The organism is Streptomyces krungchingensis (assembly GCF_054729265.1).
This window is the reverse complement of the sequence record NZ_JBPUKY010000001.1, coordinates 2,913,883-2,969,072: the sequence shown is the minus strand read 5'-3', so window position 1 is coordinate 2,969,072 and position 55,190 is coordinate 2,913,883. Positions and strand designations below refer to the sequence as shown.

57 protein-coding genes (1 of these 57 running past the window's edge) are annotated in these 55,190 nt (G+C 71.6%); 33 read left to right on the top strand and 24 right to left on the bottom strand.

Features of this window, described 5'->3' with window-relative positions:
- The 5 genes in view from ACSYGO_RS13270 to amaP are tightly spaced (at most 59 nt apart) and all read left to right on the top strand, a layout consistent with a single transcriptional unit that may run on beyond the window.
- Window positions 1-380 carry the 3' portion of an Asp23/Gls24 family envelope stress response protein gene (locus ACSYGO_RS13270; protein WP_028803319.1) on the top strand. The gene continues 106 nt to the left of window position 1, outside the view, so 380 of the gene's 486 nt are visible here — the last part of the coding sequence; its start codon lies off the left edge, out of view; the stop codon is at window positions 378-380.
- Between the two features lie 59 nt (window positions 381-439).
- Window positions 440-625, top strand: coding sequence for a hypothetical protein (locus ACSYGO_RS13265; protein ID WP_345658979.1), 186 nt, complete (start codon window positions 440-442; stop codon window positions 623-625).
- 3 nt (window positions 626-628) lie between these two features.
- Window positions 629-1,051 (top strand): Asp23/Gls24 family envelope stress response protein, encoded by a 423-nt coding sequence (locus ACSYGO_RS13260; protein WP_460386737.1) that lies wholly within the window; start codon window positions 629-631, stop codon window positions 1,049-1,051.
- Entirely contained in the window at window positions 1,048-1,722 is a 675-nt protein-coding gene (locus tag ACSYGO_RS13255) for a DUF6286 domain-containing protein (RefSeq protein WP_460386736.1), read from the top strand. Before ACSYGO_RS13260 ends, ACSYGO_RS13255 begins: the two co-directional genes overlap by 4 nt.
- A 4-nt stretch (window positions 1,723-1,726) precedes the next feature.
- Window positions 1,727-2,305 carry an alkaline shock response membrane anchor protein AmaP gene (amaP, locus tag ACSYGO_RS13250; protein ID WP_426676172.1) on the top strand — a complete coding sequence of 193 codons (579 nt, stop codon included), beginning with the start codon at window positions 1,727-1,729 and terminating at the stop codon, window positions 2,303-2,305.
- 208 nt (window positions 2,306-2,513) lie between these two features.
- On the opposite strand, the gene ACSYGO_RS13245 is transcribed toward amaP, so the two are convergent.
- From ACSYGO_RS13245 to ACSYGO_RS13220, 6 genes are all read right to left on the bottom strand, one after another.
- Window positions 2,514-3,269, bottom strand: coding sequence for an SDR family oxidoreductase (locus ACSYGO_RS13245; RefSeq protein ID WP_460386735.1), 756 nt, complete (start codon window positions 3,267-3,269; stop codon window positions 2,514-2,516).
- 5 nt (window positions 3,270-3,274) lie between these two features.
- Window positions 3,275-5,161: a glycoside hydrolase family 15 protein gene (locus tag ACSYGO_RS13240; RefSeq protein ID WP_432174804.1), complete on the bottom strand. Its 1,887-nt coding sequence runs from the start codon at window positions 5,159-5,161 to the stop codon at window positions 3,275-3,277.
- Window positions 5,162-5,289: 128 nt separating this feature from the next.
- A complete protein-coding gene (locus ACSYGO_RS13235; RefSeq protein WP_426676175.1) occupies window positions 5,290-6,081 on the bottom strand; it encodes an SURF1 family cytochrome oxidase biogenesis protein in 792 nt (263 codons plus the stop codon).
- Between the two features lie 71 nt (window positions 6,082-6,152).
- Window positions 6,153-6,386 (bottom strand): hypothetical protein, encoded by a 234-nt coding sequence (locus ACSYGO_RS13230; protein ID WP_078629285.1) that lies wholly within the window; start codon window positions 6,384-6,386, stop codon window positions 6,153-6,155.
- A 189-nt stretch (window positions 6,387-6,575) separates the two neighbouring features.
- Window positions 6,576-7,559 (bottom strand): DEDDh family exonuclease, encoded by a 984-nt coding sequence (locus ACSYGO_RS13225; protein WP_460386734.1) that lies wholly within the window; start codon window positions 7,557-7,559, stop codon window positions 6,576-6,578.
- A gap of 111 nt (window positions 7,560-7,670) precedes the next feature.
- Window positions 7,671-8,288 (bottom strand): TetR/AcrR family transcriptional regulator, encoded by a 618-nt coding sequence (locus tag ACSYGO_RS13220; protein ID WP_426676177.1) that lies wholly within the window; start codon window positions 8,286-8,288, stop codon window positions 7,671-7,673.
- 126 nt (window positions 8,289-8,414) lie between these two features.
- Here ACSYGO_RS13220 and ACSYGO_RS13215 point away from each other — a divergent pair, with 126 nt between their 5' ends.
- The 8 genes from ACSYGO_RS13215 (at window position 8,415) to ACSYGO_RS13180 (ending at window position 16,429) form a co-directional block, all read left to right on the top strand.
- Window positions 8,415-9,212 (top strand): acetoacetate decarboxylase family protein, encoded by a 798-nt coding sequence (locus ACSYGO_RS13215; protein ID WP_460386733.1) that lies wholly within the window; start codon window positions 8,415-8,417, stop codon window positions 9,210-9,212.
- Window positions 9,213-9,282: 70 nt separating this feature from the next.
- Entirely contained in the window at window positions 9,283-10,167 is an 885-nt protein-coding gene (locus tag ACSYGO_RS13210) for an SDR family NAD(P)-dependent oxidoreductase (RefSeq protein WP_426676179.1), read from the top strand.
- Between the two features lie 10 nt (window positions 10,168-10,177).
- On the top strand, window positions 10,178-11,461 hold the full coding sequence (locus tag ACSYGO_RS13205) for an amidohydrolase family protein (protein ID WP_426676180.1): 1,284 nt from the start codon (window positions 10,178-10,180) through the stop codon (window positions 11,459-11,461).
- Entirely contained in the window at window positions 11,458-12,714 is a 1,257-nt protein-coding gene (locus tag ACSYGO_RS13200; RefSeq protein ID WP_426676181.1) for an amidohydrolase family protein, read from the top strand. The genes ACSYGO_RS13205 and ACSYGO_RS13200 overlap by 4 nt, the downstream gene beginning before the upstream one ends.
- Window positions 12,715-12,764: 50 nt before the next feature.
- Complete coding sequence (locus ACSYGO_RS13195; protein WP_460386732.1) at window positions 12,765-13,475, top strand: VIT1/CCC1 transporter family protein; 711 nt, start codon at window positions 12,765-12,767, stop codon at window positions 13,473-13,475.
- Between the two features lie 315 nt (window positions 13,476-13,790).
- Window positions 13,791-14,675, top strand: a complete 885-nt coding sequence (locus ACSYGO_RS13190; protein ID WP_426676183.1) for a sterol desaturase family protein — start codon at window positions 13,791-13,793, stop codon at window positions 14,673-14,675.
- On the top strand, window positions 14,672-15,346 hold the full coding sequence (locus ACSYGO_RS13185) for a lysoplasmalogenase (protein WP_460386731.1): 675 nt from the start codon (window positions 14,672-14,674) through the stop codon (window positions 15,344-15,346). The genes ACSYGO_RS13190 and ACSYGO_RS13185 overlap by 4 nt, the downstream gene beginning before the upstream one ends.
- 39 nt (window positions 15,347-15,385) lie before the next feature.
- Window positions 15,386-16,429: a zinc-dependent alcohol dehydrogenase family protein gene (locus tag ACSYGO_RS13180; RefSeq protein ID WP_426676185.1), complete on the top strand. Its 1,044-nt coding sequence runs from the start codon at window positions 15,386-15,388 to the stop codon at window positions 16,427-16,429.
- An 87-nt stretch (window positions 16,430-16,516) separates the two neighbouring features.
- On the opposite strand, the gene ACSYGO_RS13175 is transcribed toward ACSYGO_RS13180, so the two are convergent.
- From ACSYGO_RS13175 to ACSYGO_RS13165, 3 genes are all read right to left on the bottom strand, one after another.
- Window positions 16,517-17,527 carry a CopD family protein gene (locus tag ACSYGO_RS13175; protein ID WP_426676186.1) on the bottom strand — a complete coding sequence of 337 codons (1,011 nt, stop codon included), beginning with the start codon at window positions 17,525-17,527 and terminating at the stop codon, window positions 16,517-16,519.
- Window positions 17,528-17,627: 100 nt separating this feature from the next.
- Window positions 17,628-19,196 carry a CoA transferase gene (locus ACSYGO_RS13170; RefSeq protein WP_460386730.1) on the bottom strand — a complete coding sequence of 523 codons (1,569 nt, stop codon included), beginning with the start codon at window positions 19,194-19,196 and terminating at the stop codon, window positions 17,628-17,630.
- A 185-nt stretch (window positions 19,197-19,381) separates the two neighbouring features.
- Complete coding sequence (locus tag ACSYGO_RS13165) at window positions 19,382-20,908, bottom strand: S8 family serine peptidase (RefSeq protein WP_426676188.1); 1,527 nt, start codon at window positions 20,906-20,908, stop codon at window positions 19,382-19,384.
- Between the two features lie 375 nt (window positions 20,909-21,283).
- Here ACSYGO_RS13165 and ACSYGO_RS13160 point away from each other — a divergent pair, with 375 nt between their 5' ends.
- The 3 genes from ACSYGO_RS13160 (at window position 21,284) to moaA (ending at window position 24,457) form a co-directional block, all read left to right on the top strand.
- Window positions 21,284-21,640 (top strand): DUF485 domain-containing protein, encoded by a 357-nt coding sequence (locus ACSYGO_RS13160; protein ID WP_028803298.1) that lies wholly within the window; start codon window positions 21,284-21,286, stop codon window positions 21,638-21,640.
- Window positions 21,637-23,256: a solute symporter family protein gene (locus ACSYGO_RS13155; RefSeq protein ID WP_460386729.1), complete on the top strand. Its 1,620-nt coding sequence runs from the start codon at window positions 21,637-21,639 to the stop codon at window positions 23,254-23,256. The genes ACSYGO_RS13160 and ACSYGO_RS13155 overlap by 4 nt, the downstream gene beginning before the upstream one ends.
- Before the next feature lie 211 nt (window positions 23,257-23,467).
- Window positions 23,468-24,457 (top strand): GTP 3',8-cyclase MoaA, encoded by a 990-nt coding sequence (gene moaA / locus ACSYGO_RS13150; RefSeq protein ID WP_432188803.1) that lies wholly within the window; start codon window positions 23,468-23,470, stop codon window positions 24,455-24,457.
- Window positions 24,458-24,485: 28 nt separating this feature from the next.
- Here moaA and ACSYGO_RS13145 read toward each other — a convergent pair whose 3' ends face one another.
- Together ACSYGO_RS13145 and ACSYGO_RS13140 are read right to left on the bottom strand one after the other, a co-directional pair.
- On the bottom strand, window positions 24,486-24,731 hold the full coding sequence (locus ACSYGO_RS13145; RefSeq protein ID WP_028803295.1) for a hypothetical protein: 246 nt from the start codon (window positions 24,729-24,731) through the stop codon (window positions 24,486-24,488).
- A gap of 222 nt (window positions 24,732-24,953) precedes the next feature.
- Window positions 24,954-25,340, bottom strand: a complete 387-nt coding sequence (locus tag ACSYGO_RS13140; protein WP_426676192.1) for a DUF3099 domain-containing protein — start codon at window positions 25,338-25,340, stop codon at window positions 24,954-24,956.
- 245 nt (window positions 25,341-25,585) lie between these two features.
- Here ACSYGO_RS13140 and ACSYGO_RS13135 point away from each other — a divergent pair, with 245 nt between their 5' ends.
- The gene (locus ACSYGO_RS13135) at window positions 25,586-25,867 is read left to right on the top strand and encodes a GlsB/YeaQ/YmgE family stress response membrane protein (RefSeq protein ID WP_095933381.1); all 282 of its coding nucleotides are present in this window, start codon (window positions 25,586-25,588) and stop codon (window positions 25,865-25,867) included.
- A 65-nt stretch (window positions 25,868-25,932) separates the two neighbouring features.
- Here ACSYGO_RS13135 and tyrS read toward each other — a convergent pair whose 3' ends face one another.
- From tyrS to ACSYGO_RS13120, 3 genes are read right to left on the bottom strand one after another with little or no spacing between them, the layout of a single operon-like run.
- Window positions 25,933-27,201, bottom strand: a complete 1,269-nt coding sequence (gene tyrS / locus ACSYGO_RS13130) for a tyrosine--tRNA ligase (protein WP_460386728.1) — start codon at window positions 27,199-27,201, stop codon at window positions 25,933-25,935.
- Window positions 27,202-27,253: 52 nt separating this feature from the next.
- On the bottom strand, window positions 27,254-28,648 hold the full coding sequence (locus ACSYGO_RS13125; RefSeq protein ID WP_432176942.1) for a metallopeptidase TldD-related protein: 1,395 nt from the start codon (window positions 28,646-28,648) through the stop codon (window positions 27,254-27,256).
- Window positions 28,645-30,168 carry a TldD/PmbA family protein gene (locus ACSYGO_RS13120; RefSeq protein ID WP_460386727.1) on the bottom strand — a complete coding sequence of 508 codons (1,524 nt, stop codon included), beginning with the start codon at window positions 30,166-30,168 and terminating at the stop codon, window positions 28,645-28,647. The genes ACSYGO_RS13125 and ACSYGO_RS13120 overlap by 4 nt, the downstream gene beginning before the upstream one ends.
- 300 nt (window positions 30,169-30,468) lie before the next feature.
- On the opposite strand from ACSYGO_RS13120, the gene fabG reads away from it, so the two are divergent.
- From fabG to ACSYGO_RS13105, 3 genes are all read left to right on the top strand, one after another.
- A complete protein-coding gene (gene fabG, locus ACSYGO_RS13115) occupies window positions 30,469-31,173 on the top strand; it encodes a 3-oxoacyl-[acyl-carrier-protein] reductase (protein WP_028803289.1) in 705 nt (234 codons plus the stop codon).
- Window positions 31,174-31,178: 5 nt separating this feature from the next.
- A complete protein-coding gene (gene fabI / locus ACSYGO_RS13110; RefSeq protein ID WP_095933376.1) occupies window positions 31,179-31,946 on the top strand; it encodes an enoyl-ACP reductase FabI in 768 nt (255 codons plus the stop codon).
- Window positions 31,947-32,149: 203 nt separating this feature from the next.
- Window positions 32,150-32,533: a hypothetical protein gene (locus tag ACSYGO_RS13105; protein ID WP_426676196.1), complete on the top strand. Its 384-nt coding sequence runs from the start codon at window positions 32,150-32,152 to the stop codon at window positions 32,531-32,533.
- On the opposite strand, the gene ACSYGO_RS13100 is transcribed toward ACSYGO_RS13105, so the two are convergent.
- A complete protein-coding gene (locus ACSYGO_RS13100; RefSeq protein ID WP_426676197.1) occupies window positions 32,508-33,203 on the bottom strand; it encodes a FadR/GntR family transcriptional regulator in 696 nt (231 codons plus the stop codon). The two genes, ACSYGO_RS13105 and ACSYGO_RS13100, sit on opposite strands and share 26 nt — an antisense overlap.
- Before the next feature lie 111 nt (window positions 33,204-33,314).
- On the opposite strand from ACSYGO_RS13100, the gene ACSYGO_RS13095 reads away from it, so the two are divergent.
- The 4 genes from ACSYGO_RS13095 (at window position 33,315) to ACSYGO_RS13080 (ending at window position 36,037) form a co-directional block, all read left to right on the top strand.
- On the top strand, window positions 33,315-34,664 hold the full coding sequence (locus tag ACSYGO_RS13095) for a CynX/NimT family MFS transporter (protein ID WP_460386726.1): 1,350 nt from the start codon (window positions 33,315-33,317) through the stop codon (window positions 34,662-34,664).
- 215 nt (window positions 34,665-34,879) lie between these two features.
- A complete protein-coding gene (locus ACSYGO_RS13090) occupies window positions 34,880-34,996 on the top strand; it encodes an SGM_5486 family transporter-associated protein (RefSeq protein ID WP_095933372.1) in 117 nt (38 codons plus the stop codon).
- Between the two features lie 193 nt (window positions 34,997-35,189).
- On the top strand, window positions 35,190-35,405 hold the full coding sequence (locus ACSYGO_RS13085) for a hypothetical protein (RefSeq protein ID WP_095933371.1): 216 nt from the start codon (window positions 35,190-35,192) through the stop codon (window positions 35,403-35,405).
- A 113-nt stretch (window positions 35,406-35,518) separates the two neighbouring features.
- A complete protein-coding gene (locus ACSYGO_RS13080; protein ID WP_426676199.1) occupies window positions 35,519-36,037 on the top strand; it encodes a SixA phosphatase family protein in 519 nt (172 codons plus the stop codon).
- A 71-nt stretch (window positions 36,038-36,108) separates the two neighbouring features.
- Here the strand turns inward: ACSYGO_RS13080 and serB are convergent, their stop codons facing one another.
- The gene (gene serB, locus ACSYGO_RS13075) at window positions 36,109-37,320 is read right to left on the bottom strand and encodes a phosphoserine phosphatase SerB (RefSeq protein ID WP_426676200.1); all 1,212 of its coding nucleotides are present in this window, start codon (window positions 37,318-37,320) and stop codon (window positions 36,109-36,111) included.
- A 196-nt stretch (window positions 37,321-37,516) separates the two neighbouring features.
- A complete protein-coding gene (locus tag ACSYGO_RS13070) occupies window positions 37,517-39,433 on the bottom strand; it encodes a streptophobe family protein (RefSeq protein ID WP_460386725.1) in 1,917 nt (638 codons plus the stop codon).
- A gap of 241 nt (window positions 39,434-39,674) precedes the next feature.
- Between ACSYGO_RS13070 and ACSYGO_RS13065 the strand changes: the two genes are divergently transcribed.
- Window positions 39,675-42,173 carry an ABC transporter ATP-binding protein/permease gene (locus ACSYGO_RS13065; protein ID WP_426676202.1) on the top strand — a complete coding sequence of 833 codons (2,499 nt, stop codon included), beginning with the start codon at window positions 39,675-39,677 and terminating at the stop codon, window positions 42,171-42,173.
- Between the two features lie 112 nt (window positions 42,174-42,285).
- Here the strand turns inward: ACSYGO_RS13065 and ACSYGO_RS13060 are convergent, their stop codons facing one another.
- The 3 genes from ACSYGO_RS13060 to ACSYGO_RS13050 form a co-directional block, all read right to left on the bottom strand.
- Window positions 42,286-43,020 (bottom strand): transglycosylase SLT domain-containing protein, encoded by a 735-nt coding sequence (locus ACSYGO_RS13060; RefSeq protein WP_432176938.1) that lies wholly within the window; start codon window positions 43,018-43,020, stop codon window positions 42,286-42,288.
- A gap of 298 nt (window positions 43,021-43,318) precedes the next feature.
- Complete coding sequence (locus ACSYGO_RS13055; protein WP_426676204.1) at window positions 43,319-44,404, bottom strand: S-adenosylmethionine:tRNA ribosyltransferase-isomerase; 1,086 nt, start codon at window positions 44,402-44,404, stop codon at window positions 43,319-43,321.
- Entirely contained in the window at window positions 44,401-45,096 is a 696-nt protein-coding gene (locus ACSYGO_RS13050; protein ID WP_095933364.1) for an SDR family NAD(P)-dependent oxidoreductase, read from the bottom strand. Before ACSYGO_RS13050 ends, ACSYGO_RS13055 begins: the two co-directional genes overlap by 4 nt.
- Before the next feature lie 188 nt (window positions 45,097-45,284).
- On the opposite strand from ACSYGO_RS13050, the gene ACSYGO_RS13045 reads away from it, so the two are divergent.
- From ACSYGO_RS13045 to ACSYGO_RS13030, 4 genes are all read left to right on the top strand, one after another.
- Window positions 45,285-46,463: a GAF domain-containing sensor histidine kinase gene (locus tag ACSYGO_RS13045; RefSeq protein ID WP_432177172.1), complete on the top strand. Its 1,179-nt coding sequence runs from the start codon at window positions 45,285-45,287 to the stop codon at window positions 46,461-46,463.
- Window positions 46,456-47,097 carry a response regulator gene (locus ACSYGO_RS13040; protein ID WP_426676207.1) on the top strand — a complete coding sequence of 214 codons (642 nt, stop codon included), beginning with the start codon at window positions 46,456-46,458 and terminating at the stop codon, window positions 47,095-47,097. Before ACSYGO_RS13045 ends, ACSYGO_RS13040 begins: the two co-directional genes overlap by 8 nt.
- Before the next feature lie 207 nt (window positions 47,098-47,304).
- Window positions 47,305-47,550 (top strand): chaplin, encoded by a 246-nt coding sequence (locus ACSYGO_RS13035; protein WP_095933361.1) that lies wholly within the window; start codon window positions 47,305-47,307, stop codon window positions 47,548-47,550.
- Between the two features lie 195 nt (window positions 47,551-47,745).
- On the top strand, window positions 47,746-47,985 hold the full coding sequence (locus tag ACSYGO_RS13030; protein WP_095933360.1) for a chaplin: 240 nt from the start codon (window positions 47,746-47,748) through the stop codon (window positions 47,983-47,985).
- A gap of 642 nt (window positions 47,986-48,627) precedes the next feature.
- Here the strand turns inward: ACSYGO_RS13030 and ACSYGO_RS13025 are convergent.
- On the bottom strand, window positions 48,628-49,416 hold the full coding sequence (locus ACSYGO_RS13025) for a hypothetical protein (protein ID WP_426676208.1): 789 nt from the start codon (window positions 49,414-49,416) through the stop codon (window positions 48,628-48,630).
- A gap of 120 nt (window positions 49,417-49,536) precedes the next feature.
- On the opposite strand from ACSYGO_RS13025, the gene ACSYGO_RS13020 reads away from it, so the two are divergent.
- From ACSYGO_RS13020 to ACSYGO_RS13010, 3 genes are all read left to right on the top strand, one after another.
- Window positions 49,537-50,328, top strand: a complete 792-nt coding sequence (locus ACSYGO_RS13020; protein WP_095933425.1) for an ABC transporter ATP-binding protein — start codon at window positions 49,537-49,539, stop codon at window positions 50,326-50,328.
- A gap of 153 nt (window positions 50,329-50,481) precedes the next feature.
- On the top strand, window positions 50,482-50,916 hold the full coding sequence (locus tag ACSYGO_RS13015) for an NfeD family protein (protein WP_426676209.1): 435 nt from the start codon (window positions 50,482-50,484) through the stop codon (window positions 50,914-50,916).
- Window positions 50,917-51,047: 131 nt separating this feature from the next.
- Window positions 51,048-52,007, top strand: coding sequence for an SPFH domain-containing protein (locus ACSYGO_RS13010; RefSeq protein ID WP_028803269.1), 960 nt, complete (start codon window positions 51,048-51,050; stop codon window positions 52,005-52,007).
- A gap of 84 nt (window positions 52,008-52,091) precedes the next feature.
- On the opposite strand, the gene ACSYGO_RS13005 is transcribed toward ACSYGO_RS13010, so the two are convergent.
- The 3 genes from ACSYGO_RS13005 to ACSYGO_RS12995 all read right to left on the bottom strand — a co-directional run bounded on the left by ACSYGO_RS13005 (window position 52,092) and on the right by ACSYGO_RS12995 (window position 54,156).
- Window positions 52,092-52,598 (bottom strand): HNH endonuclease, encoded by a 507-nt coding sequence (locus tag ACSYGO_RS13005; RefSeq protein WP_095933357.1) that lies wholly within the window; start codon window positions 52,596-52,598, stop codon window positions 52,092-52,094.
- 168 nt (window positions 52,599-52,766) lie between these two features.
- Window positions 52,767-53,300 (bottom strand): YbhB/YbcL family Raf kinase inhibitor-like protein, encoded by a 534-nt coding sequence (locus ACSYGO_RS13000; protein ID WP_028803267.1) that lies wholly within the window; start codon window positions 53,298-53,300, stop codon window positions 52,767-52,769.
- A gap of 70 nt (window positions 53,301-53,370) precedes the next feature.
- On the bottom strand, window positions 53,371-54,156 hold the full coding sequence (locus tag ACSYGO_RS12995) for a sporulation protein (protein ID WP_426676210.1): 786 nt from the start codon (window positions 54,154-54,156) through the stop codon (window positions 53,371-53,373).
- A gap of 209 nt (window positions 54,157-54,365) precedes the next feature.
- Here ACSYGO_RS12995 and ACSYGO_RS12990 point away from each other — a divergent pair, with 209 nt between their 5' ends.
- Complete coding sequence (locus ACSYGO_RS12990) at window positions 54,366-55,007, top strand: DNA-3-methyladenine glycosylase (protein WP_432177175.1); 642 nt, start codon at window positions 54,366-54,368, stop codon at window positions 55,005-55,007.
- The last annotated feature ends 183 nt before the right edge of the window (window positions 55,008-55,190 follow it).

Below are 55,190 nucleotides of genomic sequence, written 5' to 3'. Positions count from 1 at the left end.
GCGGACGCACCACCATCGCCGACGGCGTGGTCGAGAAGATCGCCGGGCTCGCCGCCCGTGACGTGCTCGGCGTGCACGCGATGGGCAGCGGACTGAGCCGGACCTTCGGGGCGGTCCGCGACCGGGTGCCCGGCGGCGGCTCGAAGTCCGTCACACGGGGCGTGAAGGCGGAGGTCGGCGAGTTGCAGACCGCGCTCGACCTGGAGATCGTCGTCGACTACGGCGTCTCGATCGGCGATGTCGCCCGTGCCGTACGGGAGAACGTCGTCGCGGCCGTCGAGCGCATGACGGGACTGGAGGTGGTGGAAGTCAACATCGCGGTGAGTGATGTGAAGCTTCCCGAGGAAGAAGACGAGGAGCCGGAGTCGCGGCTCCAGTGACCACCCGGCCACCGGACCACCGGTGATCACTCGGCCACCGAACTGCTGAGGAGCGCACCATGAGTTTGGCCGTGATCGGCATGATCGCCGGAATGGCGCTGGGCTTCGCCGGATACTTCGGGGGTTTCGGAGCCTTCCTCCTGGTGGCCGCCCTGGGCGCCGTCGGCTTCGTCGTCGGGAGGTTCCTGGAAGGGGACCTGGACGTCGGTGACCTGTTCCGCACCCGCGACGACCGGCGGCGGTGACGCGTGCCAGGTCAGCCGGACCGGCTCGGTGAGACGCGGCGTCCGCCGACGGTCGTGCCGGCGGCCGAGCGCGGCGCGACCCGGATCGCCGACCGGGTGGTCGCGAAGATCGCCGCACAGGCGGCCCGCGAGGTGCTTCCCGCGCTGCCCGCGGAGGCCGGAGCCCCGCACGCCACCGTCGTCGTGCGCCGCCACGAGAAGGACTCGGGCCGGCCGGCGGGCACCCCGGCCGAGAGCGCCCACGTCCGGGTCAGCCTCGAACTCGACTACCCCTCCGACATCGGCGGCCGCTGCGGCGCCGTGCGTCGGCACGTCGCCGAGCGGGTAGAGGCGTTGGCGGGGATGGAAGTTCCGGAGGTGGCCGTCCAGGTGGAGCGGTTGCACCTGGCACACACTGCCGGCGCGGCACAGGGGAGGACGCGATGAGCGAGCCCCAGGGCTCGGAGAACACCCGGCGCATGCCCGTCATGGAGAAGGCCGGCGAGAGCGCACTCGGCCAGTCCGCCTCCGCGGCGGACTACGAACCACTGCACACCGCGGAGGACGAGGACGGCGGCCAGGGCCGCTTCTGGTCCGCCCGCCGGATCCCGGCGGGTGTCCTCGCGGTGCTGATCCTCCTCTGCGCTGCCGCCTTCCTGTACGACGTGGCGGCCGTGCGCGCGCACCAGCCCGCCATGCGCTGGCGCAGGACCCTGGCCGACTCGCTCGCCGAACGGCCCCTGGACGACACCTGGGTGCTCGTCGGTGCGGGTGTCGCCGCGGCCGTCGGACTGTGGCTGATCGTCCTCGCGGCCACACCGGGACTGCGGGACGTCCTGCCGATGCGGCGCACCCACACGGACGTGCGGGCGGGGCTGCACCGGGGCGCCGCGGCGATGGCGCTGCGCGACCGGGCCATGGAGGTCGCCGGCGTGCAGTCGGTCCGGGTCCACATGGGCCGGCGCAAGGCCGCCGTGCGCGCGCTCTCGCACTTCCGCGAACTCGACGACGTACGTGCCGACCTGGACGCCACGCTCGCCGACGGCATCCGGGGACTCGGGCTCGCCCGGCCGCCCTCCCTGTCGGTGCACGTGAGGCGTCCCGGACGGAAGGGGTGAGGCAGTGCTGCGCATCGTCAACCGCGTACTGATCGGGATCATCGGTCTCGCGCTGCTCGTCCTCGGCGGATCCGTGCTCGCCGTCGGGCTCGGCGTGCGCCCGCCGTCGTGGTGGATCCACGAAGGGCGGCACGACGTGCTGCTCAGCGACGCCGACCGGGCCCGCTGGCGGGACCAGGGGTGGTGGTGGCCGGCCGTCGTCGCCGGCCTCGCGGTCCTGCTGCTGCTCGCCCTGTGGTGGCTGGTGGCCGTGCTGCGACGCCGCCGGCTCGCCGAGGTGCTCGTGGACACCGGCGACGGCGAGGGAGCGCTGCTGCGCGGACGGGCCCTCGAAGGCGTACTGGCCGCCGAGGCGGGCCGGCTGGACGGCGTCGCGCAGGCGCACGTGCTGCTGACCGGACGGCGCAGCACACCGGAGGCACGCGTGCAGCTCCACCTGGAACCGCACGTGGATCCCGGGGACGCGCTGCATCTGCTCACCACGGAGGCGCTCGCGCACGCGCGGGACTCGGCGGGCCTCGCCTCGTTCCCCGCGGAGGCGCGCCTGCGCGGGGTCAAGCACCGGGCCGAGCGCGTGAGCTGACCCACCGAGCCGGCCGTGCGCCGGCCGGAAGCCGTGCCGCACGGCGGTGCCGAGAGGCCGTACCGCGCGGCGGTGGGGTCGGAGGCGGAACCGGCCGTCCGCCGTCAGCAGCCGTGCCGCACGACCGCGTTGGGCAGCGGTGCCGCACGGCGGTGCCGAGAACCCGTGCCGCACAACGGCGTTCAGGGACGGAGCCGCCCGCCGGCGGTCAGAAGCCGTGCCGCATGCCGCCGTCCACCGGCAGCATGATGCCGGTCAGGTAGGAGGCTGCCGGCGAGAGCAGGAACGCGGCCGCGCGGCCGAACTCCTCGGGAGTGCCGTAGCGGCGCAGCGGGATGCGTGCCTCGTTGGCCGCGCGGGTGGCCTCCGGGTCGGCGGACAGACCGTCCAGCTCGCGGACGCGGTCGGTGTCGATGCGCGACGGCAGCAGCCCGAGGACGCGGATGCCGCGCGGACCGAGCTCGTCCGCGAGGGACTTGGCGAAGCCCGCGAGGCCGGGACGCAGACCGTTGGAGATGGTCAGCCCGGGGATCGGTTCGTGCACCGAGCCGGAGAGCACGAATCCGATGACCCCGCCCTCGCCGAGCTCCGCGGCGGCCGTGCGGGCCAGCCGCACCGCGCCGAGGAAGACCGAGTCGAACGCGGCCGTCCACTGCTCGTCGGTGTTGTCGGCGACGAATCCCGGCGGCGGTCCGCCGACGCTGATCAGGATGCCGTCGAAACCACCGAAGTGCTCATGGGCCGCCGCGACGAGCCGGGTCGCGGTCGCCGGATCGCCGTTGTCGGCGGCGACACCGACCGCGTTCGGGCCGAGCGCGGAAGCCGCCTCGGCGGCGCTCTTCTCGTCGCGCCCGGTGACGATCACCTTCGCGCCGTCGGCGACGAGTTCACGCGCGGCGGCGTTGCCCAGCCCGCGGGTGGCTCCCGTGACGACGTACACACGGTCCTTCAGTCCAAGATCCATGCCCCCTATCCTGCCCGGTCGCCCCCGAACAGGGCGAGGGCGGTGCCCACCAGGCCGATGTGGCTGAAGGCCTGGGGGAAATTGCCGAGCTGGCGTCCGGTGACGGGGTCGTACTCCTCGGACAGCAGACCCACGTCGTTGGTCAGCGCCACCAGCCGGTCGAACAGCTCGCGGGCCTCCTGCTTGCGGCCCGTCGCGTGCAGCGCCTCCGCCAGCCAGAACGAGCAGACGAGGAAGGTCCCCTCGCCGCCGGGAAGCCCGTCGACGACGTGCTTGCCGGGGCTGCTGACGGACATCTCGGTCTCGCTCACGGACACCTCGGTCTCGCTCACGGACACCTCGGCCTCGTCGACGGACACCTCGACGGCGCCGGACGGGTCGATGTCGTAGCGACGCAGGAAGCCGTTGTTGTCGAGCTCCGTGCGGACCGCGTCGATCGTGCCGACGACCCTCGGATCGTCGGGCGGCAGGAATCCGACGCGGGGGATCAGCAGCAAGGAGGCGTCCAGCTCGCGCGAGCCGTAGGACTGGGTGAACGTGTTCCGCTCCGGGTCGAAGCCGCGCTCGCACACCTCGCGGTGCACCTCGTCGCGCATCGCGCGCCAGCCCTCCAGGTCGCCGCCGAGTGCCGGTTCGCTCTCCAGGGCGCGCACCGCGCGGTCGGCGGCCACCCAGGCCATCACCTTGGAGTACACGAAGTGCCTGCGCGGGCCCCGCACTTCCCAGATGCCCTCGTCGGGCTGCCGCCACGCCGTGCGCACGAAGTCCATCAGGGCGCACCACACCCGCCACATGTGGGGCTTGAACGGCAGACCCGAACGCCGTGAGAGCGCCAGCGAGTCGATGACCTCGCCGTACACGTCCAGCTGCAACTGCTCCACGGCGGCGTTGCCGATCCGGACCGGGGTCGAGCCCGCGAAGCCGGACAGCCACGGCAGCTCGAACTCGGTCAGCCGGCGCTCCCCGGACAGGCCGTACATGATCTGCAGGTCCGCCGGGTCGCCCGCGACCGCGCGCAGCAGCCAGTCGCGCCAGGCCTCGGCCTCCTCGTGGTAGCCGGCCGACAGGAGGGCGCCCAGGGTGAGGGTGGAGTCGCGCAGCCAGCAGTACCGGTAGTCCCAGTTGCGGACGCCGCCGAGTTCCTCGGGCAGCGAGGTGGTGGGAGCGGCCACGATGCCGCCGGTCGGCGAGTAGGTGAGGGCCTTGAGGGTGATCAGGGAGCGCACGACGGCGTCCCGGTGCGGGCCGTCGTAGCGGCAGCCCGCCGCCCACGCCCGCCAGTCCTCCACGCTGCTGCGCAGCGCCTCGAAGGGGTCGCCCAGCGGCGGACGCGGTTCGTGCGAGGGGTGCCAGGTCAGGACGAAGGCCACCTTCTGCCCGGCCTCGACCGTGAACTCCGAGTACGTGCGGAAGTCCTTGCCCCAGGTCCGCACCGGCGGCTCGCTGCGCAGCCAGACCGAGTCGGGGCCCGCGATCGCCACCCGGTGGCCCTCCGCGCGGCGCATCCACGGCACGATCGAGCCGTAGTCGAAGCGCAGCCGCAGCTGGCTCTGCACGGTGACCCGGCCGCTCAGCCCCTCGATGACGCGTACGACGTCGGGGGCGACGTCGCGCTGCGGCATCAGGTCGGTCACCCGGACCGCCCCCTCGTCGGTCTCCCACTCGGTGTCGAGCACGAGTGTGTCCGGGCGGTAGGCGCGCCGGGTGCAGGGGCCGGCGCCCTTGGGGGCGATCCGCCAGTGGCCGTTGTCCTCGTCGCCCAGCAACGCGGCGAAGCAGGCCGCCGAGTCGAACCGAGGCAGACACAGCCAGTCGATGGAGCCGTACCGGCTCACCAGGGCCGCCGTCTGCTCGTCCCCGATGAGCGCGTAGTCCTCGATGCGTGGGTCCACGTGGGGCGAGTTCCCCGGTCGGGGCCCGAGCCAATCCGGGCGGGGGCCGACCGGGTGACCTCCGGCCGGGAGCGTCCGGCTCGGCGGTGCGAGGGGGCGGCCGCCGGTCCGGGCCGAGGGCGTACGGGCTACACGCCCGCGGGGGCCGCCTCCGGAGCGGCCTGAGCCTGTGCGGACGCCGCCCTGTCACGGCGTTCACGGCGGACCAGGACCGCCCAGCCCACGGGGACGCCCGCGGAGAACAGCCACCACTGGATCGCGTACGCCATGTGCGGGCCGATGTCGCTGTGCTCGGGATCGGGGATCAGCTCGGGGGAGCCGCCCTTCGGGCGCGGCGCGGTCTGCTCGATGTAGCCGCCGAGGACCTGCTTGCCGAGCCGCCGGGCCTCCTGCCCGCTGTCGATCAGCATGACCTGGCGGTCGGGCAGGCCCTTGACGTTCTTGATGCCGCTGTCGGCGGTCGTCTGGTCGGCCATCAGCCGTCCGGTGACGGTGGTCTCGCCGCGCGGCGGGGCCGGGATCTTGGGGAACACGGTCTGTGCGCCGTCGGCCGGGACCCAGCCCCGGTTGACCATGAGCACCCGGCCGTCGTCGAGGACGAACGGGGTGAGGACGTGGTAGCCGACCTCGCCGTCGGAGTTGGTGCGCCGGCGTACGACCTCTTCGTGCGCGGTGTCGAAGTGGCCCTTCGCGGTCACCCGGCGGTACAGGTCGTCGTGGGCGATCTGCCGTCCCGGCGCGGTCAGTGACGCGGCCGGCACCGGATCGGCGGCGAGCGAGTCGGAGATCACCTTGTTCAGCGCGACCTTGTGCTCGTGCCGGTGCAGCTGCCAGTAGCCCAGCTTGATCATCGTCGGGATGAGCGCGAGGGTCACGAGGGTGAGGATCACCCACTGCCGGGACAACAGGAAGCGGTACACCCCATTGACGGTACTCGGCACGATTCGGCCCCCGACGGGAGGGTCCCGTCGGGGGCCGTGCGACCCGGCGGTCAGACCTTGTCGATGATCCCCACCTTCCCCTCCGCGCGGGCGCAGTGCGCCCCGCAGAACCAGTGGCCCTCGACCTCGACCCCCTGGCCGATGATCTGCACGCGACAGTGCTCGCAGATGGGGGCCATCCGGTGGATCGCGCAGGAGAAGCAGTCGAAGACGTGCACCGAACCCTGCGCGTGCACCTCGAACGTCATGCCGTAGTCATTGCCACATACTTCGCATCTCGCCATGCGCCACAGGGTGAGGCGCCGACGCGGCCCGGGCGAGCGGGCGCCGGGCGAGTCGTGCGCCAATCACCCGTACGTCCGTCAGCGGCCCGCACCCCGGCTCCGCCCGCCGCGGCGGGCTCGCGTCCCCGCGGCGGGGCGCCCTTCCCCGGCCGAGGGGCCCTCGCGCGGCGGACCCGTCCCCGCGGCCGGTCAGCCTTCGGTGGCCGGCTCCACGTCCCGCAGGAGCTGGCCGAACGCGGCCTCGTCGATCACCGGTGTGCCGAACTGCCTGGCCTTGACCACCTTGGACGTGCCGGAGTCCGGGTCGTTGGTGACGAGCAGGCTGGTGAGCCGGGACAGGCTCGTCGCGACGTGCAGTCCCGCCTCGACGGCGCGGTCCTCCAACAGCTCGCGGTCGACGGACGTGTCCCCGGAGAACGCCACCCGCATGCCCTGCTTGAGAGGTTTGCCCTCTTCGTACCGCCCCGGGTTGGGATAGGGGCATGCGGGACGCTTGCGCGAAGGGCGCCAACTCCCGGACGGATAACCGCCGGCCTGCCGGCCGATCCGCGGCGCGGCCGGGCTGTCGGACCACTCCTTGAGGGGCCGGCACTCCAGCAGCGGCAGCCGTACACCGTCGCGGGCGGCGGCCCGCAGGCTCGGCCGGAACGCCTCGGCCAGCACGCGCGCGTCGTCCAGCGCGTGGTGCGCGCGCTGCTGCACGACGCCGAAGTGCGCGGCCAGCGACTCCAGCTTGTGGTTGGGCAGCGGCAGTCGCAGCTCCTTGGAGAGGGCGATGGTGCACAGCCGCTGCCGTACCGGGGCCTCGCGCTCCACGCGCGCGTACTCGCGGGCGATCATGGACCAGTCGAAGACCGCGTTGTGCGCGACCAGCACGCGGTCCGCGAGCCGGGCGGCGAACTCCTCGGCGACCTCGTGGAAGAACGGGGCCCCTTCGAGCATCTCGCTCGTCAGCCCGTGGATCCACACGGGGCCCGGATCGCGCTCCGGATTGACCATCGTGTACCAGTGGTCCTCGACCTCGCCGCGCGCGTCCAGCCGGTAGACGGCGGCGGAGATGATCCGGTCGTCGCGGGCCAGTCCGGTGGTCTCCACGTCAACGACCGCGTATCCCTGCGGATACGCGGCCGGCCAGGAGGCTGGGGACGCTGCGGTCGTGAGGTCTTCGAGCATGGTCCATGAGGATACGGGCCGCGACTGACAGCCCGGTCCCCGCCTTCCCGGAAGCGGAGAGCGCTCCGGCGCGCCGCGAGCCGCTGCGGCACGGCCGATCCGGGCCGCCGCTCAGCGCGCGAGGAGTCCGTCCACCAACGCCCGTACGGAGGTGACGAACAGCCTCTCCTCGTCCACCGGTCGGGCGAGCGCACGGGCCAGGGCCGCGTCCCGCCCGGCGGTCTCGGCGTCCCACGACTCCTCCTCGGCGGGCCGCTGCGCCGGCGCGCGTTCGCGGTTGCGCTCGACGAGGACGAAGCCGACGACCTGGAACTGCACCGCGCGCACCACCTCGGCCGCCCGCGCGCCCTCCAGCCCCGCCGCGTGCGCCTCGCGCACCAGGGCCTGCCGGGCGGGGAGGAACATCCGCTCGGTCAGACCGCGTTCGTGCACCATCGCGACGAGGTGCGGATGGGCGCGCAGCTGCCGGCGCAGGGCGCGGGCCAGCGACACGATGCGCTGCGCCGGGGTGCGCCCGGTGGGACGCAGCGCGCCGAGGTCGGCGACGGTCCGCTCGACGAGGGCGTCGAGCAGCGACTCGCGGTTGCCGACGTGCCAGTAGATCGAGGTGACCGCGGTGCCCAGCTCGGCGGCGAGCTTGCGCATCGTCAGAGCGTCCGGGCCGTGCTGCGTCACCAGACTCGCGGCGGTGTCGAGCACCCGCTCGCGGGTGAGTACCGGTCTGCTCACGGGCGCCCCCAAGGCTTTGTCACGCACACGTATTTACCCTTCGCGGACTCTGCTGTAACTGTGTTACAGGCGCCAGTGACGGACCATCAGAAACCTTCCGAAGCACCTGACGAAGGGCGGTACGACATGGCACGCGTGAGGTACGGCGCGCGGACCGGGGCGGAGATCGCCGCCGCGCGCTCCGCGAGCTCCAGGCTCCCCGACATCTGGTCCACCGGTGTGGTGGCCGTCTGGGAGAGCGATCCGGACGCGGTCGCGGCGGTCCTGCCGCCGCCGCTGAAACCCACCGGACGCCCCCTGGTGCGGATCAACATCAGCAAGGTCGACCTGCCCGGATATCCGCTGGGTGCGGGTTCGTTCGCCGTCGCCGCCGCGCACGACGGTGTCGAGGGCTGGTATCCGCTCGTCATGCCGATGACCCACGAGCGGGCCCTGATCGGCGGCCGTGAGGTCTTCGGGGAGCCCAAGAAGCTCGGCGAGGTGACGGTCGAACGGGACGGCCTCGTCGTACACGCCGCCCTCGCCCGGCACGGCATCGCGTTCGTCGAGGTGCGCGGCGCGGTCAGTGGTGACCTGCCGCTGCCCGGGCCCGTCCAGAAGACCGACTTCTACTTCAAGTTCCTCCCCGCGGTGGACGGTTCGGGCTTCGACGCCGATCCCGTCCTCGTGCACTGCGTGCGCAACGAGAAGGTGCGCAGGCTGGAGCGCGTCACCGGGGACGTCGTCCTGCGCGAGTCCATGTACGACCCGGTCGCCGACCTCCCGGTGCGCGAACTCGTCGAGATCACCATCGGCGAGAAGACCACCGACCAGCAGGGCAGGGTCGTCGAACGCGTCAGCGCCCAGGCCCTGATGCCGTACATCCACCAGCGCTACGACGATCCGCAGCAGATCCTCGACGGACCGCCCGAGGGGAGCGTCTGATGCCCTGTCCTCCCGGTGCGCACCACTCCCAGCACCGCCCCACGCGGCCGGCACGGAAGGACGAGCGGACATGGAACTGACACCGGGACAGGTCGCCGTCGTCACCGGGGCCGCGAGCGGCATCGGTCTCGCGATGGCGCGCCGCTTCGCCGCGGACGGTCTGAAGGTGGTCCTCGCGGACGTCGAGGAGGGCGCCCTGGAGGAGGCCGCCGCCGGGCTGCGCAAGGACGGCGCCGACGTGCACGCGTGCGTGGTGGACGTCGCGGACCGCGCGCAGGTGGAGGCGCTCGCCACCGAGACGTACGAGCGGTACGGCGCCGTCCACGTCCTGTGCAACAACGCCGGTGTCGGCTCCGGCGCCGAGGGCCGCATGTGGGAGCACGACCCCAACGACTGGAAGTGGGCGTTCGCCGTCAACGTGTGGGGCGTCTTCCACGGCGTCCAGGCGTTCGTCCCGCGGATGATCGCCGGGGGAGAGCCGGGACACGTCGTCAACACCTCGTCCGGGGACGGCGGTATCGCCCCGCTGCCCACCGCGTCCGTGTACGCCGTCACCAAGGCGGCCGTCGTGACGATGACCGAGTCGCTCTACGCGCATCTGAAGGCGGAGCACGCGCGCGTGGGCGCGTCCGTGCTCTTCCCCGGTCCCCACATGCTCCGTACCGGCCTGTGGGAGTCGCACCGCAACCGGCCCGCGCGCTACGCGAAGCAGAAACCCAGGAAGACCCCGTACCGCAGCCTCGGCCAGTGGGAGGCCGCGATGAAGGAGGCCGGCCACGAGGTGCGGTTCACGCCCGTCGAGGACGTCGCCGACCTCGTCGCCGAGGGCATCCGCGCCGGTCGCTTCTGGCTGCTGCCCGAGAGCGAGCACAGCGACCGGCAGATCCGCGCGCGGTCGCAGTCGATGCTCGACCGGGCCGACCCGTCGTATCTCGAACACTTCATCCTGGACTGAGGGAGCCGTGATGCCGGACCAGGACCCCTACCTGATCATCTCCTCCGACTGCCACGCCGGACTCCCCACCGAGGAGTACCGGCCCTATCTGGACTCCCGCTTCCACCGGGACTTCGACGACTTCCTCGCGGGCCGGGACCGGCGCCGCGAGGAGATGACACGGCTCGGCATCCGCAACGAGTCCTTCGCGAACAAGTGGTTCCAGGACAACGAGGAGGGGCTGCGCGGCGGCTGGGACACCGCGCAGCGCCTCAAGGAGCTGGACGGCGACGGTGTGGCGGCGGAGGTGGTCTTCCCCGACGCGGACGCCGTGGACAGCCGGACCGCCGCCCCCTTCGGCGTCGGACTCGGCCTGTCCGGCGACCACGACCCGGAGCTCGGCATGGCCGGCGCGCAGGCCCACAACCGCTGGCTCGCCGACTTCGTCTCCGAGAACCCCGAACGGCACTGCGGGGTAGCCCTGCTGCCGGTCACCGCGGACACCGGGCGCGTCGTCGCCGAGGTGCACCGGGCCAAGGAATCGGGACTCGGCGCCCTCATGATCCCGTCCATGTGGGTGGACAAGGAGCCCTACCACGACCGCCGTTACGACCCCGTGTGGGCGGCGGCGGCCGAATGCGGGATGCCGGTGGTCACCCACTCCGGGGCGGCCCCGCGCCACGAGTACGGCGACCACCTCGGCATCTACGTCAGCGAGGTGACCTGGTGGCCCGCCCGCCCCCTGTGGTTCCTGCTCTGGTCGGGCGTCCTCGAACGGCACCCGGGCCTGAAGTTCGGGGTCGCCGAGTCGGGCTGCTGGTGGCTGCCGAACCTGCTGTGGTTCATGGACCGCCTCTACCTCGGCGCGCACGGCGGCAAGAAGCTGTCCCCCTTCGCCGAGCTGAAGCGGCCCCCGCACGAGTACCTGGACCGTCAGCTCTTCATCTGCGCGACCAACACCAAGCGCCGCGAACTGGCCCAGCGCTACGAGATCGGCGTCGACAACATCCTCTGGGGCAGCGACTTCCCGCACCCGGAGGGCACCTGGCCCGACACGCGCGCGTGGCTGAAGAGGACCTTCCACGACATCCCCGTCGCCGAGACGCGCCGCATGCTCGGCCTGGCCGCCGCCGAGGTCTTCGGCTTCGACGTCGACCGGCTGGCACCGCTCGCCCGGCGCATCGGCCCGACGCCCGCAGAACTCGGCCAGCCGGACGACCAGTCGGCGGTCGAGGCCTCCTGGGCGCACTCGCGCGAGGTGGGCCGTCACTGGCTCACGGACCACGACTTCCCCGCCCTGGGGGTGACCCCGTGACGGAAGCCCGACACGACCCGGGCGGGCCGGACGACCGGTACACGGTGATCTCCGCCGACTGCCACGCCGGCGCCGATCTCCTCGACTACCGGCCGTACTTGGCGGCGAAGCACCACGACGCCTTCGACGCCTGGGCGGCCACCTACGTCAACCCCTACGCGGACCTGCTCGCCGACACGGCCGACCGGAACTGGAACTCCGAGCGGCGCGTCGCGGAGCTGGAGGCGGACGGCATCGTCGCGGAGGTCGTCTTCCCCAACACCATCCCGCCGTTCTTCCCCTCCGCCTCCCTGATGGCGCCGGCCCCGACCGCGGAGGAGTTCGAGCAGCGGTGGGCCGGACTGCGCGCCCACAACCGCTGGCTCGCGGACTTCTGCGCGGCCGCCCCGGGCCGCCGGGCGGGCGTCTTCCAGATCCTCCTGAACGACGTGGACGAAGCGGTGAAGGAGATCAGGTGGGCGGTCGGCGCGGGCCTGCGCGGCGGCCTGCTGCTGCCCGGCACACCGCCGGGTTCGGGCCTGCCCGAGCTCTACTCCTCGGCGTACGACCCGATCTGGGCGGTCTGCGACGAACTGGACGTCCCCGTCAACCACCACGCGGGCTCGGCGTCACCGCCCCTGGGCGACGAGCCCGCCGCACGCGCGGTGTTCATGGTGGAGACGACGTGGTTCTCGCACCGGGCGCTGTGGCACCTCGTGTTCGGCGGCGCGTTCCGCCGCCACCCCGGCCTGAAGCTCGTCCTCACCGAGCAGGGCTCCGGCTGGATCCCCGGCGTGCTGGACATGCTGGACTACTACCACGGGCGACTGGTGGCCGCGGCCACGAAGGCGTCGACGGCCGAGTCGAAGTTCGGCGCGGGACTCGCCGCGGCGATGGGCAAGGGGCCCTCGCAGGTCTGGCGGGAGAACTGCTTCGTCGGCGCCAGCTTCATGCGTCCGCACGAGGTGCCGCTGCGCGACCGCATCGGCCTCGACAAGATCATGTGGGGCAGCGACTACCCGCACGACGAGGGCACCCACCCGTACTCCCGCGAAGGGCTGCGCATCGCCTACGCGGGCCTGCCGCGGGACGAGGTCGCGGCGATGGTCGGCGGCAACGCGGCGCGCGTGTACGGCTTCGACCTGGACCGGCTGGACGAGATCGCGGCGAAGGCAGGCCCGACGGTGGCCGAGATCGCCGAGCCGCTCGGCACCCCGCCCGCGGACGCGACCAGCCCGGTGTTCGCGAAGGGGGGCTCGGTACGGGTGTGGTGACCGAGGCGTCGGTACGCCGACGGCGGCGCCCGGGGTGGGATCCTCGCCGTGTGACGGAACCGACGCACGACGAGGCCCACCCAAGCGCACTCGGCACCCGGCTGAACTGGCTGCGGGCCGCCGTCCTCGGCGCCAACGACGGCATCGTCTCCACCGCGGGCCTCGTCGTCGGTGTGGCGGGCGCCACCGACGACCGCGCCGCGCTGCTCACGGCGGGCCTCGCGGGCCTGCTGGCCGGGTCGATGTCGATGGCGGCGGGCGAGTACGTGTCCGTCTCCACCCAGCGCGACTCGGAGCTGGCCGCCCTGGCGACGGAGAAGCGCGAGCTGAAGGAGCAGCCGGAGGCCGAACTGGAGGAACTGACCGAACTGCTGGAGGAGCGCGGCCTGTCCCGGGAGGTGGCCCGCGAGGCGGCGCAGCAGCTCACCGAGCGGGACGCGCTCAGGGCCCACGCGCGCGTGGAGCTCGGCATCGACCCCGACGCGCTCACCAATCCGTGGCATGCCGCGTGGGCCAGTTTCCTGGCGTTCACCGTGGGGGCGCTGCTTCCGCTGCTGGCGATCGTGCTGCCGCCCGCGGACTGGCGGCTCGGGGTCACGGTCCTGTCGGTGCTCGCGGCGCTCGTGCTCACCGGGTGGAGCAGCGCCCGGCTGGGGGCGGCCGACGCGAGGCGCGCGGTGCTGCGCAACGCGGCCGGGGGCGCGCTGGCGATGGCGGTGACGTACGCGGCGGGAAGCCTGCTGGGTGCCGCGGGGGTGTGAACCCCGCCGGACGCACCGGACTTGCCGGACACGGGGGCAGGGGCGCGGGGAGCCCGCGGTGTCGCGCGGCGCGATGGCCAGGAGAACCCCGTGAGACGCCCGGCGTGGTGGGCGTGTGGAGCACGCGGTGTCGCGTGGCGTGGTGGCGGGCGATCCCCGCCGGGCAGCCGGCCGGTGAACCCGCTGGTGGGCGACGTGCGGCCGGTGAGCACCGGGACTTTGGCGGAGATCGCCAACAAGCAAGCGCGTACCGGCGGTAATACTTGTCGGTAACCACCCCTAGCCGCAGCCGATCAGCGGCTCTACGGTGCACCCATGCCGAACCTCCCCGACGTCGTGATCTGGTCGATCCCCGCCTTTGTGCTGCTCAGCGTCATCGAGATGATCAGCGTCCGCATCCACCCCGACGAGGACGCGGCGGGGTACGAGGCGAAGGACGCCGCGACCAGCGTCGGCATGGGCCTCGGCAGTCTCCTCTTCGACTTCTTCTGGAAGATCCCCATCGTCGCGATCTACTCGGCGGTCTACGAACTGACGCCGCTGCGGGTGCCCGTCCTGTGGTGGACGATCCCGCTGATGCTGCTCGCGCAGGACTTCTTCTACTACTGGCAGCACCGCGGACACCACGTGATCCGCATCCTGTGGGCCTGCCACGTCGTCCACCACTCCAGCCGGAAGTTCAACCTCACCACCGCGCTGCGCCAGCCGTGGACGTCCTGGACGTCGTGGCCCTTCTACCTGCCGCTCGTGGCGCTCGGCGTGCATCCCGCCGCGCTCGCGTTCTGCTCGTCGGTGAACCTCGTCTACCAGTTCTGGATCCACACCGAGCGCATCGACAAGCTGCCGCGCCCCTTCGAGTTCGCCTTCAACACGCCCTCCCACCACCGCGTCCACCACTCCTCGCAGGGCGGCTACCTGGACCGCAACTTCGGGGGCATCCTCATCGTCTGGGACCGCCTCTTCCGGTCGTTCGTCGCCGAGACCGAGCGGCCCGTGTACGGACTCACCAAGAACATCTCCACGTACAACCCCCTGCGCGTCGCCACCCACGAGTACGCCGCCATCGCCAGGGACGTGAAGGCGGCGACGAGCTGGCGCGAGCGGGCCGGGCGGGTCCTGCGCGGGCCTGGCTGGCAGCCCGAGCCGGCGGCCGCCGGCACACCCGTCGCGGAGCCGTCCGTCACGGAGTCCGTCGCGTGAACCAGAGCCCCGCGCGCGTGCTGATCGCCGCGTTCGCCGCGGCGATCGCCGTGGACCTCGTCTCCCTGGTCGCCGGCTTCGACCCGGGGCACACGGTCGCCAAGCCCCTCCTGCTGCCGCTGCTCGCCGCCCACGTGGTCGTACGCGGCGGCCCGCGCCTGCTCGTCGCGGCGCTGCTCTGCGGCTGGGGCGGCGACGTGCTGCTCCTGTCCGACGCGGACGCCGCCTTCCTCGCGGGCATGGCCTCCTTCGCCGCGGGCCACGTCTGCTACCTGCTGCTCTTCCGGAGGACCGCACCCGCACGGGCCGACCTGCCGCTCGCCGGGGCGTACGCCCTCGCGCTGACCGCCCTCGTCGTCCTCCTGTGGCCCGGTCTCCCGGCCGGCCTCCGCGTTCCCGTCGCCGGCTACAGCCTGCTGCTCACCGCGATGGCGTACAGTGCCACGCGGCTCGGACCGGTCGCGGGTCTCGGCGGTGCGCTCTTCATGGTCTCGGACACGCTCATCGCCACCGGCGTCGCCGACTGGCCGCAGCTTCCGGAACCAGCCTTCTGGATCATGCTCACGTACGCCGCCGCCCAGTTCCTGCTGGTCCGTGGCGTGCTGGGCACCCTCGGCGCGCGGCCCGCGCCCGCGGCGGCGTACGGTGAGATGCGCTCAACCACCCCCTGAGCGCATCCACCGACGCCCCGCACGAGAAGGACCCTCGCCATGCGCGCCACCACCATCCACGCCCCGTTCGACATGCGCGTGGAGGACGTTCCCGAGCCCGTGGTGCAGCTGCCCACCGACGCCGTCGTGCGCGTGCTGCGCTCCTGCATCTGCGGCAGCGACCTGTGGGCGTACCGCGGTGAGTCGGAGCGGCAGGCCGGCCAGCGCATCGGGCACGAGTTCCTCGGCGTCGTCGAGGAGACCGGCTCCGAGGTCGGCACCGTCCGGCGCGGCGACCTGGTCGTCGCGCCCTTCATGTGGTCCGACGGCGTGTGCGACTACTGCCGCGAGGGACTCACCACCTCGTGCGAGCACGGCGGCTTCTGGGGCTCCGTCGGATACGACGGCGGCCAGGGCGAGGCCGTGCGCGTCCCGTTCGCCGACGGCACCCTCGTCCAGCTGCCCAAGGAGGCGGCCTCCGACGACCACCTGCTGGCGGCGCTGCTGACGCTCTCCGACGTCATGGGCACGGGCCACCACGCGGCCCTGGGCGCCGGTGTCCGGGCGGGCTCCACCGTCGCCGTCGTCGGCGACGGGGCCGTCGGGCTGTGCGCCGTGCTGGCCGCCAAGCGGCTCGGCGCCGAGCGGATCATCGCGCTCGGCCGTCACCAGGTGCGGACGGACATCGCCCGCCGCTTCGGCGCCACGGACGTCGTCGCCGAGCGCGGCGACGCGGCGGTCGAGGCCGTCCGTGAGCTGACCCGCGGGCAGGGCGCGCACTGCGTCGTCGAGGCGGTCGGCACCGAGCAGTCCATGCGGACGGCCGTGAACATCACCCGTGACGGCGGCGCCATCGGCTTCGTCGGCGTGCCGCACGGCAGCGGCACGGGCCTGGACCTGGGCGTCATGTTCGACCGGAACATCGCCCTGCGCGGCGGTGTGGCGCCGGTGCGCGCCTACATCCCGGAGCTGCTGCCCGACGTCCTCGACGGGACCATCGACCCGTCGCCCGTCTTCGACATGACCATCGGCCTCGAAGGCGTGCCGGAGGGCTACAAGGCCATGGACGAGCGCACGGCCCTCAAGGTCCTCGTCGCGAGCTGAAGCACCGCTGGACCACCCGGCCCGCACCGCGAGCCGGGACCGCGCCCGGTCCGTCTCGCGCGCGGAGGCCGGCCACCGTCGCCGTGGTCACCACCTGATGGGCAGCGGCAGCGCCGTCAGTACGCCCGAGACCGCGACGACCACGCCCAGCGCGACCACCTCCGCGCGCGCGGGGGAGCAGGCCCCGAGCGGGTCCGCCGCCCGGCGCATCCGCAGACGGGCCCACAGGGCCAGCACGGCGACGACGGCCACGACGAGCACCTTGGCGAGCAGGGTGCGCCCGTACGCCGTCGTCGTCAGCTGCTCCAGGACCGTGCCCGGCGGCATGCGGCGCAGCGCGCTCCACGTGCCCGTCGCGGTGAGCACCGCGAACAGGACGGCCGCCACGCGCGCGTAGAGGCCGAGGAGCGCGGCCCCGGCCTTCGCCGCGCGCCAGGTCCCCAGCAGTCGCAGGACGTGCAGCAGACCGCCCACCCACAGGGCCGCGCAGGTCACGTGAAGGAACGTCAGGCCGGAGCCGATCAGCGGGTGGTGCTCCGCCGCGGGGTGGACGCGCAGCGCCTCCGCGACCGCCACCACCGCCGACGGCCACGCCCGGACGGCCGGCCGGCGCGAGCGGGCGCACAGCCAGGCGACGGCGAAGGCGTTGACCTCCAGGAGAGCCGACTTGCCGTCCCTGGTCCGGTACAGCCCCCCGACGTCCATGTCGGAGAGGTGGCTCGGCAGCAGATTGCCCGTGGCGACGACCGACGCCAGCCCCAGGGAGGCCACGAGCCCGGCGACGGCCGCGTAGGAGGCCCAGCTGCGCGGCGCGTCCGCCTGTGGGGCGCCCGGCACACGGCGGGCCAGCCGGGCCGCGAGGAGTTCGCCCACGGGTATGCACAGCGCGGCGAACAGCACCGTACGCAGCAGGGCTATGCCGCCGGCGCCGGGGGCCGCCGCCTCGCCCGTCCCCTGCAGGGCGCCCCGCGGGCCCAGCAGCGGTATCAGGGCGGCGACGGCCACCAGGACGAGCACGGCGACGGCCCGGCCGGCGGAGCCCGGCCGGGCCCGCCCGCCCGCGTCCGCCGGCCGGGCCGTCGGTCCCGTCGACGTCACTTCACGATCCTCACCAGGTGCCGCTGATGCGGGCAAGGACGGAGGAACAACTGGTGCAGCCCCATTCCGCCCAGAGGTACGTCTCCGGTCGGCGGGACACTCATGACCACCGGGCCGGGTCCGCACCCAAGATCCCCGGCGGCCGCGCCCAGTCGGCCGGTCCGCCGGCGAACGAGACGGGGGAGCGGGCGTACCTGAGACTCCCGAGCGGGCTGTCCGTCACGGCGAGCCACGCATCGGGGGTGCCGTATCGGCCCGCGCCGTCGGCCGGCCCCGTACCGTCCGTCCTGCCCGCGCCGTCGGCCGGCCCCGCACCACCCGTCCCGCCCATGGGTACGGTCCTGTTCGCGGCCGCGTTCTCGTCCGCGGGCACGGTCCCGCTCCCGGGCACCGTCCCGTTCGTGCCCGCGTACGCGCTCGCGCGCACGGCCCCGAGGGTGGTGCCGTCCGTGGTGCCGTCCGCGCCCTCCACCCCTTCCATCAGCCAGGCCGCCGTCCGCGCCAGGGCGAGCCGCACGGACCGGCTGCCGCCGTCACGGGCCTGCTCCGTCAACGCCCGCAGCACTCCCGCGGCGAGCAGATATCCCGTCCCGTGGTCGAGCGCCTGCGCGGGCAGCGCGCCGGGCTGCTCCGGCGACCCCTCGACGGCCGCGATGCCCGTGGCGACCTGCACCAGACTGTCGAAACCCCGGCGTCCCGCCCACGGACCTCGGTCGCCCCAGGCCGACAGCTGCGCCACGACCAGTCCCGGCCTGCGCTCGGCCAGCGCCTCGGGCGAGAGACCGAACCGGTCCAGGGCGCCCGGGCGGTACCCGGTGACGACGACGTCCGCGGCGGCGAGCAGCTCCTCGAAGGCCCGCCGGTCGGTCGCGAGGTCGAGGACGGCGGACCGCTTGCCGAAGCCCGTGTCGGCGTGCGCGTCGGCGAGTTCGGGCAGCCGCGGCGAGTCCACGCGCAGCACGTCGGCACCCAGCAGGGCGAGCGTCCGGGTGGCGACCGGCCCCGCGATCACCCGGGTGAGGTCGAGGACGCGCAGACCCGCCGCGGGCAGCAGCGGATCACCGTGGAGCGCGGGGAGACCGCGTACCGGCGCGTCGTCCAGTCGTTCCCGGCTCAGCAGCGGTTCGTGCGCCACGGCGGCGCCCTGCTCGTGCGCCCTCCACTCCTTCGCCGTCCGCAGCGCCACGGCGAGGCCCCCGGCGGCGTACACCGTGTCCTCCACCGCCACGGCGGACCGCTCCGCGAGATGCGCGGCGACCGTGTCCACGGAGGCGTCCCGGGGCAACCCCAGCGCGCCCAGCAGCCGTGTCCGGTGGTGCGGATAGTTGGCGTGCGTGCGCACCCAGCCGTCGGCGGTGCGCCAGAACCGCGACACCGGCGCGAAGGTGACGGGCGCCCGTCCGTCGATCAGCAGATGCCGCTCGCTGACGAACGCGGTCGCGACGGCCCCGTCGTCGACCCGGACCTCCGGTACGTCCGTGCGCCCCGCCCGCAGCGCCCCCAGCTCGGCCGCGGCCAGCGCGCAGCCGCCCACGCAGGCCCGGGCCATCTCACGTACGGGGAGCCGCGACTCCAGGGCGCCTTCACGCGGCACGGTCGACACCCGGGAGAGCAGCGCGGGATCGCCGCCCAGTCCCTCCCACACGGCAGCCATCGGTGAATGCTTCATACCAGGCACTATGCAGGGTGGACCGGATCAACATGAGAGGTGGCCGCCCCCTCCGCGGGCGCGGCTCATCGCGCGCGTCCGAGGACTTCCTTCCCCGTGGACGAACCGGGCCGGGCGGTCGCACCGCCCGGCCCGTTCGTCGTGGTCGTGCCGCCTTCACGGCGCGACCGGCCGTGCGGTGACGGCTACTTGACCGCCCGCAGCGCGTTGACGATGCCCCAGCCGTAGAAGCCGTTCACCCGCTTGCCGCCCGAGCAGGTGGCGTCGACGACGCCGTCGCCGTTGCCGTCGTACGGGTCGGTGGGGCAACCCGGGTTGTCCGCCTGCGCCTTGAGCAGCGCCTGGAGCTGTGCCGGACCGGCCCACGGGTACTTGGACTTGAGCAGCGCGGCCACACCGGCGACGTGCGGCGTCGCCATCGAGGTGCCCTGGAGGTAGGCGTACTGGTTGTTGGGCATGGTGGACAGGATGCGGCCGTTCTTCGACGGCGTGTCCGGGATCTGGTACCGGTCGCCGCCGGGCGCGGACACGTCGATGACGCCGTCGCCGTAGCTGGAGAAGTACGACTTGGCGCCCTTGACGCCGGTCGAGCTGACCGTGACGACCCCCGGCAACTGGGTCGGCACGTCGAAGCACTTGTGCGGGTCGACGGTGCGGGTGACCGGTGTCGAGTCGTCGGGGCTGGACGCGTCGGTGAGGGCGTCGGAGTCGAGGTCGTCGTTGGAGTTGCCGGCCGCGGCGACGTTCAGGGTGCCCTTCTTCTGGGCGTACGTCTGGGCCCGGTTCACCGCGTCGACGATGGCCCGCTGGTCGGGGTCGTCGAGGCAGTTGTAGAGCCACGGGTCCACGTAGTAGCTGTTGTTGGTGATCTCGACGCCGTGGTCGGCGGCGAACACGAAGGCGCAGACGACGCTTTCGGGGTAGAAGAGCTGCGTGGAGTCCGGCTGGGCCACGGTGATGCCCGAGACCTTCACGCCGGGCGCGACACCCGCGACGCCGATGCCGTTGCGGGCCGCCGCGATCTCGCCCGCGACGTGCGTGCCGTGGTAGTGGTCGGCGTCGACCGGACGCCAGGAACCGTACGTGGTGTCCGGCTTGCCGCCCACACAGTTCGCGGACTGCGAGGGCGAGAAGTTCGGTGCGATGTCCGGGTGGGTGTCGTCGACGCCGACGTCGATCACGGCGACGGTCACCTTCTTGCTGCCCGGGTTGATCTTCGCCGCCTTGTCGGCGCCTATCGCCCGCAGGTCCCACTGGTCGGCCTCGAGGGGCTCCTCGTCCGCCGTGGCGGCGCGCGAGACCTTGGCGGCCTCGGCCGCCGACAGCACCTGCGCGGAACCCTCGTCCGTCGTCCCCGCGGGCGTCAGCGGCGAGGTGCGCGTCGCACCCGCGGACTGCACTCCGCGCACCGTCCGGATCTGCTTCCCGAAGTCCGGGTTGGCGGAGTGGACGACGATGACACCGATCTGCTCGTACGCGATGACGACACTGCCACCGGCCGCCTTGATCGCCTTCGTCACCGACTCGATCGTCCGGTGGTCCGTCCGGGTGTTGACCACGTACGAGAGGTTGGGTCCGTCCGCGGTGGTCGCGGCGGGAGCGCCGAGGGGGGCGGCGGAGGCGGCACCCGGCAGGAAGCCGAGCGAGGCGGTGAGCGACAGCACGACCGGTACGGCGAGGCCGAGGCGGCGTCTGGATCGCAGATGAGCCATGGGATCTCCACATCATCCGGAAAACGAAGCTGCCCGAACACAGGTGGTGCCCGGGCAGGTGCATGACGGAGTGGTGCAGGGCGAAAGCTATCCCCGGTCCGAGCTGGGCAGCAACGACTTCCGGCGATGACTTCCGAAAGAAGTCGGGGGAGTTGAACCGGTCCACGCGTGGCGCCGTGACCTTGAGCAGGGAGCCCGAGGACGATCGAGCCCCCTGAAGGATCACTTACGGGAGCCTTATGATCACGCCCCGTCATGTGATCCATATCACTGTGAGGTCAGAACTGCATGTCCGTAAGCGAGCCGTCCCCGTCCGCGAGCCCCGGCTCGCCCCCGTCCACCGTCGCAACAGCACCCGCAACGCGAGGAGACAACGTGGCCACCGACGCACCGCCACCCTCGAAAGCCGGAACACCCCTCCCCTCCACCGAGGAGTTCGTCCAGGTGCAGGAGAGCGCCGAGTTCGGTGAACTGCGCAGCTCCTACCGCTCCTTCGCCTTCCCGCTGACCGTCGGCTTCATCGTCTGGTACCTGCTGTACGTCCTGCTGTCGAACTACGCGGGCGACTTCATGGGCACCAAGCTGTTCGGCAACATCAACGTCGCCCTGGTGCTCGGCCTCGGCCAGTTCCTCACCACGTTCCTCATCGCCTGGTGGTACTCGCGGCACGCCGCCGCCAAGCTCGACCCCAAGGCCGAGGCGATCAAGTCCCGGATGGAGGGCGGCGCATGAGCCCCGCGATCACCCTGGCCGCAGGCGAGGCCAGCGAGCACCGGCCGCTGATCATCACCCTGTTCGCGGTGTTCGTCGCCGCGACCCTCGTCATCACCGTCTGGGCCGGCCGCCAGACCAAGGACGCCTCCGACTTCTACGCGGGCGGCCGTCAGTTCACCGGCTTCCAGAACGGTCTCGCGGTCTCCGGCGACTACATGTCCGCCGCGTCCTTCCTCGGCATCGCCGGCGCGATCGCCCTCTTCGGCTACGACGGCTTCCTCTACTCCATCGGCTTCCTGGTCGCCTGGCTGGTGGCGCTGCTCCTGGTCGCCGAGCCGCTGCGCAACTCCGGCCGGTACACCATGGGCGACGTCCTCGCCTACCGCATGCGCCAGCGTCCGGTGCGCACCGCCGCGGGCACCTCCACGATCGTCGTCTCGATCTTCTACCTGCTGGCCCAGATGGCGGGCGCCGGCGTCCTCGTGTCCCTGTTGCTCGGCATCACCAGCGACGGCGGCAAGATCGGCATCGTCGCCCTCGTCGGCGTCCTGATGATCGTGTACGTCACCATCGGCGGCATGAAGGGCACCACCTGGGTGCAGATGGTCAAGGCGGTGCTGCTCATCGTCGGCGCCCTCCTGCTCACCTTCCTGGTCCTGCTGAAGTTCAACTTCAACATCTCCGACCTGCTCGGCAAGGCCGCCGACAACAGCGGCAAGGGAGCGCCCTTCCTGGAGCCCGGGCTCAAGTACGGCGCGACCTCCACCACCAAGCTGGACTTCATCTCGCTGGGCATGGCGCTGGTCCTCGGCACCGCGGGCCTGCCGCACATCCTGATCCGCTTCTACACCGTGCCCACGGCCAAGACCGCGCGGAAGTCGGTGAACTGGGCGATCGGCCTCATCGGCGCCTTCTACCTGATGACCCTCGCCCTCGGCTTCGGCGCCGCCGCGCTGATCAAACCGGACGAGATCATCGCCTCCAACAAGGCGGGCAACACGGCGGCCCCGCTGCTCGCGCTGCATCTGGGAGGCGTCGACTCCAACTGGGGCGCGATCCTCCTCGCCACCATCTCGGCCGTCGCCTTCGCCACGATCCTCGCCGTCGTCGCGGGACTGACGCTGGCCTCCTCCTCGTCGTTCGCGCACGACATCTACGCGAACGTCATCAAGAAGGGCCAGGCGTCGGAGAGGCAGGAGATGAAGGCCGCCCGGTACGCGACGGTCGGCATCGGCGCCGTGTCCATCCTGCTGGGTGCCCTCGCCCGCGACCTGAACGTCGCCGGCCTGGTCGCACTGGCCTTCGCCGTCGCCGCCTCCGCCAACCTGCCGACGATCCTCTACAGCCTGTTCTGGAAGAGGTTCACCACGCAGGGCGCCCTCTGGTCGATCTACGGCGGTCTGGTCACCGCGGTCGGCCTGGTGCTGTTCTCGCCGGTCGTGTCCGGCAAGCCCACCTCGATGTTCCCGGACGTCGACTTCCACTGGTTCGCGCTGGAGAACCCGGGGCTCATCTCGATCCCGGTCGGCTTCCTGCTGGGCTGGCTCGGCACGATCCTGTCGAAGGAGGAGCCGGACGCCGGGAAGTACGCGGAGCTGGAGGTCCGCTCGCTCACCGGAACCGGGGCGCACTGAGCACGCGCCGCCCCGGCCACCGGGACCGCACCGGGCCCCGGTCCGGACCGCACCGGGTCCCCACCCGGACCGCACCGCTCGCGGCCGCGTCGTAGATCCCTACGACGCGGTCGCGTCGCACCTCGTGGGATCGGGCCGCTGTCGATGTCGGTCCCGTCACGTAGGCTCGCAGTGTCAGGCGAAGCGATCCGCATAGCGGGAGGGGGCCCACGTGCTCATCGACACCTACGGCCGGGTGGCCACCGACCTGCGTGTCTCACTGACGGACCGCTGCAACCTGCGGTGCACGTACTGCATGCCCGAGGAGGGCCTGCAGTGGCTCTCCAAGCCGGACCTGCTCACGGACGACGAGATCGTCCGGCTGATACGCGTCGCGGTCACCGACCTCGGCATCACCGAGGTCCGCTTCACCGGCGGTGAGCCCCTCCTGCGCCCCGGTCTGGTCGGCATCGTGGAGCAGGTCGCCGCGCTCGGCCCCCGCCCCCAGATGTCCCTGACGACCAACGGCATCGGTCTGAAGCGCACCGCGACGGCCCTCAAGGCGGCGGGCCTGGACCGGGTGAACGTCTCGCTGGACACCCTGCGCCCCGACGTCTTCAAGACCCTCACGCGCCGTGACCGCCACAAGGACGTCCTGGAAGGCCTCGAGGCCGCCCGGGACGCCGGCCTGACCCCGGTCAAGGTCAATTCGGTCCTCATGCCCGGACTGAACGACGACGAGGCACCCGACCTGCTCGCCTGGGCGGTGGAGCACGACTACGAACTCCGGTTCATCGAGCAGATGCCCCTGGACGCCCAGCACGGCTGGAAGCGCGAGGGCATGGTCACCGCCGGTGACATCCTCGCCTCGCTGCGCACCCGGTTCGAGCTCACCCCGGAGGGTTCCGGCGAGCGGGGATCCGCCCCCGCGGAGCGCTGGCTCGTCGACGGCGGACCGCACCGCGTCGGCGTGATCGCCTCGGTCACCCGCCCGTTCTGCGCGGCCTGCGACCGCACCCGGCTCACGGCCGACGGCCAGATCCGCACCTGCCTGTTCGCCACCGAGGAGACCGACCTGAGGGCCGCGCTGCGCTCGGACGCCCCCGACGAGGAGATCGCCCGCATCTGGCGGCTCGCGATGTGGGGCAAGAAGGCGGGCTCGGGCCTGGACGACCCGTCGTTCCTCCAGCCCGACCGGCCGATGTCCGCGATCGGCGGCTAGTCCGGGGCGACGAGGCCGTCCGACACTCCTAAGCCCCTTCCGGCGCCTCCCAGTCCGCCAGTTTCACGACGTCCTTGAGGAACCCGCGCACTCCGAGGAACTGCGACAGGTGCTCGCGATGCTCCTCGCACGCGAGCCATGTCTTGCGCCGCTCCGGCGTGTGCAGCTTCGGGTTGTTCCAGGCGAGCACCCACACGGCGTCGGCACGACAGCCCTTGGCGGAGCACTGCGCGGTGGCGGGAGCGGATGACGGATCGGGCAGCGGGAGGTTCACGCCTCAACCCTAGACGGCCCCCAAAAGGCGACGCCGAGCAGCCACGGGGGGAGCTGCCCGGCGTCGGTCCGTCGCTCCGACGGGGGATGCGGAGCGCGTACGAAGTATGTCACGGGTAACCCGTCGCCCGGCACCGGAACAACATGATTGATCTGAGCTTTTCTTGAGCTTGATGCGCGACGGCGTTCCGTTTCGGGAGGAGTTCCGGTGGCCGGGCCGAGGTCAGTTCGAGTCCTGTCGCTCGGCCCGCGGACCCCTCCCGGGATCGGCCGTGACGTCCTCCGGAACGTCTTCCGAAGGGTCGTCCTCACGCGGCGGCGCGATCATGGGACGGGTGGGGGCGGCGACGAACGTCGAGGGGAGCGACGGCGCGTTCTCGCGCCCCGCGTTGGCGATGACCACCGCGATGTAGGGGAGCACCAAGCCGAGCACCAGCGCGACGATCGCGACGTGCCGCTCCACGTTCCACAGGGTGGCCGCAAGGATCACGGAGACCGTGCGCACGGACATCGAGATGACGTAGCGGCGCTGCCGTCCGCGTACGTCCTCGTCCAGTCCCTGCCTGGCTCCGGTGATCCGGAAGACCTGGCCATTGCTCTGCTTCCGCATCACGTTCCACCACCCGCCTGTGTCGGACGCTCCCCGGTCCGTACCCGTCCCGGACCCCGTCGAGGAAGCAGGTCCGAACAGCTCCACGTTACGCCGCGGCTGCGCCGCCTTCGAGACCGGGGCGGAGACCCGGCGGGGTGGACCGGATGCGCCGTAGCGCGTACGGAGCCGCCCGACATGCGCCGTATGGCGGACAGGCCGAGACTGGGCGTACTGCTCATACGGAGCCGCACTAGGAGGCAGGCATGGGCTGGTTGTGGGCCATCATCGTCGGGTTCGTGCTGGGTCTGCTGGCCAAGGCGGTCCTCCCGGGCAAGCAGCACAGTCCCCTCTGGCTGACCACCATCTTCGGCATGCTCGGCGCCATCGCCGGCAACGCGATCGCCCAGGGGCTGGGCGTCGCCGAGACCCGCGGCATCGACTGGAGCCGGCACGCCTTCCAGCTCGTGGCGGCGATCATCATCGTCTTCCTCGGCGACATGGCCTACATGGCGGTGTGGGGCAACAAGAGGAAGCAGCGCGCCTGAGCGCGGCGCGTACGCACGGCGAAGGGGCGGCCCCGACGGGACCGCCCCTTCGTGCGCCTTCCGGCTCAGCCGCCCGTGACCTCGACGGCCGCCAGGTTCTTCTTGCCCCGGCGCAGCACGAGCCAGCGCCCGTGCAGCAGGTCCTCCTTGGCGGGGACCGCGTCCTCGCCGACGACCTTCACGTTGTTCACGTACGCGCCGCCCTCCTTGACCGTGCGGCGCGCGGCCGACTTGCTCGCCACCAGGCCGACCTCCGCGAAGAGGTCCACGACCGGACCGAGCTCGGTGACCCGGACGTGCGGCAGCTCGGAGAGGGACGCGGCCAGCGTCTTCTCGTCGAGCTCCGCCAGCTCGCCCTGGCCGAAGAGGGCCTTCGACGCGGCGATCACCGCGGCCGTCTGGTCGGCGCCGTGCACCAGCGTCGTCAGCTCCTCGGCCAGCGCACGCTGCGCGGCACGGGCCTGCGGACGCTCCTCGGTCTGCTTCTCCAGCTCCTCGATCTCCTCACGGGACCGGAAGCTGAAGATGCGCAGGAACTTGGAGACGTCCCGGTCGTCCGCGTTCAGCCAGAACTGGTAGAACGCGTACGGCGTCGTCATCTCGGGGTCGAGCCAGACCGTGCCCGACTCCGTCTTGCCGAACTTGGTGCCGTCCGCCTTGGTGATCAGCGGAGTGCCCAGCGCGTGCACCACGGCGTCCGGCTCGACCCGGTGGATCAGGTCGGTGCCCGACGTGAGGTTGCCCCACTGGTCGCTGCCGCCGGTCTGCAGCGTGCAGCCGTACCTGCGGTACAGCTCCAGGAAGTCCATGCCTTGCAGGATCTGGTAGCTGAACTCGGTGTAGCTGATGCCCTCCTGGGACTCCAGGCGCCGGGCGACGGCCTCCTTGGTGATCATCTTGTTCACGCGGAAGTGCTTGCCCACGTCACGCAGGAACTCGATGGCCGACAGGCCCTGGGTCCAGTCCAGGTTGTTGACCATGACCGCCGCGTTCGGCCCCTCGAAGTCCAGCAGCGGCTGGATCTGGGCGCGCAGCCGCTCCACCCACTGGGCGACGACCTCGGGCGCGTTCAGCGTGCGCTCGGAGTTCGGCTTCGGGTCACCGATCAGACCGGTGGCACCACCGACCAGGCCCAGCGGACGGTTGCCCGCCTGCTGGATGCGGCGCATCGTCAGGATCTGCACGAGGTTGCCGAGGTGCAGGCTGGGCGCGGTCGGGTCGAAGCCGCAATAGAACGTGACGGGACCGTCCGCGAACGCCTTGCGCAATGCGTCCTCGTCCGTGGAGAGGGCGATCAGCCCGCGCCACTTCAGTTCGTCGACGATGTCCGTCACGGTCTTGTGTCTCCTTGAGAGCGAAGGATGGGCACCGGCCAGTCTAGGCGCGTCACACGCCCTGGCTGACCGAGCTCATGTTGAAGTCCGGCACCCGCAGCGCCGGCATCGCAGCACGAGTGAACCAATCGCTCCATTCACGCGGCAATGTCTTTTCCGTGCGCCCCGCCTCCGTGGCCCGCCCCAGCAGGTCCACCGGCGACTCGTTGAACCGGAAATTGTTCACCTCGCCGACGACCTGGCCCTTCTCCACGAGGTAGACGCCGTCCCGGGTCAGCCCGGTCAGCAGCAGCGTCGCCGGGTCGACCTCACGGATGTACCACAGGCAGGTCAGCAGCAGACCACGCTCGGTGGCGGCGACCATCTCCTCCAGCGAGCGGTCCTCGCCCCCGTCCAGGACGAGGTTCCCGATCGACGGTGCCACCGGGAGCCCGGTCAGGTCCGCGCTGTGCCGGGTGGTGGACAGACGGTGCAGTGTGCCCTCGCGCACCCAGTCCGTCGCGGCCAGCGGCAGCCCGTTGTCGAACACGGAGGCGTCGTCCCCCGAGGAGTGCGCGAGGACGAACGGGGCGGACTCCAGACCCGGCTCGTTCGGGTCGCTGCGCAGCGTCAGCGGCAGCTCGGTGAGCTTCTCGCCGACGCGGGTGCCGCCCCCGGGCTTGCTGAACACGGTGCGGCCCTCGGCCGCGTCCCGGGCCGCGGCCGACCACATCTGGTAGATCAGCAGGTCGGCGACGGCGGTCGGCGGCAGCAGCGTCTCGTAGCGCCCCGCGGGCAGCTCGACGCGACGCTCCGCCCAGCCGAGCCGCACCGCGAGCTCCGCGTCCAGCGCCGCCGGGTCCACGTCCTTGAAGTCCCGGGTCGAGCGCCCCGCCCACGCCGACCGTGTACGGTCCGGCGACTTGGCGTTGAGCTCCAGTGTGCCGTTGGGCTGGTCGTGCCGCAGCCGCAGCCCGGCCGACGTGCCGAGGTAGCTGGAGACCAGCTCGTGGTTGGCGAAGCCGTACAGCTCGCGGCCGCCGTGCCGGGCGCGGGCGAAGGACTCGCCGAGCGCCGGCGCGAAGTCGGCGAAGACGGCGGACGACGTCTCGGCGGGCGCGTCCGTGAAGTCCGGGGACTCCGGCACCCCCGTCACGAGCGGCTGTGCGTCCTCGGCGGGACCGGCACCGCGCGCGGCGGCCTCCGCGGCCCGCACCAGCGGCTCCAGCTCGTCGGCGGTCACGGCCGAGCGCGAGACGACCCCGGACGCGGTGCCCTCACGGCCGTCGACGGTCGCGATGACGGTCAGCGTGCGCCCGCGGGTGACGCCGTTCGTGGTGAGCGCGTTGCCCGCCCAGCGCAGGTTCGCCGTGGAGTGCTCGTCGGCGATCACCACGCAGCCGTCGGCGCGGGACAGTTCGAGGGCGCGCTCGACGACCTCGTGCGGCTTGTTCGTACGAGCGGTCATCGACCGGCCTCCTGCGTGGTGTTGAGGATGTTCACGCCCTTGAAGAGGGCCGCCGGGCAGCCGTGCGAGACCGCGGCGACCTGGCCCGGCTGGGCCTTGCCGCAGTTGAAGGCACCGCCCAGGACGTACGTCTGCGGGCCGCCCACCGCGGCCATCGAACCCCAGAAGTCGGTGGTCGTGGCCTGGTACGCGACATCCCGCAGCTGGCCGGTGAGCCGGCCGTTCTCGATCTTGAAGAAGCGCTGGCCGGTGAACTGGAAGTTGTACCGCTGCATGTCGATCGACCAGGAGCGGTCGCCGACCACGTAGATGCCGCGGTCCACGCTCCCGATCAGATCCTCGGTGGACATCCCGGCCGGGTCCGGCCGGAGCGACACGTTGGCCATGCGCTGCACGGGCACGTGCCCGGGGGAGTCGGCGTACGCGCAGCCGTTGGACCGCTCGAAGCCGGTCAGCCGCGCGATGCGCCGGTCCAGCTGGTAGCCGACGAGCGTGCCGTCCTTGACCAGGTCCCAGGACTGCCCCGCGACGCCCTCGTCGTCGTACCCGATGGTCGCGAGTCCGTGCTCGGCGGTGCGGTCGCCGGTGACGTTCATCAGCTCGGAGCCGTACCGCAGCTTGCCCAACTGGTCGAAGGTGGCGAAGGAGGTACCGGCGTACGCCGCCTCGTAGCCCAGCGCGCGGTCCAGCTCGGTGGCGTGCCCGATGGACTCGTGGATCGTCAGCCACAGGTTGGACGGGTCGACCACGAGGTCGTACACGCCGGAGTCGACGCTCGGCGCCCGCATCTTCTCCGCGAGCAGCTCCGGGATCTGCGCGAGTTCCGACTCCCAGTCCCAGCCGGTGCCCGTCAGGTACTCCCAGCCGCGCCCGACCGGCGGCGCGAGGGTCCGCATCGAGTCGAACTCGCCGCTGGACTCGTCGACGGCGACGGCCGTGAGCTGCGGGTGCAGCCGGACCCGCTGCTGGGTGGTCACGGTCCCGGAGGTGTCGGCGTAGAACTTGTTCTCGTGCACGGTCAGCAGCGAGGCGTCGACGTGGTTGACGCCGTCGGCCGCCAGCAGCCGCGTGCTCCAGTCCGCGAGCAGCCCGGCCTTCTCCTCGTCGGGCACGGAGAAGGGATCGATGTCGTACGAGGAGACCCACGTCTTCTCGGTGTGTACGGGCTCGTCCGCCAGCTCCACGACCTCCTCGGACCCGGCGGCCCTGATCACCTGGGCGGACAGCTTCGCCATCGCCACGGCCTGCGAGGCGACCTTCGCGGCGGCGTCCATCGTCAGGTCCACACCGGACGCGAAGCCCCAGGTCCCGCCGTGCACCACCCGCACCGCGTACCCGAGGTCCGTGGTGTCCGACGACCCGGCGGGCTTGGCGTCGCGCAGCCGCCAGGACGCGCTGCGCACCCGCTCGAAGCGGAAGTCCGCGTGCTCGGCGCCCAGGGCCCGCGCCCGCGCGAGCGCGGCGTCGGCCAGGGCGCGCAGCGGTAGCGCCGTGAAGGCTTCGTCGATGGAATGAGGCACCGAGGTCTCCCTGCTGTCGTGGCCTGTCGGATCCGATCATGTCGCGCGGGCGGGCCCGGCGGCCATGTCTTTCCTCCAGCAGGCGCAGGTTTCGGGCCGGTACGTCCGGCGGGCCGCGGGATTCGGCGGGCCGGCCGGGCCTCGGCCCCCGCCGAGCAGGGATTTCTGTAGGGATCCGACAGCGACTCCCCGGCGCCACTGTCGGTGCCCGATTCTCCGAGCGGCCTGCCGGACCGATAGGTTTCCGAGGAAGGCGCCTGTCTTGCAGGGGTTCCAGTCCGCTATCGAAAGGGTGATCCGTTGAGCCGCTCGGTTCTCGTCACCGGAGGCAACCGGGGCATCGGCCTCGCCATCGCCCGCGCGTTCGCCGATGCCGGCGACAAGGTCGCGATCACATACCGTTCCGGTGAGCCGCCGTCCGGCTTCCTGGCCGTCAAGTGCGACATCACCGACACCGAGCAGGTGGAGCAGGCCTACAAGGAGATCGAGGCCGAGCACGGCCCGGTCGAGGTCCTCGTCGCCAACGCCGGCGTCACCAAGGACCAGCTCCTGATGCGCATGTCCGAGGAGGACTTCACCTCGGTCATCGACACGAACCTCACCGGCGCCTTCCGCGTCGTCAAGCGCGCCAACCGCGGCATGCTGCGCGCCAAGAAGGGCCGCGTCGTCCTGATCTCGTCGGTCGTCGGACTGCTCGGTTCGGCGGGGCAGGCCAACTACGCCGCCTCCAAGGCCGCCCTGGTCGGTTTCGCGCGCTCCCTCGCCCGGGAGCTCGGCTCGCGCAACATCACCTTCAACGTCGTCGCGCCCGGTTTCGTCGACACCGACATGACCCAGGCACTCACCGACGACCAGCGCGCGGGCATCGTGTCGCAGGTGCCGCTGGGCCGCTACGCGCAGCCCGAGGAGGTCGCCGCGACGGTGCGGTTCCTCGCCTCGGACGACGCCTCGTACATCACTGGAGCCGTCATCCCCGTTGACGGCGGACTGGGAATGGGTCACTGATCACCATGAGCGGAATTCTCGAGGGCAAGCGCGTCCTGATCACCGGTGTGCTGATGGAGTCCTCCATCGCCTTCCACACCGCCAAGCTGGCCCAGGAGCAGGGTGCCGAGATCATCCTGACCGCGTTCCCGCGGCCCACGCTGACCGAGCGCATCGCCAAGAAGCTCCCCAAGCCCACCAAGGTCATCGAGCTCGACGTCACCAACGAGGAGCACCTCGCCCGCCTCGCCGACGTCGTCGGTGAGGAGCTGGGCGGCCTCGACGGCGTCGTTCACTCCATCGGCTTCGCCCCGCAGGACGCACTCGGCGGCAACTTCCTCAACACGCCGTTCGAGTCGGTCGCCACGGCCATGCACGTCTCGGCGTTCTCCCTGAAGTCGCTGACCATGGCCTGCCTGCCGCTCATGCAGAACGGCGGCTCGGTCGTCGGCCTCACCTTCGACGCCCAGTACGCCTGGCCGCAGTACGACTGGATGGGCCCGGCCAAGGCCGCCCTGGAGGCCACCAACCGCTACCTCGCCCGGGACCTGGGCAAGCAGAACGTGCGCTCCAACCTCATCTCGGCGGGCCCGATCGGCTCCATGGCCGCCAAGTCCATCCCGGGCTTCAGCGAGCTCGCCGCCGTGTGGGACACCCGCGCGCCCCTGGAGTGGGACCTCAAGGACCCGGAGCCGGCCGGCCGCGGTGTCGTCGCCCTGCTGAGCGACTGGTTCCCGAAGACCACGGGCGAGATCATCCACGTCGACGGCGGTCTGCACGCGATCGGCGCCTGACACCTCGCGACGCGTCGCCCCGGGACGCCGGCGAAGCCTCCCGGCACACTCCCGCGGACGTCCGCACCCGACGCCCCGTTCCCCGCAGCCGCGGGGGGCGGGGCGTCCCCCGTTCGGCCCAACAGACCGGGCGCCCGGGGTGGCCAGGCACGCACGATTGGAGTAGCACCGCCCCGCAGCCGTACGGCCGAGGAGGTCCCCTTGTGCGCCTGTCCCGCCGCTTTGCCCCGGTGTTCGCAGCTGTCGCTCTCGTGATGGCCGTGCCGTACGACGCGATACCCCACGCGCGCGTGGGACACGACGACGCCCAGAACCTCCCGACCGACGACGGCCGACCCGCCGACCCCGAACCGTTCGGCGCCGAGTGCCGCACCACCATCGACGGCTCGCACGCCGTCGCGTACTGCCACAACCCCTATGTGGACACCGATCGCGTCCGTCTGCACGTCGAGTGCGACCGCTGGTGGGACATCGACACCGACAGCGCCCCCGCCGACGCCGGTGCCGCGGCCACGGTGAAGCTCACCGGCCGGTGCTGGAAGGAGATCCGCTCCGTCTGGATCAGTCACCAGAAGCAGCCGAGCTGAACCTCCCGGGACGGCACAGGAACGGATAACCCGCGGCCTCCGTGGCCGCCGCCTCCGCGTCGCCCGTGCGGATCGCGTCGACGAGTCGCGTGTGGTCCATGTACGTCTCCGGTGTCAGCTCCTCGCCGACGTCCTCGCGCAGCCAGTCCCGGAGCACCTCGCCGAGGTCCGCGTACATCGCCCTCATGACGTCGTTGTGGGACGCGGCCACCACCGCCAGGTGGAAGGTCGCGTCCGCCGTCACGAACGCCTCCGTGTCGCCCGACTCCCACGCCTCCTCGCGGCGCAGGAGCAGGGTGTCCAGCTGCTTGAGATCGCGCTCGGTGCGCCGCTCGGCCGCCAGCTTCGCCGCGCTCGACTCCAGCGTGGAGCGCAGTTCGGCGATGTGCCGCGGGTCCGCGTCCGCGAAACGGCGGTGCATCACTCCGGCCAGTTCGCTGGTCGCCACGACATAGGTGCCCGAGCCCTGACGGATGTCGAGCAGGCCGTTGTGGGCGAGGGCGCGGACCGCCTCGCGGACGGTGTTGCGGGCGACGCCCAGCTGCTCGACGAGCTCCGGCTCGGTGGGGATGCGTGAGCCGACCGGCCACTCGCCCGAGGTGATCTGCGTCCGCAGCTCGTCGATGACCTGCTCGGACAGGGCCGAACGGCGTGGGTGGCTCAGCGGCATGTCGGTCCTTCGTACGGGCCCGGTGTGGTCGGTCGCGCGGGGGCGGAGGTCTCGGAGATTAACGCAGGCGGATTGGACAACCAATCATCCCATGATTCTATGATGGGCGGCATGGCAAGCGAGGAGACCCGGACGATGACGTCCACACCGATACGCAGCTCCGCAGGGAGCACGGAACCCCGATCGCCCGCCACGCGCGCGTGGACGACGCGACTCGTGGTCGTCGGTATCGTCCTCACCGCGCTCAACCTGCGTCCGGCGATCACCAGCCTCGGCGCCCTCCTCGAAGAGGTGCGCGACGGCCTCGGCATGAGCGGCAGCCTCGCCGGGCTGCTCACCTCCGTACCGCCGCTCTGCTTCGCGGCCTTCGGTGTCATGGCACCGCGGCTGGCCCGCCGCTTCGGGCCGGGCGCGGTCGTCTGCGCGGGCATGGCCGCCATCGCGGCGGGCCTGGCCGTCCGCCCCTACGCGGGGAACACCGCGGGTTTCCTCGCCGCGACCGCGCTCGCGCTCATGGGCATCGCCGTCAGCAACGTCCTGATGCCGGTCATCGTCAAGCACTGGTTCCCGGACCGGGTCGGCTCCATGACCGGCCTGTACTCGATGGCCCTGGCGCTCGGCACCTCGGCCGCCGCGGCGGTGACGGTCCCCATGACCGATGTCCTGGGCGGCAGTTGGCAGTCCGGGCTGGCGGTCTGGGCGGGGCTCGCGGCGGCGGCCGTGCTGCCGTGGCTCCCGCTCGTGCGCACACGGGACGCGGAAGCCGGTGCCGGCCGCGCCCGGCGCACCGGTGCCCAGGACGTCGCGGGCGCGCGGGCGGACTCCGGGGCCGCCGCGTCGGCGGGGTCCGTGCCGGACGGGCTGCGCATCACCCGCAGCCGTACGGCCTGGGCACTCGCCGTCTTCTTCGGTCTCCAGGCCACCGCCGCCTACATCACGATGGGCTGGATGCCGCAGATCTTCCGCGACGCGGGCGTCTCGGCCGGCACCGCCGGACTGCTCCTCGCCGTCACCATGGTCATGGGCGTGCCGCTGGCCTTCGTCATTCCGCGTCTCGCCACGCGCCTGCCCCACCAGGGGCCGATCGTGCTCGCCCTCGGCGTCTGCGGGCTCGCCGGGTACGCCGGGCTCTACTTCGCTCCGGCGGGCGGAGCCTGGGCCTGGGCGCTGCTCCTCGGCGTCTCCAACTGCGCCTTCCCCCTCGCGCTCACCATGGTCGGCATGCGGGCCAGGACCGGGGCGGGCGTCGCCAAGCTGTCCGCCTTCGCCCAGAGCACCGGTTACCTGCTCTCCATCCCGGGCCCGCTGCTCGTGGGCGTGCTCTACCAGCACAGCGGCGGCTGGGGCATGCCGCTCGCCCTCATGACCGCGCTGATGGTCCCGCAGATGGCGGTGGGCGTCCTCGCGGGCCGCGACCGCACGGTGGAGGACGAGGCGACGGCGCCGGGCGCGCAGGGCTGAGACCGCGGCTCCCCGGATGAGTCCATGGCCTACGGGGTGGGCGGTGGCCCACGCGGGATGCGGTGGTCCGCCGGGGGGGCCATGCCTCCGGGTGTGACGGTAGGGGACGAGGCCACGGCTCCGGGCGTGACGACGGGGACTGCGCGGTGGCACCGGGGGCCGGCGTCCCGGACCCCACCCTCCGAGGCCCGGACGAAGGGTGCGAGACTGGCCGTATGCCTGCGCTCGACCCGAACCCCCAGAACGGCCAGAAGAAGCTCCTGCTCGTGTTTGGAGCGATGCTGGCCATCACCGTGATCATCGGCATCATCGCGTCGATCGCCTCGCCGTGACCCGAGGCCCCCTCGGCCACCCGGGCCACGCGTCCCACCGCGATGGTGGGGCTAACCCCCCTGTCCCCTAGGGGGTGAGTGTCAGGGTCAAGTGGGTGGATCACCGGATGGGTTGAGCGCCCCCGAGTCCGTAGTTTCGAGATGTGGCCGCGAGGACGCCGGCCACGGAGCACTCGAAGACCACGGAGGCGGCATGTCGGCCCGAACGCACACCCGGCCCCACCCGGCGACCCCGGGCCGCGTCGACATCCGTCTGCCCTGGTGGGCCCTGGCCCTGCCCACGCTCGCCTTCGTCACCCTGCTGCTCCTGATCCTCAATCCCGCCGACGCGCACGCCGCGGGCGGCGACCCGGCGATCACCCACGTCTTCGAGCAGGTCCAGCAGACAGTGCTGCACCGGGCGCCCTGAGTCACCACGCGTCAGGCCCGGTCCCGTGCCGTCCGGGGGACCTCATCACCCCTGGCGGGTGAGCACGTCAACTCCCAGCGCCCCATGGCGTGTTTCATGCGAAGCTGGAACGCATGAGCGTCGCAGACCCCCGCAGGATCATCCTCTTCCGGCATGCGAAAGCCGACTGGCCGCAGGTGTCCGACCACGAGCGGCCGCTCGCTGACCGGGGCCGCATGGACGCGGCCACCGCCGGGCGCAAGCTGGCCGACACCGGCATCACCTTCGACCTGGCCCTCTGCTCCACCGCGATCCGGACCCGCGACACCTGGAAGCTCGCGGTCCACGAACTCGCGCACCGGCCGAAAACAGTCTATGAGGAGCGGCTCTACGAAGCCTCGCCCGGTGAGCTGATCGCCGTGCTCAACGAGACCCCCGACGACGCGCGCCAGGTGGTCCTCATCGGCCACAACCCCGGGGTGCACGGCCTCGCCGAGATCCTCGCCGGCCAGGCCGAGGGCGACGCCCGCACCCGGATGAACAGCAGGGGGTTCCCCGCCGCCGCCTTCGCGGTGCTCACCTTCGACGGCTCCTGGAAGACCCTGGAGCCCGGCACGGCCACCCTCGTCGACTACTGGGCGCCGACGGAGTGACCCGCCCCTCCTCGTGACGAAGGGGGTCCGACACCCGGTGTCGGACCCCCTTCGTCATATCACCGGACGGGTCAGTGGTCGTCCGTGTGCATGTCCGCCGCCTCGACCTCTTCGCGGGTGACGCCCAGCAGATAGAGGACCGTGTCGAGGAACGGGAAGTTCACCGCCGTGTGCGCGGCCTCGCGCACCACCGGCTTCGCGTTGAACGCGACGCCGAGCCCGGCGGCGTTGAGCATGTCCAGGTCGTTGGCGCCGTCACCGATCGCCACGGTCTGCGCGAGCGGGACCCCCGCCTCGGCGGCGAACCGGCGCAGCAGTCGCGCCTTGCCCGCCCGGTCCACGATCTCGCCGGTGACCTTGCCGGTCAGCTTCCCGTCGACGATCTCCAGCGTGTTGGCCTGCGCGAAGTCGAGCCCGAGCCGTTCCTTCAGGTCGTCCGTGACCTGGGTGAACCCGCCGGACACGACGCCGACTTGGAACCCGAGCCGCTTCAGCGTACGGATGAGGGTGCGTGCGCCCGGCGTCAGCCGCACCTCCTCGCGCACCTTGTCCACCACGGAGGCGTCGAGCCCCTTGAGCAGGGCCACGCGCGCGTGCAGCGACTGCTCGAAGTCCAGCTCCCCGCGCATCGCCGCCGCCGTCACCTCGGCGACCTCGGCCTCGCAGCCCGCGTGCGCCGCGAAGAGCTCGATCACCTCGTCCTGGATGAGCGTCGAGTCCACGTCCATCACGACCAGACGCTGGGCCCTGCGGTGCAGTCCGGCCGCGACGACCGCGATGTCGACACCGAGCGCCGCCGCCTCGGTCACCAGCGCGGTGCGCAGCGCCTCGGTCCCCGTACCGGACACGGCGAATTCGACGGCCGTCACCGGGTACTTGGCGAGCCGGAAGATGCGGTCGATGTTGCCGCCGGACTTCGTGATCCGCGCGGCGATCGCGGCGGTCGACTCCGCGGTCAGCGGATGCCCGAGCACCGTGACGAGCGAACGTCCGAGCCCGCGGGGCCGGTTGTCGCCGTGGCCGGAGATGATCTCCGCCTGCATCTTCATCGACTCCGCCCAGCTGTGGACGGTGGCCCGCAGATCACCCTCGAGCCCGACGTGCGGCTCGGTCACGAGCGCGCACAGCACGATCCGGCCACGGGTGACGACCTGCTCGATGTCGACCACGTCGACGGAGTAGGCGGCGAGGGTGTCGAAGAGTCCGGCGGTGATGCCCGGCCGGTCCTTGCCGAAGATCTTGACGAGGAGAGTGGGGACGTCGGAGGTCTGCGAAGCGCTCATGGTGCTTCCACCGTATCCGGCACCGAGTGCCTTCCGCCTTCCTGGTCCGCCTGGCGGACGGGGAACACTGGATGTCACCTGAGTGGCGCGCTCATGACCGCCCGCCGACGCCGCACCGCCCTCTCGTGCGCGAGGCCCCCGCACCCAGCGGGAACGGGGTCGTGCCGCACGTCCGCCCGCGCGCGGCGCGAGTGCGTCAGCGTCCTCCGCGGGGCCGGCGCGGAGGGGGCGTCCCCTCGTCCGGAGGCGGCGGCGGGGGAGGCGGCGGAGTCCCGCCGAGGCCCTGCCCGCCCGGCCGGGGCCGACGCGGGGGCGGCGGACCGATGGGCCCGACCACCGTCGGCGCACCGTACACATCGCCGGGCGCCGGTCCGTTCCCCGGCGACCGCGTGCCCTCGGAGGGCGGTCCGCCGTCCCGCGGTCCGGCTCCCCGCGAGGTCGGTCCGCCGTCCCTGGGTCCGGCTCCCGGCGAGGGCCGCCCGTCACGTCCCGGTGTGCCCGGCACGGGCCCCCGCGGCCTCGCGCCGCCCGGCCTCCGCAACTCCTCCGGCAGTTGGAGATAGGGATTCGTGTCCGGGTTCGGCGGCCGGTAGGAGGCCTGCGGGCGGTAGGGCCCGGACTCCCCGGCGGGCACGGCGTACTCGGCCACCGCCACCGGGTGCCCCCCGAAGTCACCCAGTGCCAAAGGCGCGGCCCGTCGTCCCGCGGCGCCGCTCGCGTACGCCAGCAGCGCCCCGGCCGCGCCCGCCCCCGCGCCCCACGCGGCGCCGAGCAGCAGCGCGATGCCCAGGCGTCCGTGCAACTCGATCCCCGCGCCGAACGCGTCGAAGCCGAGCACCGACAGCGAGGCGTCCGCGGACACCTCCGTCAGCCACGCCATCAGGGGCAGTGCGGCCGCGGTCACCACCGCGAGCGGAAGAGCGCAGCGCCCTGCGAAGGAGAGGGCACCCCCGCCCCGTACGTCTGCGGCAGTCGCTCCTCCCGCGTCGGCGGCACCCCGCTCCCGTACAAAAGGCGTACGCGTCGCCGTCAGGACGCCCGCGAACAGCATCATGAGGGCGGTCGCGACACCCAGCAGCCACACGCGTCCGTCGAGTTCGGCGAGACGGCCCAGGGTGACGGGCCGGTCGGAGTCGACACTGAGCAACCGGTCCAGCGGGTCGGGGAGCAGCTTGGCGAGTTCGCCCGTGGCCCTGCCGTCCCACGGCACGAGGAGGCCGATGGGCACGCCGAGCCACACGCCGTTGGGCGCACCGAGCAGGGCGGCCCCGGCGATCCGCCTGGGGTGGTCGTCGCCGATCCCCGCGTACGCCGCCGCGGCGAGTCCCGCCAGGACGGCGACCAGCAGCACCGTGACGAGCGCGGAGGCGGCCGGCCGCACCACCCGGTGCACGGCCTCCCAGCCGCGCGGCAGCGGTGTGCGCCGCGAGGCCAGCAGGGCGATCACCAGGACCCCGGCCGCCCACGCCGCACCGCCCAGCAGCGTGGGCACCGTGTCGACGGTGAACCCCACGGCCGCCTTCGCGTCGACCAGGTCACCGATCTTGTCGGGGAGCAGTCCGCCCAGGTCGCCCAGTCCGCCGGGGAGTTTGTCGGTGATGTCGCCGAGTCCGCCCCCGCCCGCGACCCGGTCGAGCCCGAGCTTGCTCCCGTCGATCGTGATGACGTCATGACCGGCCCAGGCGAGACCGCCCAGCGTGGCGACGAAGAGCACCACCACCGAGGCCCCGCGCGCGAGGAGTTCGGACGGAGAGATCACAACTCCCGCCCCGCGCAAGGACCTCAGGAAGAACCAGGCCAGCAGCAGCGCACCGACCAGGCCCACACCCAGCGGTGTGATCTGGATCGCGGTGTGCGCCTCCGCCCCCTTCAGACCGAAGGCCGACACGTCGCCCGACGGCTTGACCGCGCCGTTCGCCCCAAGTGCCACCACCGCCGCGGTCATCGGCCCCAGCGAGCCCGCCGAGTCCGCCCCGAGCAGATGCAGACCGAGCGCGGCCGTACCGGCCATGCCGATCAACGCCCAGCTCACGGAGGCGATCGCGGACAGTGCCACGTCTCCCCACGGCACACTCCTGGTGCCTGCCTCGTGGTCCGCGGTCCCGATGCTCATCGTCAGACCCCCCGATCCGCGCCGCGGCGATCCACCGCGGATGTCCCCCTCGCGTGGGATTACCACTCTCCGGGCCGGTTTCAACCCCGTCAACGGAAACGGGCAACCCGCCCGTACTCATCCTTCACAAGGCCCGACTTTCGGTCAGGGGGCTCCTACTGAAATAGTTCCCCACGATGTTCGACATCCCTAGACTCCCTGTGATGGGGGTAACTCGGGGGACAACTCAGTGGGGCATGGAGTGCCGGAACTCGTACTGGAATTGAATGGACGGACCTGGACGCTCGATGCGTCCAGGCCACACACCCTCGGACGCGATCCGCAGGGGGACATCGTGCTCGACGACGCCAGGGTGTCCTGGCGTCACGCCACGATCAGCTGGGGCGGCCGCAGTTGGGTCATCGAGGACCATGGCAGCACCAACGGCACGTTCGTGCAGGGCCAGCGGATCCACCAGATGGAGATCGGCCCGGGCTCGGCCGTGCACCTCGGCAACGCGACCGACGGGCCGCGCCTGAACGTGTCGGGTGCCGCCGCCTCGGTCGCGCAGCCCCAGCAGCAGCCGTACGCCGCGCAGGGCGCGAGCCCCGGCTGGGCTCAGCAGCCGCAGCAGCAGGCGCCCGACCAGAGCTGGCAGCAGCCGCAGCAGTCGGCACCGAGCGTGCCGCAGCAGCAGGGACCCGGTGGAGCCGCGGGGGCGCCGCCGGTCTACGGCGACCGCAGCCCGACGACCTTCCACCAGTTCTCGCTCGGCCGCGTGATGCGCATCGGCCGTGCGCTGGAGAACGAACTGGTCGTCTCCGACCTCCAGGTCTCGCGCCACCACGCCGAGTTCCACGCGACGCCCGACGGCCGCTTCGAGATCCGTGACCTCGGCTCGCACAACGGCACGTACGTCAACGGTATGCCGATCGCCAAGGGCGGTTCGGCGCTGCTCGGCCCGAACGACATCGTCGGCGTCGGCCACTCGACGTTCCGCCTCGTCGGCGACCGCCTCGAGGAGTTCGTCGACACCGGTGAGGTCTCCTTCTCGGCCCGCCACCTGACCGTGACGGTCGACGGCGGCAAGCAGATCCTCAAGGACGTCTCCTTCGGCGTGCCGGAGAAGTCGCTCATCGCGGTCATCGGCCCGTCCGGTTCCGGCAAGTCGACGCTGCTGAAGGCGCTCACCGGCTACCGCCCCGCCAACCAGGGCGACGTCCTCTACGACAACCGGAACCTGTACAAGCAGTTCGCCGAGCTGCGGCAGCGCATCGGTCTGGTCCCGCAGGACGACATCCTGCACAAGGAACTGACCGTCAAGAAGGCCCTCAAGTACGCGGCCAAGCTGCGCTTCCCCGCCGACACCACGGCCGAGGAGCGCGAGGCCCGCATCGACGAGGTGCTGCGCGAGCTGAAGCTGGACATCCACAAGGAGAAGAAGGTCACCTCCCTCTCCGGTGGCCAGCGCAAGCGTGTCTCGGTGGCCCTGGAGCTGCTCACCAAGCCGTCGCTGATCTTCCTGGACGAGCCGACCTCCGGCCTCGACCCGGGCATGGACCGCGACGTCATGCAGCTGCTGCGCGGCCTCGCCGACGACGGCCGTACGGTCCTCGTCGTCACGCACTCCGTGGCCGAGCTCGCGATCTGCGACAAGCTCCTCGTCATGGCGCCCGGCGGCTCCGTGGCCTACTTCGGCCCGCCGGAGGAGGCGCTGAACTTCTTCGGCTACGACACCTGGGCCGATGTGTTCTCCGCCTTCGAGAACTACCGCGACTACGACTGGGCGGGCCGCTGGAAGGGCTCGCAGCACTACCAGATGTACGCCGCGGACATCGACGCGGTCGCGCCGCAGTCGACGCAGATGCCGCCGCCGCAGGCGATGAAGCCGCCGAAGCCGCAGAGCTGGGGCTCCCAGCTGATGACCCTGATCCGCCGCTATGTCTCGGTGATCGCCTCCGACAAGGGCTTCCTGGCGCTGACGGTGATCCTGCCGGCGGTGCTGGGCGCGGTGAGCCTGCTCATCGACTCGGACAAGACGCTGCTGGTCAACCCGATCATCACGAAGGGGGGCTTCCACGTCGCCAACGGCACGGCCACGACGGTGCTCCTCATCCTCGCGGTCGGCGCGTGCTTCGCCGGCGCCGCCAACTCCGTCCGCGAGCTGATCAAGGAGCGGGTGATCTACGAGCGGGAGCGCGCGACGGGTCTGTCACGTTCCGCGTATCTCATGTCGAAGGTCATCGTCCTCGGCGTGATCACCATGCTGCAGGGTGCCTTGATCGGCGCCATCGGCTTCGGCAGCCGCACGGTCCCGGACGAGGGCCTGATCCTGACGAGCCTGCCCAAGGTCGAGCTCACCATCCCGATCATGGCTCTCGGCTTCGCGTCGATGATGTTCGGCCTGGTGATCTCCTCGCTGGTGAAGACCGCCGAGAAGACCATGCCGCTGCTGGTGATGTTCGCGATCGTCCAGGTCGTCTTCACCGGCTGTCTGTTCATCCTGAACGGCACGCCCGGCGTCAATCAGTTCTCGTACCTGATGCCGGCCCGCTGGGCTGTCGCCGCCTCCGGTACCACGCTGGACTTCAACAACATCTTCCCGAACCAGGACGACCCGAGCAGCACGGACCCGCTGTGGGACCACACGGCCGGGGCCTGGACCCTGGACATGGTCGCCCTGATCGTCCTCGGCGTGCTCTGCGGCTTCTTCGTGGCCCGCTTCCTGCGCCGCCACGAGCCCGAGGTCATGCGCAAGTAGTCGCGCGGACCGGCCGCCCGCAGTCGTGCGGACCGGCCGGCACGGGCGAAGGGCGGCACCCCGACCGGGGTGCCGCCCTTCGGCGTCTGCGTGGGAGCTCCGCGCCAAGCCCTCAGTAGGCGCTGTTGACGTTGTCCATCGAGCCGTACTTGTCGGCCGCGTAGTTGGCGGCGGCGGTGATGTTGGCGACCGGGTCGTAGATGTTCCACGAGGTGCCGGGCACGTGGTACGCGTTGAAGGTCGGCTGGATGACCTGCAGCAGACCCTTCGACGGGATGCCGTTGATCGCGTTGATGTCCCAGCCGTTGATGGCGTTCGGGTTGCCCGAGGACTCCCGCATGATGTTGCGGTACAGGCCGTTGTAGGTGCCCGGGATGCCGTGCTTGGCCATGATCGACAGGGACTTGCGGATCCAGCCGTCGAGGTTGTTGGAGTAGGTCGTCGCGGCGACCGTCTGGACGTGGATCGGCGCGGAGCGGCCCGCGGCCAGCGTCGTCACACGGGATTCCGCGACCTGCTGCCTCGCGAGGGACTCGGCCTTGTCGGCGGCGGCCTTCTTCGAGGCGGCGTCGGCGACGGCCTTCTGCTTCGCGGCGATGTCCTGGGTCTTCAGGTCCTTGACGGCCAGCTGGTCGGTGATGCGGGCCTTGACGTCCTTGATCTGGGTCTCGCTGTAGGCGACCGGGGCCGCGGCGACGGCGGCGTCGGTCGCGGTGGTCCCCGAGTGACCCGGTGCCAGCGAGAACGCGAGGGCAGCGGCGCCGAGGGTGGCGACACCTGCGATCGAGAGCTTGCGGACCTGGGTCAGCTTCGGACTATGTCCAGGAGTGGTGTTGTTCTTGGGCATGGCTGATGGACCTCTTCGAATAGCGCGGAGGTCGCTCGGGGCCCGGTGGGGGACAAATCGTTTCCGGAACGAACACCGTGGGACGAAACCCTCGGTGCTGAGCGACGGAGGCAATTCTTAGCGGCCGCAAAATCCCATGGCAAAGGTGTGACGTACGAAGCCGGGTAGTGGAGCCGTAACGGGCAAATCGGGGCAGACTGATACGTCTGCCCCGGTCGCCGCGTCCTGTTTATCTCCTATGCTCCCTCGTACGTGATGTGCGCCCTATGTGCGGGCTCACACCGGTCCCTCCCCGATGTCACCAACAGTTGCCGGAGCAATGCCGAGAGCGAGGGCTCTCCTCGGGGAGGATGAGGTGGACGTCCCCGAACTCGTGCCAGAGGTAGCGCCCGCGCAGCGCCTGGTCGTAGCTGCTGTCGAGCGCGGGGCGGCCCGCGATCGCCTCCAGCATCAGAAGATGCGAGGCCTCGGGCTCGTGCAGCCCGGTCAGCAGCCCGTCGACGACCCGCACCCCGCGCTCCGGGGTCACCACCAGATCGGTCCAGCCCTTCGCCGCCCGCACCACCCCGTCGGTGCCGGTCGCGGACTCGACGGCACGCACCGCGGTCGTGCCGATCGCGATGATCCGGCCCCCGCCGGCCTTCGCCGCGTTGATCAGCCGGGCCGACGCCTCCGGCACCTCGTACCTCTCCGGATACGGCGGCTCATGGGACTCCGCCGACGCCACACCCGTGTGCAGCGTGATCGGCGCGAACTGCACGCCCCGGCTCACCAGCTCCGCCACCAGCCGAGAGGTGAAGGGCCGCGCCGCGCTCGGCATCTCCGCACTGCCCGCGCCGTCGGTGGACGGCAGCGCGAACACCGTCTGGTACACGGACAGCGGCTGGTCCCTGTCCGTGTACGAGTAACGGATGGGCCGCCCGTGCCGCCGCAGCAGTCCCAGGACGTCGGCCTCCGACACCCGCCCCCACCACAGCCGCGGGCTCCGCGAGGTCAGCGGCTCCTCCAGGACGAGCCGTACGTCCCCGGGCAGACACACCTCTGTACCCGCAGGCCCGCCCGCCCGCGCGCGCGTAGTACCAGCACCGTCGGGATCGCGCAGCTCGACGGCCCACCGCCCGTCGTCCCCTCGCGTGGAGAAGTGGACGACCACCCGCGCGTCCCCCACCCGCCCGTCCACCGCCGCCGCCAGGGTGGCGGAGGTGTTGACCACGAGCAGGTCACCCGCCTTCAGCTCCCGGGGCAGCTCCACGAACTCGTGATGCGACACCTCTGTACCGCGCGACACCAGCAGCCGCACCGAGTCCCGGTCCAGGCCGGGACCGCGCTGCTCGGCCGGCACCCGGGCAGACAACTCCTCCGGAACCTGCACCGCCGTCGTCATCGCTCCTCCAGGAGGGCCGGAGCGGAGTAGCGCCCACTCGCCGGCCGTTCGTCGATCAGTCGCAGAAAGGCAGGAACCACGCTGTCCGGTGCCGGCCGTGGATCGTCGTCCTCCGGTACGGCCGCCGCGTACAGGTCCGTACCCATGTCCCCGGGGTCGACGGCCCAGACCCGAAGACCGGGCTCCTCCTCGCCGAGGACCGCCGACAGATGATCGAGCGCCGCCTTGGACGCGCCGTAGCCGCCCCACGTCTCGTACGCCTCGGCGGCGGCGTCCGAGCTGATGTCGACGACCGTGCCCGCCTCCGCGGCCCGGAGCAGCGGCAGCGCCTCCTGGACCAGGCCCAGCGCGGCCACCACATTGACCTCCAGCGCCTGCCGCAGCCCGTCCAGCGTCAGGTCCTCCAAGCGCACCAGCGGCTCGGCGCCGAGCGCGCTCGCGTTGTTCACCAGCAGGTCGACACCCCCGAGCTTGCGGGCCGCCGCCACCAGCTCCGCACGGTGTCCCGCGTCCGTGACGTCCCCGGGCAGAGCCTCGACACGGGTCCCGTACGCGGACAGTGCCACCGCGGTCTCCTCCAGAACACCGGCCGTCCTGGCGTCGAGCACCAGGTCCCAGCCGCGCTCCGCCAGGGCCGCACCGAGCGCCCGCCCCAGCCCCTTCGAAGCCCCCGTGATGATCGCTACCGGCATGACAACCGTCCCCTCATCCCTTGACCGCCTCTCCCGGCGGGTGTCTTCAAGGTAGGAACCGGGCCCACCCCGGCGCCTCGTGCGCGGGCCGCAATGATCCGGGTTCCTTCGTCCTAGGCCCACCGGCCTAGGCAGGGGCCACCACAGGTCCGATACGCGCCGTCACACCCCGCCGGTACCTTGAGGTCATGAGCCAAGGACCCCGTTCCGGCCTGTCCGCGGTGAGCTCCGCGCTGCTGGCCATGAGCAGGCACCTCGAGGTGCGCGACGTCCTCAAGACGATCGTCGCCTCGGCCCGTGAGCTGCTCGACGCGCAGTACGCGGCGCTCGGCGTGCCCGACGACCACGGCGGCTTCGCCCAGTTCGTCGTCGACGGCGTCAGCGACGCGCAGTGGAAGGCCATCGGCCCGCTCCCGCGCCAGCACGGCATCCTCGCCGCCATGCTCCACGAGGCCCGCCCGGAACGCCTCGCCGACGTGCGCAAGGACCCCCGCTTCGAGGGCTGGCCCTCCGCCCACCCGAACATGTCCGACTTCCTGGGCCTGCCCATCCGCGACGGGGACGAGGTCATCGGCGCACTGTTCCTCGCCAACAAGGTGCGCCCCTCCGCGGGCCGCGGACAGGACGTCCCGGCGCCCCGGGCGGGCGGCGGCTGCGGATTCACCGAGGACGACGAGGAACTGCTCACGATCCTCGCCCAGCACGCGGCGATCGCCCTGACCAACGCCCGCCTGTACGAGCGCAGCCGCGAGCTCACCATCGCCGAGGAGCGGTCCCGGCTCGCCCATGAACTGCACGACGCGGTCAGCCAGAAGCTGTTCTCCCTGCGCCTCACCGCGCAGGCGGCGGCCGCACTCGTCGACCGCGACCCGTCCCGCGCCAAGGGCGAACTCCAGCAGGTGGCCGCGCTCGCCGCGGAGGCGGCGGACGAACTGCGCGCCGCCGTCGTCGAGTTGCGCCCCACCGCGCTCGACGAGGACGGCCTGGTCGCCACCCTGCGCAATCAGATCCAGGTCCTCGACCGCGCCCACTCGGCGCGGGTCGCCTTCTCCAGCCGCGGGGTCCGGGCACTGCCCGCGGCCCAGGAGGAGGCCCTGCTGCGCGTCGCCCAGGAGGCCCTGCACAACGCGCTGCGGCACTCCGGCGCCGCCCGGGTCGACGTCACCCTGGAGAAGCACGGCCCGGGGGCCGTCCTGCGCGTCACGGACGACGGCAGCGGTTTCGAACCCGCCGCGATACGCAGCGCCGGCCGCCACCTCGGACTGGTGTCGATGCGCGACCGGGCGAGCGGGGTCGGCGGCAACCTCACCGTGGAATCGGCGCCCGGAAAGGGCACCACGATCGAGATGGAGGTCCCTGGTGGCTGACGCAATCAAGGTGCTGCTCGTCGACGACCACCAAGTGGTCCGCCGCGGTCTGCGCACCTTCCTCGAAGTACAGGACGACATCGAGGTCGTGGGAGAGGCCTCCGACGGCGCCGAAGGGGTCGAGCGCGCCGAGGAGTTGAAACCCGACGTCGTCCTCATGGACGTCAAGATGCCCGGCATGGACGGCATCGACGCGCTGCGCCGGCTCCGCGAACTCGCCAACCCGGCACGGGTGCTGATCGTCACCAGCTTCACCGAGCAGCGCACGGTCGTGCCCGCGCTGCGCGCCGGAGCCGCCGGCTATGTGTACAAGGACGTGGACCCGGACGCCCTGGCCGGCGCCATCCGTTCGGTGCACGCCGGACACATCCTGCTGCAACCGGAGGTCGCGGGCGCCCTGTTGTCCCAGGACGAGGCCAACTCAACCCAGGGGAGGGGCGGTTCGCTCACCGAGCGGGAGCGTGAGGTGCTCGGCCTGATCGCGGACGGCCGCTCCAACCGGGAGATCGCCCGCGCCCTCGTCCTGTCCGAGAAGACGGTGAAGACCCATGTCTCGAACATCCTGATGAAACTCGACGTCGCCGACCGGACCCAGGCCGCGCTCTGGGCCGTGCGGCACGGCGTCGGGGGCTGAGGCCGGTGCCGATCACCAGGGAGAGGGCGCTCATGGCGCACCTCCCTGGACGGTCGGCGGCCGGCAATTCGGAGGGTTCCGCTCCGGGATGAGATTCATACCGTCGTGTGTATGTCCCCCGAATGGCGCATCCTCCGTGGATCTCGGCCGTTCTCCAGTGCGTGCCGCGGCGACCTGCCGCGGTGATCGCCAGGAGGGGTTGAAGAAGTGAAGAACCTGAAGAAGGCCACGGCAGTCGCGATGGTGGCCGGCGGCCTGGTCGCCGCGGGAGCCGGCATGGCCTCCGCCACCGACGGCGCGTGGGCGGGCGGCAAGGCCGCGGGCTCCCCGGGTGTCGTCTCGGGCAACCTCGTCCAGGTCCCGGTGCACGTCCCGGTGAACGCGGTCGGCAACACGGTGAACGTCATCGGCGCCCTGAACCCGGCCTTCGGCAACCTCGGCATCAACCACTGAGGCCCGCGCCGGACCGTTCGTGACCACCGGCCTTCCAGGGGTTCCTGGGAGGCCGGTCAGGTTGTCGACCGATCAGATGACTGGCCCGATCGGGCCTTTCGTCGCGGCATCCCGTGCCGCGTCGGGCCTCCTCGCGTTGCTCAGCGTACGACCCTCGGCCGGGTCGGATAAGCGAACGCAGGAGGAACGTTTTTTATGAAGATCGCCAAGAAGGCAGCCCTGGCCCTCACCATCGCCGGGATCGCCGCGGGTGCCTCGGCCGGTGCCGCCGTCGCCGACTCCGGCGCCGAAGGCGCTGCCGCGCAGTCCCCGGGCGTCGCCTCGGGCAACACCGTGCAGGTCCCGGTCCACGTCCCCGTGAACGTGTCCGGCGACAGCGTGAACGTCATCGGTCTCCTGAACCCGGCCTTCGGCAACCAGGCCGTCAACGACTGATCCGTACGGTCGCCAAGGGCCCCGCGCCGGAAACGCGCGGGGCCCTTCGCGTACCCGGGAGCGCCCGCCCGGCGGGCCGGGAGCGTCGGCCCGGGGTCTCGTGGGCCGTGAGCGCCGGTGCTCAGGCGCCGCGCACGCTCCTGTCCCGCGCGCGGTGAGCGCTCCGGCGTCCCGCGCGCCGTGAGGGCTCCCGGGCGGCACGGGCTCGTGTTCCACGCGCCGTGAACGCCCCGGTCGAGCTCAGGCTCCTTCGCGCCGTGAGGGCTCCCGCGCGGCACGGGCCCCTGCCCCGTACGCCATGAGCGCCGCCGCGGGGCGACAGGTCGCCTTCGCGCGGGGGCGCGACTCGGGATCCCGGGCCGTGCCCTGCGCAGCCAGGTCCGCCCGGCCCCCAGTCCGCCCGGACCTCGCACAGCCCCCGGCCCGCCGTCGGCCCCGGCACCTCGGTCCCGCTCACCGTCCCCGCAGTGCTCCAGCTCGGTCCTGCTCAGCTCGGGCTCGGGCCCGCTGCCGGCCCCCGGCACCTCGTGCTCGGTCCCGCTCACCGCCCCCGCACTGCTCGGGCTCGGTCCCGCTCACCGAGCCCCCTGACGTCCCCCGCTCACCCCGGTGGGCAGGCCCCCTGTTCCGCCGCCAGGACGCTCACCGAGCCCCCCGCTCCCGCTCCTCCACGAAGGCGTTGTACGCGGCCACCTGCGCCCGTCGGGCCGTCCGCTCCACGGGGCGCAGCGCGAGGGAGCGTGCGCCGATCTCCGAGGCGCTCACCGCTCCGCCGTGGCCGTTCTCATGGGCGACGGAGATCAGCAGCCCCACCCGCTGGGCCAGCTCCAGTACGCGCACGGCGCGCGGCGGATAACCGGGAGCGAGCACCTCGCGACCACGCTCGGCACGCGCGCGGTACGCGTCGATCGCCGCCTCCGCGACCGGCCCCGATCCGGCCACGTCCAGGCGCGACAACACCTCGGTCGCCTCGCGCAGTGCCTCCGCCAGCTCCCGCTCCGCCTCGCCGAGGGACGGTACGTCGGCGGGCGGCGCCTCCCGCACGGCGAGACAGTGCCAGAGGACCTCGACGTGCACATCGCCTTCGGGCCCGGCCTCATAAACCTCGGGCACGAGCCCGAGCGCCGCGCCGTGACAGACGACGGCCTCCTCGGCGTCGAGGGCGCGCGCGTTGAACTCCGGCGGACCGCTCAGACCGAGCGGATGACCCGGCGCCGGCAGCGCGACCCGCAGTCCCGTCACGCCGAGCGCGCGGAGCCGTCCGAGGGCGAGCGTCAGGCCCACGGGCCCGGACTCGCCGGGCAGCCCCTCGACCCGGTGCACGGCGTCCTCCCCGACGACGGCGAGCACCGCGTCGTCCGGTGAAACAAGTCCGGCCAAAAGGGCATTTCCCCATGCGGCCAGTCGTCCTGAGCGTGGTTCCGAGAGCATGCCTCCACCCTAAGGACCGACCGATGGATTGGAGCGGCCGACCGGTGGCGTAGGTTTGCCTGGGGGCTGCGTCGACAGACGTCAGCGACGGCCGAGACTGCAATGGGAGACAACGCGCTCATGAGCGATGTACTGGAGCTGGAGGACGTGTCCGTGGTCCGCGAGGGCCGGGCTCTGGTGGACCAGGTCTCCTGGTCGGTCAAGGAGGGCGAGCGCTGGGTCATCCTCGGCCCCAACGGCGCCGGGAAGACGACCCTCCTGAACGTCGCCTCCAGCTACCTCTTCCCCAGCCAGGGCACCGCCACCATCCTCGGCGAGACCCTCGGGAAGGTCGACGTCTTCGAACTGCGCCCGCGCATCGGCGTGGCCGGCATCGCCATGGCGGAGAAGCTCCCCAAGCGCCAGACCGTCCTGCAGACCGTGCTGACCGCCGCCTACGGCATGACCGCCGGCTGGCACGAGGACTACGAGGACGTCGACGAGCAGCGCGCCCGCGCCTTCCTCGACCGGCTCGGCATGAGCGACTACCTGGACCGCAGGTTCGGCACGCTCTCCGAGGGCGAGCGCAAGCGCACCCTGATCGCCCGCGCCCTGATGACCGACCCCGAGCTGCTGCTGCTCGACGAGCCCGCCGCGGGTCTCGACCTGGGCGGGCGTGAGGACCTCGTACGCCGCCTCGGCCGCCTCGCCCGCGACCCGATCGCCCCCTCCATGATCATGGTCACCCATCACGTCGAGGAGATCGCGCCCGGCTTCACCCACGTCCTGATGATCCGTCAGGGCAAGGTCCTCGCCGCCGGCCCGCTGGAGCTCGAACTCACCTCGCGCAACCTCTCGCTCTGCTTCGGACTCCCGCTCGTCGTCGAGCAGGTCGGCGAGCGCTGGACGGCGCAGGGCCTCCCGATGGCCTGAGCGCCCGACCCGGCCACCCGACCGCCCGAGCACCCGACCGCCCGAGCACCCGGCCGCCCGAGCACCCGACCGCCCGGACGCGCCCCACGGGCCGCGCGTCCCGGTTGATCGTGCGCCCTGTCCGCCGAGGGCACGCGGTCCTACCATGACCGTGTGAACGACATCAACGCATGGGTGTGGTGGCTGGTCGCCGCGGCCGGACTCGGCATCCCGCTCGTCGTGACCGCGATGCCGGAGTTCGGCATGCTCGCCGTGGGCGCCGTCGCCGCCGCGGCGACGTCCGGCCTCGGCGGCGGTGTCGTCCTCCAGGTCCTCGTCTTCTCCGTCGTCTCGGTCGCCCTGATCGCCGTGGTGCGGCCCATCGCGGCCCGGCACCGCGCCCAGCAGCCTCAACTGGCCACGGGCGTGGAAGCATTGAAGGGGAGACAGGCCGTCGTCATGGAGCGGATCGACGGCTCCGACGGCGGCAGGATCAAGCTCGCCGGGGAGATCTGGTCCGCACGTGCCCTCGACGCCGGACAGTCCTACGAGGTAGGTCAGGAAGTGGACGTCGTGGACATCGAAGGAGCTACCGCGATCATCATGTGACCTCGTACGACGCAAGTGAACCGAACGCCCCACGTGGCAGACGGCGGTCTGTCAGACTCGTCCAGCAAGATCTTCAACAACCATAAGATCTTTCGGAATCACCGAGGCGGAGAAGGGTACGGGGAGCAACGATGGAACCGATCATCATCGTCCTGATCATTCTGGTGGTGCTGGTCTTCATCGCCCTGATCAAGACCATCCAGGTCATCCCACAGGCGAGCGCCGCCATCGTCGAGCGCTTCGGCCGCTACACACGCACACTGAACGCCGGCCTGAACATCGTCGTCCCGTTCATCGACTCCATCCGCAACCGCATCGACCTGCGCGAACAGGTCGTGCCGTTCCCCCCGCAGCCGGTGATCACCCAGGACAACCTGGTCGTCAACATCGACACCGTCATCTACTACCAGGTCACCGACGCCCGGGCCGCGACGTACGAGGTCGCGAGCTACATCCAGGCGATCGAGCAGCTCACCGTCACCACGCTGCGCAACATCATCGGCGGCATGGACCTGGAGCGCACACTGACCTCCCGCGAGGAGATCAACGCGGCCCTGCGCGGCGTCCTCGACGAGGCCACCGGCAAGTGGGGCATCCGCGTCAACCGCGTCGAGCTCAAGGCCATCGAGCCGCCCACCTCCATCCAGGACTCGATGGAGAAGCAGATGCGCGCCGACCGTGACAAGCGCGCCGCGATCCTCACCGCCGAAGGCATCCGGCAGTCCCAGATCCTCACCGCGGAAGGTGAGAAGCAGTCCGCCATCCTGCGCGCCGAAGGTGAGGCCAAGGCCGCCGCACTGCGCGCCGAGGGCGAGGCCCAGGCCGTCCGTACGGTCTTCGAGGCGATCCACGCCGGAGACCCGGACCAGAAGCTCCTCTCCTACCAGTACCTCCAGATGCTCCCGAAGATCGCCGAAGGCGACGCCAACAAGCTCTGGATCGTGCCCAGCGAGATCGGCGACGCCCTCAAGGGACTCAGCGGCGCCATGGGCAACTTCGGCGCCATGGGCGGCGGTTCGGGCAACGGCGGCACGCCGGGCGGCTCCGGCGGCGGCACGGAGCGCCGCGAGAAGCCGTCGATCACCGACTGACCTCTCCGCATACGGCGACGGGGCCCACCTCCCTCGTGGAGGTGGGCCCCGTCGCCGTACCGGTCATGGGCCGAGCCGCGCGGATCAGGCGGCCGGCTGCACCAGCCACTGAGGCAGTGCGTCGAAGTCGTCCTGCCCGAGCGCCAGCAGCATCGCGTCCGCGGGCGTCGGCTCGAACGGCTGCCGCAGCAGCGGCATCCCCGCCTGCTCCGGCGTACGGTCCGCCTTGCGGTGATTGTCCACCGCACACGAGGCGACCGTGTTCAGCCACGAGTCCTGACCACCCTGCGCCCGCGGGACCACGTGGTCCACGGTCGTCGCCCGGTGCCCGCAGTACGCGCACCTGTGCCGGTCCCGCACCAGCACACCCCGCCTCGACCACGGGGCTTGTCTTCGGAAGGGCACCCGGACGTAGCGGCAGAGCCTGATCACCCGGGGCACGGGTATGTCCAGGTCGGCTCCGCGCATGCGCAGCTCGGGGTGGGCCTGCTCGACGACGGCCTTGTCCTGGAGCACCAGAACGACGGCTCGGTTCAACGTCACCGTCGACAGCGGCTCAAAGCTCGCGTTCAGTACCAGCGTGTCCCGCATCCAGCCCACCTCCTGTGCGCACCGGCCCACCCCCTGGCGGGCTGGATCAACTCTGGCCGGGCACGCCGAGATGGACAACGCAATAAAAAATGCCCGCCCCTGATCACTTCCAAGACCAGAGGCGGGCAAACGTTCAATGAACGTCAGTCTTCGACACCGCGAGGTGCCTCACGCGGGAGCGGCGTACTCACCGATCAGCTGGGCGCGCCCCAGCGTGTGGAACCGCAGATTGAAGCCCACCACGGCGGGCGACACGTCCGAGTCAGGACCGAGCTTCTCCTGATCGACGGCGTAGACCGTGAACACATACCGGTGAGCCGGGTCCCCGGACGGCGGCGCCGCACCGCCGAAGTCCTTCGAGCCGTAGTCGTTGCGCACGTGCACCGCGCCCTCGGGCAGGCCCTCGAACTTGCCGGTGCCCGCGCCTGTGGGCAGCTCGGTGACCGACACCGGGATGTCGAACAGGACCCAGTGCCAGAATCCGCTCCCCGTCGGCGCGTCCGGGTCGTAGCAGGTCACGGCGAAACTCTTGGTCTCCGGCGGGAAACCCTCCCAGCGCAGCTGCGGAGAGGTGTTCCCCGCCGCGTAGACCTGAGCGTCCTTGAGCGTCGCACCCTGCTCGACGTCCTCGCTCGTGACCGTGAACGCCGGCACGGGCGGATGGAAGTCGTGGGGGAGTGGCGGCCGCTTGAGCTCGGTCACGTCGGTACCTCCTGATCGGTTCCTGGTCGATTGCCGGGCGGTTCCGGAAACGGAATCTCCCGACCCGAGCCTAGAACCAGCTGCGCTTGCTGCCGACCTCCGACAGCCACTGGTTCAGGTAGGCCGCCCAGTCCGTGCTCTGGTAGTCGTGCAGCCCCACCTGGAAGGAGCGGAACGAGTCGCTGCCCTCGCTGAAGAGGCCCGGCTTCTTGTCCATCTCCAGCACGACGTCCATCGCGTGCTCGTCCGCGACGAAGCTCAACTCCACCTGGTTCAGACCGCGGTACTGCGACGGCGGGTAGAACTCGACCTCCTGGTAGAACGGCAGCTTCTGCCGGGTCCCCCGGATGTGACCGCGCTCCATGTCCGCGCTCTTGAAGCGGAAGCCCAGCTGGATGAACGCGTCCAGGATCGCCTTCTGCGCCGGCAGCGGGTGCACGTTGATCGGGTCCAGGTCACCCGAGTCGATGGCGCGCGCGATCTCCAGCTCCGTGACCACACCGATGTTCATGCCCCGCAGGCTCTGACCGTCGATCATGGTGACCGGCGTCTCCCACGGGATCTCCAGACCGAACGGCACCGCGTGCACCGCGCCGGCCTGGAGCTCGAAGGCACCGCCGAGGCGCACCTTCGTGAAGACGATGTCCTGCTTGTGCTCCTGGTCGTCGTGGCCCTCGACCTCGACCCGGGCCTGCAGACCGACGGACAGGCCCTCGATGGACTGGTTCACCGACCCGCCCTGGATCCGCACCTCGCCCTGGACGACGCCGCCCGGGACGGTGTTGGCCTCCGTCAGTACCGTCTCGACCGAAGCGCCACCGGCACCCATGCTCGCGAGCAGTCGCTTGAACCCCATGTCACTACCTCCCCAGGCAACGCCTGTTCCGTCCTGATGTCCGTCTGGATTCCTTGATCCCTACAAACGCGATCCAGCCGCGGCCGGTTCCGTGCCCACACTTTTCCAAGGAGGAGAGCACCTGACCACCCCGTCGGCGAGCATCCGCCCGTACCGGCCCAGGACCGCTCCCGGCTCCCGCCCCGGTTCCTGGACTACGCTCGTACGCCATGATCGTGGCCCCTGACCGTACGCCTCTCACGCGTGACTTCTTCGACCGCCCCGTACTGGACGTCGCCCCCGACCTCCTGGGGCGCATCCTCGTGCGCTCCACCCCGGACGGTCCGATCGAGCTCCGCATCACGGAGGTGGAGGCGTACGACGGCCCGAACGACCCCGGCTCACACGCCTATCGCGGCCGCACGGCCCGCAACGGAGTGATGTTCGGTCCGCCCGGCCATGTGTACGTCTACTTCACCTACGGCATGTGGTTCTGCATGAACCTGGTGTGCGGTCCCGGTGACAGGCCCAGCGCCGTCCTGCTCCGGGCCGGCGAGATCACCGAGGGCGTCGACCTGGCTCGCAAACGTCGAATCTCGGCCCGCAATGACAAGGAACTGGCCAAAGGACCGGCGCGCCTCGCCACGGCCCTCGGGGTCGACCGCGCGCTCGACGGCACCGACGCCTGCGGCCCCGAAGGCTCCCCGCTGACCCTGCGCGTGGGCACGCCCGTCCACTCCGACCAGGTACGGAACGGTCCGCGCACCGGAGTGTCCGGCGACGGCGGCGTCCACCCCTGGCGCTTCTGGATCGCCAACGACCCTACGGTGAGCCCTTATCGGGCCCATACGCCCCGTCGGCGCTCAACTTGACGCGTCCCTGGGGGATCCGTAATGTAGCCCGAGCCGCTTGAACCGGGTACGGCGTTCAGCCAGCAGCCGGAAGTGGCCAACCCACTACCTACGACTTCCCCTCAGCGGGGGCGAATTCGGCGTGCCCGCATGCCCGAATTCGAACTCGCGCAACTCGATTATGAGTGGACGCGGGAATCGGTT

Bases quoted from the DNA above. Each gene is read 5' to 3' on its own strand.
- ACSYGO_RS13135 (WP_095933381.1), top strand. From the start codon at position 25,586: ATGGGCTGGTTGTGGGCCATCATCGTCGGGTTCGTGCTGGGTCTGCTG.
- serB (WP_426676200.1), bottom strand. From the start codon at position 37,320: ATGAGCGCTTCGCAGACCTCCGACGTCCCCACTCTCCTCGTCAAGATC.
- ACSYGO_RS13180 (WP_426676185.1), top strand. From the start codon at position 15,386: ATGCGCGCCACCACCATCCACGCCCCGTTCGACATGCGCGTGGAGGAC.
- ACSYGO_RS13095 (WP_460386726.1), top strand. From the start codon at position 33,315: ATGGCAAGCGAGGAGACCCGGACGATGACGTCCACACCGATACGCAGC.
- ACSYGO_RS13060 (WP_432176938.1), bottom strand. From the start codon at position 43,020: ATGCCCAAGAACAACACCACTCCTGGACATAGTCCGAAGCTGACCCAG.
- ACSYGO_RS13030 (WP_095933360.1), top strand. From the start codon at position 47,746: ATGAAGATCGCCAAGAAGGCAGCCCTGGCCCTCACCATCGCCGGGATC.
- ACSYGO_RS13230 (WP_078629285.1), bottom strand. From the start codon at position 6,386: ATGGCGAGATGCGAAGTATGTGGCAATGACTACGGCATGACGTTCGAG.
- ACSYGO_RS13020 (WP_095933425.1), top strand. From the start codon at position 49,537: ATGAGCGATGTACTGGAGCTGGAGGACGTGTCCGTGGTCCGCGAGGGC.
- ACSYGO_RS13265 (WP_345658979.1), top strand. From the start codon at position 440: ATGAGTTTGGCCGTGATCGGCATGATCGCCGGAATGGCGCTGGGCTTC.
- ACSYGO_RS13205 (WP_426676180.1), top strand. From the start codon at position 10,178: ATGCCGGACCAGGACCCCTACCTGATCATCTCCTCCGACTGCCACGCC.
- ACSYGO_RS13155 (WP_460386729.1), top strand. From the start codon at position 21,637: ATGAGCCCCGCGATCACCCTGGCCGCAGGCGAGGCCAGCGAGCACCGG.
- ACSYGO_RS13090 (WP_095933372.1), top strand. From the start codon at position 34,880: ATGCCTGCGCTCGACCCGAACCCCCAGAACGGCCAGAAGAAGCTCCTG.
- ACSYGO_RS13055 (WP_426676204.1), bottom strand. From the start codon at position 44,404: ATGACGACGGCGGTGCAGGTTCCGGAGGAGTTGTCTGCCCGGGTGCCG.
- fabI (WP_095933376.1), top strand. From the start codon at position 31,179: ATGAGCGGAATTCTCGAGGGCAAGCGCGTCCTGATCACCGGTGTGCTG.
- ACSYGO_RS13100 (WP_426676197.1), bottom strand. From the start codon at position 33,203: ATGCCGCTGAGCCACCCACGCCGTTCGGCCCTGTCCGAGCAGGTCATC.
- ACSYGO_RS12990 (WP_432177175.1), top strand. From the start codon at position 54,366: ATGATCGTGGCCCCTGACCGTACGCCTCTCACGCGTGACTTCTTCGAC.
- ACSYGO_RS13225 (WP_460386734.1), bottom strand. From the start codon at position 7,559: ATGCTCGAAGACCTCACGACCGCAGCGTCCCCAGCCTCCTGGCCGGCC.
- ACSYGO_RS13165 (WP_426676188.1), bottom strand. From the start codon at position 20,908: ATGGCTCATCTGCGATCCAGACGCCGCCTCGGCCTCGCCGTACCGGTC.
- ACSYGO_RS13215 (WP_460386733.1), top strand. From the start codon at position 8,415: ATGGCACGCGTGAGGTACGGCGCGCGGACCGGGGCGGAGATCGCCGCC.
- ACSYGO_RS13010 (WP_028803269.1), top strand. From the start codon at position 51,048: ATGGAACCGATCATCATCGTCCTGATCATTCTGGTGGTGCTGGTCTTC.
- ACSYGO_RS13005 (WP_095933357.1), bottom strand. From the start codon at position 52,598: ATGCGGGACACGCTGGTACTGAACGCGAGCTTTGAGCCGCTGTCGACG.
- ACSYGO_RS13070 (WP_460386725.1), bottom strand. From the start codon at position 39,433: ATGAGCATCGGGACCGCGGACCACGAGGCAGGCACCAGGAGTGTGCCG.
- ACSYGO_RS12995 (WP_426676210.1), bottom strand. From the start codon at position 54,156: ATGGGGTTCAAGCGACTGCTCGCGAGCATGGGTGCCGGTGGCGCTTCG.
- ACSYGO_RS13190 (WP_426676183.1), top strand. From the start codon at position 13,791: ATGCCGAACCTCCCCGACGTCGTGATCTGGTCGATCCCCGCCTTTGTG.
- ACSYGO_RS13210 (WP_426676179.1), top strand. From the start codon at position 9,283: ATGGAACTGACACCGGGACAGGTCGCCGTCGTCACCGGGGCCGCGAGC.
- ACSYGO_RS13140 (WP_426676192.1), bottom strand. From the start codon at position 25,340: ATGCGGAAGCAGAGCAATGGCCAGGTCTTCCGGATCACCGGAGCCAGG.
- ACSYGO_RS13085 (WP_095933371.1), top strand. From the start codon at position 35,190: ATGTCGGCCCGAACGCACACCCGGCCCCACCCGGCGACCCCGGGCCGC.
- ACSYGO_RS13170 (WP_460386730.1), bottom strand. From the start codon at position 19,196: ATGAAGCATTCACCGATGGCTGCCGTGTGGGAGGGACTGGGCGGCGAT.
- ACSYGO_RS13125 (WP_432176942.1), bottom strand. From the start codon at position 28,648: ATGACCGCTCGTACGAACAAGCCGCACGAGGTCGTCGAGCGCGCCCTC.
- ACSYGO_RS13245 (WP_460386735.1), bottom strand. From the start codon at position 3,269: ATGGATCTTGGACTGAAGGACCGTGTGTACGTCGTCACGGGAGCCACC.
- ACSYGO_RS13025 (WP_426676208.1), bottom strand. From the start codon at position 49,416: ATGCTCTCGGAACCACGCTCAGGACGACTGGCCGCATGGGGAAATGCC.
- ACSYGO_RS13050 (WP_095933364.1), bottom strand. From the start codon at position 45,096: ATGCCGGTAGCGATCATCACGGGGGCTTCGAAGGGGCTGGGGCGGGCG.
- ACSYGO_RS13045 (WP_432177172.1), top strand. From the start codon at position 45,285: ATGAGCCAAGGACCCCGTTCCGGCCTGTCCGCGGTGAGCTCCGCGCTG.
- ACSYGO_RS13080 (WP_426676199.1), top strand. From the start codon at position 35,519: ATGAGCGTCGCAGACCCCCGCAGGATCATCCTCTTCCGGCATGCGAAA.
- ACSYGO_RS13255 (WP_460386736.1), top strand. From the start codon at position 1,048: ATGAGCGAGCCCCAGGGCTCGGAGAACACCCGGCGCATGCCCGTCATG.